Source organism: Aminicella lysinilytica, assembly GCF_004362975.1.
GTDB lineage: Bacteria > Bacillota > Clostridia > Peptostreptococcales > Anaerovoracaceae > Aminicella > Aminicella lysinilytica.
This window is the reverse complement of the sequence record NZ_SNXO01000020.1, coordinates 1-42925: the sequence shown is the minus strand read 5'-3', so window position 1 is coordinate 42925 and position 42925 is coordinate 1. Positions and strand designations below refer to the sequence as shown.

General features: G+C 46.4%; 46 protein-coding genes and 1 tRNA gene. 37 read left to right on the top strand and 10 right to left on the bottom strand.

What is annotated here, in order from left to right; translation table 11 throughout:
- Together EV211_RS06485 and rarD are read left to right on the top strand one after the other, a co-directional pair.
- On the top strand, positions 1-1699 hold a 1699-nt coding region (locus EV211_RS06485), incomplete at its 5' end, for a class I adenylate-forming enzyme family protein (RefSeq protein WP_330564601.1).
- A complete protein-coding gene (gene rarD / locus EV211_RS06480; protein WP_166635389.1) occupies positions 1692-2582 on the top strand; it encodes an EamA family transporter RarD in 891 nt (296 codons plus the stop codon). The genes EV211_RS06485 and rarD, both read left to right, overlap by 8 nt.
- Positions 2583-2623: 41 nt before the next feature.
- Here rarD and EV211_RS06475 read toward each other — a convergent pair.
- Both EV211_RS06475 and EV211_RS06470 read right to left on the bottom strand, forming a co-directional pair.
- Positions 2624-2699 (bottom strand) — tRNA-Val (locus EV211_RS06475).
- A gap of 86 nt (positions 2700-2785) precedes the next feature.
- Positions 2786-3607 (bottom strand): formate/nitrite transporter family protein, encoded by an 822-nt coding sequence (locus EV211_RS06470; RefSeq protein ID WP_133528607.1) that lies wholly within the window; start codon positions 3605-3607, stop codon positions 2786-2788.
- A gap of 240 nt (positions 3608-3847) precedes the next feature.
- Between EV211_RS06470 and EV211_RS06465 the strand changes: the two genes are divergently transcribed.
- Positions 3848-4342: a CDP-alcohol phosphatidyltransferase family protein gene (locus tag EV211_RS06465; RefSeq protein WP_133528606.1), complete on the top strand. Its 495-nt coding sequence runs from the start codon at positions 3848-3850 to the stop codon at positions 4340-4342.
- A 121-nt stretch (positions 4343-4463) separates the two neighbouring features.
- On the opposite strand, the gene EV211_RS06460 is transcribed toward EV211_RS06465, so the two are convergent.
- On the bottom strand, positions 4464-4889 hold the full coding sequence (locus EV211_RS06460) for an Hsp20/alpha crystallin family protein (RefSeq protein WP_133528605.1): 426 nt from the start codon (positions 4887-4889) through the stop codon (positions 4464-4466).
- A gap of 473 nt (positions 4890-5362) precedes the next feature.
- Here EV211_RS06460 and iorA point away from each other — a divergent pair, with 473 nt between their 5' ends.
- The 4 genes from iorA to EV211_RS06440 all read left to right on the top strand — a co-directional run bounded on the left by iorA (position 5363) and on the right by EV211_RS06440 (position 9898).
- A complete protein-coding gene (gene iorA / locus EV211_RS06455) occupies positions 5363-7141 on the top strand; it encodes an indolepyruvate ferredoxin oxidoreductase subunit alpha (RefSeq protein ID WP_133528604.1) in 1779 nt (592 codons plus the stop codon).
- 2 nt (positions 7142-7143) lie between these two features.
- Positions 7144-7725: an indolepyruvate oxidoreductase subunit beta gene (locus tag EV211_RS06450; protein WP_133528603.1), complete on the top strand. Its 582-nt coding sequence runs from the start codon at positions 7144-7146 to the stop codon at positions 7723-7725.
- A gap of 21 nt (positions 7726-7746) precedes the next feature.
- Positions 7747-8937, top strand: a complete 1191-nt coding sequence (locus EV211_RS06445) for a pyridoxal phosphate-dependent aminotransferase (protein WP_133528602.1) — start codon at positions 7747-7749, stop codon at positions 8935-8937.
- A gap of 169 nt (positions 8938-9106) precedes the next feature.
- Complete coding sequence (locus EV211_RS06440; protein ID WP_133528601.1) at positions 9107-9898, top strand: CehA/McbA family metallohydrolase; 792 nt, start codon at positions 9107-9109, stop codon at positions 9896-9898.
- 93 nt (positions 9899-9991) lie between these two features.
- Here EV211_RS06440 and EV211_RS06435 read toward each other — a convergent pair whose 3' ends face one another.
- From EV211_RS06435 to EV211_RS06425, 3 genes are read right to left on the bottom strand one after another with little or no spacing between them, the layout of a single operon-like run.
- The gene (locus EV211_RS06435; protein ID WP_133528600.1) at positions 9992-11797 is read right to left on the bottom strand and encodes a hypothetical protein; all 1806 of its coding nucleotides are present in this window, start codon (positions 11795-11797) and stop codon (positions 9992-9994) included.
- Complete coding sequence (locus tag EV211_RS06430; protein ID WP_133528599.1) at positions 11772-12674, bottom strand: ABC transporter ATP-binding protein; 903 nt, start codon at positions 12672-12674, stop codon at positions 11772-11774. The genes EV211_RS06435 and EV211_RS06430 overlap by 26 nt, the downstream gene beginning before the upstream one ends.
- A complete protein-coding gene (locus EV211_RS06425; RefSeq protein WP_207668000.1) occupies positions 12671-13120 on the bottom strand; it encodes a GntR family transcriptional regulator in 450 nt (149 codons plus the stop codon). The genes EV211_RS06430 and EV211_RS06425 overlap by 4 nt, the downstream gene beginning before the upstream one ends.
- A gap of 162 nt (positions 13121-13282) precedes the next feature.
- On the opposite strand from EV211_RS06425, the gene sppA reads away from it, so the two are divergent.
- The 16 genes from sppA to EV211_RS06345 all read left to right on the top strand — a co-directional run bounded on the left by sppA (position 13283) and on the right by EV211_RS06345 (position 23757).
- Positions 13283-14422 carry a signal peptide peptidase SppA gene (gene sppA, locus EV211_RS06420; protein ID WP_243108553.1) on the top strand — a complete coding sequence of 380 codons (1140 nt, stop codon included), beginning with the start codon at positions 13283-13285 and terminating at the stop codon, positions 14420-14422.
- 39 nt (positions 14423-14461) lie between these two features.
- Positions 14462-14650: an excinuclease ATPase subunit gene (locus EV211_RS06415; RefSeq protein WP_133528598.1), complete on the top strand. Its 189-nt coding sequence runs from the start codon at positions 14462-14464 to the stop codon at positions 14648-14650.
- Positions 14651-14755: 105 nt separating this feature from the next.
- Positions 14756-15112 (top strand): YlxM family DNA-binding protein, encoded by a 357-nt coding sequence (ylxM, locus tag EV211_RS06410; protein WP_133528597.1) that lies wholly within the window; start codon positions 14756-14758, stop codon positions 15110-15112.
- A gap of 1 nt (position 15113) precedes the next feature.
- Positions 15114-16454, top strand: a complete 1341-nt coding sequence (ffh, locus tag EV211_RS06405) for a signal recognition particle protein (protein ID WP_133528596.1) — start codon at positions 15114-15116, stop codon at positions 16452-16454.
- A 46-nt stretch (positions 16455-16500) separates the two neighbouring features.
- Positions 16501-16743, top strand: a complete 243-nt coding sequence (gene rpsP, locus EV211_RS06400) for a 30S ribosomal protein S16 (protein WP_133528595.1) — start codon at positions 16501-16503, stop codon at positions 16741-16743.
- A 17-nt stretch (positions 16744-16760) separates the two neighbouring features.
- The gene (locus EV211_RS06395; protein ID WP_133528594.1) at positions 16761-17042 is read left to right on the top strand and encodes a KH domain-containing protein; all 282 of its coding nucleotides are present in this window, start codon (positions 16761-16763) and stop codon (positions 17040-17042) included.
- A gap of 84 nt (positions 17043-17126) precedes the next feature.
- On the top strand, positions 17127-17624 hold the full coding sequence (rimM, locus tag EV211_RS06390; RefSeq protein WP_133528593.1) for a ribosome maturation factor RimM: 498 nt from the start codon (positions 17127-17129) through the stop codon (positions 17622-17624).
- Positions 17621-18361 (top strand): tRNA (guanosine(37)-N1)-methyltransferase TrmD, encoded by a 741-nt coding sequence (gene trmD, locus EV211_RS06385; protein ID WP_330564594.1) that lies wholly within the window; start codon positions 17621-17623, stop codon positions 18359-18361. The genes rimM and trmD overlap by 4 nt, the downstream gene beginning before the upstream one ends.
- Before the next feature lie 20 nt (positions 18362-18381).
- Complete coding sequence (locus tag EV211_RS06380) at positions 18382-19356, top strand: HlyD family efflux transporter periplasmic adaptor subunit (protein WP_133528592.1); 975 nt, start codon at positions 18382-18384, stop codon at positions 19354-19356.
- A 19-nt stretch (positions 19357-19375) separates the two neighbouring features.
- Positions 19376-20080, top strand: a complete 705-nt coding sequence (locus EV211_RS06375; protein WP_133528591.1) for a YggS family pyridoxal phosphate-dependent enzyme — start codon at positions 19376-19378, stop codon at positions 20078-20080.
- Between the two features lie 36 nt (positions 20081-20116).
- The gene (locus tag EV211_RS06370) at positions 20117-20641 is read left to right on the top strand and encodes a cell division protein SepF (protein WP_133528590.1); all 525 of its coding nucleotides are present in this window, start codon (positions 20117-20119) and stop codon (positions 20639-20641) included.
- A 6-nt stretch (positions 20642-20647) separates the two neighbouring features.
- On the top strand, positions 20648-20932 hold the full coding sequence (locus EV211_RS06365) for a YggT family protein (RefSeq protein WP_243108552.1): 285 nt from the start codon (positions 20648-20650) through the stop codon (positions 20930-20932).
- 23 nt (positions 20933-20955) lie between these two features.
- Complete coding sequence (locus EV211_RS06360; RefSeq protein ID WP_133528589.1) at positions 20956-21687, top strand: DivIVA domain-containing protein; 732 nt, start codon at positions 20956-20958, stop codon at positions 21685-21687.
- Positions 21688-21726: 39 nt separating this feature from the next.
- Positions 21727-22182, top strand: coding sequence for a signal peptidase II (lspA, locus tag EV211_RS06355; protein ID WP_133528588.1), 456 nt, complete (start codon positions 21727-21729; stop codon positions 22180-22182).
- On the top strand, positions 22142-23119 hold the full coding sequence (locus EV211_RS06350; protein WP_330564602.1) for an RluA family pseudouridine synthase: 978 nt from the start codon (positions 22142-22144) through the stop codon (positions 23117-23119). The genes lspA and EV211_RS06350 overlap by 41 nt, the downstream gene beginning before the upstream one ends.
- Positions 23116-23757: a flavin reductase family protein gene (locus EV211_RS06345; RefSeq protein WP_133528586.1), complete on the top strand. Its 642-nt coding sequence runs from the start codon at positions 23116-23118 to the stop codon at positions 23755-23757. Before EV211_RS06350 ends, EV211_RS06345 begins: the two co-directional genes overlap by 4 nt.
- A 112-nt stretch (positions 23758-23869) precedes the next feature.
- On the opposite strand, the gene EV211_RS10710 is transcribed toward EV211_RS06345, so the two are convergent.
- Entirely contained in the window at positions 23870-24007 is a 138-nt protein-coding gene (locus EV211_RS10710) for a hypothetical protein (protein WP_166635388.1), read from the bottom strand.
- 156 nt (positions 24008-24163) lie between these two features.
- Between EV211_RS10710 and EV211_RS06340 the strand changes: the two genes are divergently transcribed.
- The gene (locus EV211_RS06340) at positions 24164-24919 is read left to right on the top strand and encodes a GTP pyrophosphokinase (protein ID WP_133528585.1); all 756 of its coding nucleotides are present in this window, start codon (positions 24164-24166) and stop codon (positions 24917-24919) included.
- Here the strand turns inward: EV211_RS06340 and EV211_RS06335 are convergent.
- Entirely contained in the window at positions 24913-26601 is a 1689-nt protein-coding gene (locus EV211_RS06335) for an Rqc2 family fibronectin-binding protein (RefSeq protein WP_133528584.1), read from the bottom strand. The genes EV211_RS06340 and EV211_RS06335 overlap by 7 nt on opposite strands.
- A gap of 118 nt (positions 26602-26719) precedes the next feature.
- Between EV211_RS06335 and EV211_RS06330 the strand changes: the two genes are divergently transcribed.
- The 10 genes from EV211_RS06330 to tsf all read left to right on the top strand — a co-directional run bounded on the left by EV211_RS06330 (position 26720) and on the right by tsf (position 35524).
- Positions 26720-27604: a YicC/YloC family endoribonuclease gene (locus tag EV211_RS06330; RefSeq protein WP_133528583.1), complete on the top strand. Its 885-nt coding sequence runs from the start codon at positions 26720-26722 to the stop codon at positions 27602-27604.
- Positions 27605-27702: 98 nt separating this feature from the next.
- Positions 27703-28335 carry a guanylate kinase gene (gene gmk / locus EV211_RS06325; protein WP_133528582.1) on the top strand — a complete coding sequence of 211 codons (633 nt, stop codon included), beginning with the start codon at positions 27703-27705 and terminating at the stop codon, positions 28333-28335.
- The gene (rpoZ, locus tag EV211_RS06320; protein ID WP_133528581.1) at positions 28335-28577 is read left to right on the top strand and encodes a DNA-directed RNA polymerase subunit omega; all 243 of its coding nucleotides are present in this window, start codon (positions 28335-28337) and stop codon (positions 28575-28577) included. The genes gmk and rpoZ overlap by 1 nt, the downstream gene beginning before the upstream one ends.
- A 294-nt stretch (positions 28578-28871) precedes the next feature.
- A complete protein-coding gene (locus tag EV211_RS06315; RefSeq protein WP_133528580.1) occupies positions 28872-30818 on the top strand; it encodes an OPT family oligopeptide transporter in 1947 nt (648 codons plus the stop codon).
- Entirely contained in the window at positions 30805-31179 is a 375-nt protein-coding gene (locus EV211_RS06310) for a PqqD family protein (RefSeq protein ID WP_133528579.1), read from the top strand. Before EV211_RS06315 ends, EV211_RS06310 begins: the two co-directional genes overlap by 14 nt.
- A gap of 12 nt (positions 31180-31191) precedes the next feature.
- Positions 31192-31572 carry a hypothetical protein gene (locus tag EV211_RS06305; RefSeq protein WP_133528578.1) on the top strand — a complete coding sequence of 127 codons (381 nt, stop codon included), beginning with the start codon at positions 31192-31194 and terminating at the stop codon, positions 31570-31572.
- On the top strand, positions 31565-33010 hold the full coding sequence (locus EV211_RS06300; RefSeq protein ID WP_133528577.1) for an aminoacyl-histidine dipeptidase: 1446 nt from the start codon (positions 31565-31567) through the stop codon (positions 33008-33010). Before EV211_RS06305 ends, EV211_RS06300 begins: the two co-directional genes overlap by 8 nt.
- Before the next feature lie 242 nt (positions 33011-33252).
- On the top strand, positions 33253-33588 hold the full coding sequence (locus EV211_RS06295) for a LytTR family transcriptional regulator DNA-binding domain-containing protein (protein WP_133528576.1): 336 nt from the start codon (positions 33253-33255) through the stop codon (positions 33586-33588).
- Positions 33589-33794: 206 nt separating this feature from the next.
- Positions 33795-34586 carry a 30S ribosomal protein S2 gene (gene rpsB / locus EV211_RS06290; protein WP_133528575.1) on the top strand — a complete coding sequence of 264 codons (792 nt, stop codon included), beginning with the start codon at positions 33795-33797 and terminating at the stop codon, positions 34584-34586.
- 26 nt (positions 34587-34612) lie between these two features.
- On the top strand, positions 34613-35524 hold the full coding sequence (tsf, locus tag EV211_RS06285; protein ID WP_133528574.1) for a translation elongation factor Ts: 912 nt from the start codon (positions 34613-34615) through the stop codon (positions 35522-35524).
- Positions 35525-35595: 71 nt separating this feature from the next.
- On the opposite strand, the gene EV211_RS06280 is transcribed toward tsf, so the two are convergent.
- Positions 35596-36447 (bottom strand): EFR1 family ferrodoxin, encoded by an 852-nt coding sequence (locus EV211_RS06280; RefSeq protein ID WP_133528573.1) that lies wholly within the window; start codon positions 36445-36447, stop codon positions 35596-35598.
- Between the two features lie 157 nt (positions 36448-36604).
- Here EV211_RS06280 and EV211_RS06275 point away from each other — a divergent pair, with 157 nt between their 5' ends.
- The 3 genes from EV211_RS06275 to EV211_RS06265 all read left to right on the top strand — a co-directional run bounded on the left by EV211_RS06275 (position 36605) and on the right by EV211_RS06265 (position 40964).
- Positions 36605-38140 carry a catalase gene (locus tag EV211_RS06275; protein ID WP_279222021.1) on the top strand — a complete coding sequence of 512 codons (1536 nt, stop codon included), beginning with the start codon at positions 36605-36607 and terminating at the stop codon, positions 38138-38140.
- Positions 38140-38556, top strand: coding sequence for a Fur family transcriptional regulator (locus EV211_RS06270; protein WP_133528572.1), 417 nt, complete (start codon positions 38140-38142; stop codon positions 38554-38556). Before EV211_RS06275 ends, EV211_RS06270 begins: the two co-directional genes overlap by 1 nt.
- A 128-nt stretch (positions 38557-38684) precedes the next feature.
- The gene (locus tag EV211_RS06265; protein WP_133528571.1) at positions 38685-40964 is read left to right on the top strand and encodes a cation:proton antiporter; all 2280 of its coding nucleotides are present in this window, start codon (positions 38685-38687) and stop codon (positions 40962-40964) included.
- A 446-nt stretch (positions 40965-41410) separates the two neighbouring features.
- Here the strand turns inward: EV211_RS06265 and uraA are convergent, their stop codons facing one another.
- Positions 41411-42715, bottom strand: a complete 1305-nt coding sequence (gene uraA / locus EV211_RS06260) for a uracil permease (protein WP_133528570.1) — start codon at positions 42713-42715, stop codon at positions 41411-41413.
- Positions 42716-42925: the final 210 nt, after the last annotated feature.

Here is a 42925-nt window from a genome sequence, read left to right as displayed (position 1 = left end):
TGCTGATTATCAGGCCCTGCGTGGCCTGTGTGTTAATGCCCGGAAAGGAGCAGACATGCCTATTACTCAGTATCTTGAGAGAAATGCCAGAGAATGGCCTAATGAAGTGGCCCTGGTAGCGTTGAATCCTACTATCAGTGTTCCCAAACTTACAACATGGAAAGAATACGACCTTATGGAACCCGACAAGGAGGGCCCTTACCGCAAGGAAATTACCTGGAGAGTTTTCGATGAGAAGGCCAACAGAGTTGCCAACTGCCTCATTGCCAGAGGTGTAACAAAGGGTGAAAAGGTGGGCATACTGCTTATGAACTGCCTTGACTGGCTTCCTATTTATTTCGGCATATTGAAGGCTGGAGCAGTTGCTGTTCCCCTGAATTTCAGATATACATCCGACGAGATCCAGTACTGCGTGGATCAGGCCGACGTGAGCATACTCATATTCGGACCTGAGTTCATAGGCCGCATCGAGGAGATCGTTGACACATTGTCCAAGCGTAGACTTTTGTTCTATGTCGGGGCTACGCCGCCATCCTTCGCAGAGAATTTCATCGTTGAAATGGCAGATTACCCAAGCATGGCGCCGGATATCATTTTGTCCGATGACGATTACGCCGCCATCTATTTTTCCTCGGGAACGACAGGATTCCCCAAGGCTATACTTCACAAGCACAGCGGGCTCATGCATTCGGCCAAGGCAGAGCAGAAACACCACGGCCAGAAACGCGGAGACGTGTTCCTTTGCATTCCGCCCCTCTATCATACGGGGGCCAAGATGCACTGGTTCGGCAGCCTGATCTCAGGCACCAGAGCTGTGCTTTTGCGCGGCACTACGCCGGACATAATTCTCAAGGCTATTTCCGATGAACGTTGCACTATAGTCTGGCTGCTGGTCCCATGGGCCCAGGATATTCTGGATGCCCTGGACAGCGACAAGGTAGAGATGGATGATTACAGACTTTCTCAGTGGAGGCTCATGCACATCGGCGCTCAGCCGGTGCCGCCTTCAATGATCAAGCGCTGGCGTGAGTATTTCCCTGACCAGGATTACGATACCAACTACGGTCTGTCCGAGTCTCTCGGGCCTGGCTGCCTGCATCTGGGCGTTGAGAACATCGACAAAGTCGGAGCTGTCGGTATCCCGGGCTATGGCTGGGAAGCGCAGATCCTGGACGAGGATCACGAGCCTGTGGCTGAAGGCGAAGTCGGCGAGTTGGCGGTCAGAGGACCGTCTGTTATGTGTTGCTATTATCACGATCCCGACGCGACCAAGGCTACTTTGGGCCGGGATGGCTGGCTTTATACTGGTGACATGGCCAAGAAGGATGAGGACGGATTCTATTATCTGGTAGACCGCAAGAAGGATGTCATTATTTCCGGCGGCGAGAATATTTACCCGGTACAGATCGAGAATTATCTACACGCTTTCGATCCTGTGAAGGATGTGGCTGTCATCGGACTGCCGGACAAGCGTCTGGGCGAGATATCGGCCGCTATCATAGAGCTGAAGGAAGGCTATGATTGTACTGAGGGCGAAGTGAGAGAGTATTGCATGAAGCTGCCTAAGTATAAGAGACCTGTTAAGGTGATCTTCGCTGATGTACCGCGGAATCCGACGGGCAAGATCGAGAAACCGAAGCTGCGGGAGTTCTATGGAGCCAGTAATCTGGTAGCCGCAGAGAATGAAGTTGATGAATAGAAAAGAATATGAAAAAGGAATAGGAGCCGCCATAGGATGTTCGGTAGTATGGGGCATACTACCCGTTTACTGGCAGGCTCTATCGCCTATAAATTCCTGGGTGATAATAGTTTACAGGATATTTCTGGTGTGCGTAGTCGCAGTGATAATGGCCAGGATGTCATATTCCTGGAAAAGGATATTCGAACCTCTGAAGGACAGAAAAGTCAGAATCAGATATTTCACGGCAGGCCTTCTGATCACGGTCAACTGGAGCACATACATATGGGCGGTCAATGCTCATCATGTGATCCAGACCTGCGTGGGATATTACATAGAACCGCTGATGGTGTGCATTTTCGGAATGGTATTCTTCAGGGAGAGGCTTACTAAATACAAGTCCATAGCCCTGATCCTGGCTATGTCCAGCGTAGTGCTGATACTGGTGCATTTCCACGCGGTTCCTACGATTGCCCTGGTGCTGGCCATAACCTTCTCTACATATTCCGCCATCAAAAAGACTGTAGAGCAGCCGCCGCTCATATCGCTGGTATATGAGACCATATTTCTGGCGCCGCCGGCTCTGTGTGTGATCATTTGGATGGAAGTGACGGGGAAAGGCGCCCTGGGCGTCGGCGAGCCGTATCAGTACCTGCTGTTGCTTTTGTGCGGGCTTCTGACCGTGATACCCCTGGGGCTGTTTGCCGCGGCGGCGAAGAGAGTCTCCATGTTCATGCTGGGCCTTACGGAGTACATCAGTCCATCACTGTCGCTCATAGTCGGGGTATTGCTGCTGGGCGAACCCCTGGACAAAGTGCAGTTTATCGCTTTCGCAATAATATGGCTGGGTCTGGTGTTCTTCTCATACGGGGAGTATAAAGATGCATCTAAGATGCTGGAATAAGCAAAAAACCGCTACTGCGACAGTAGCGGTTTTTCTTTCCCTGGTGATCTGTGACGGGTTCGAACCGTCGACCTTCTGGTTGTGACCCAGATGCTCTCCCAGCTGAGCTAACAGATCTTCACGCAAGGAATATTATATCATAGTTTGTCATCAATGGCACAAAAATATTGAGATTATTGCAACCCTCGGATTTCAGGCTTTACCTATGCTGCCTTTTGTGATATGTTGCCTGAACCTTTCGCCTTGATCGCCGCGTAGAAAGCGCAGCCGACGAATATGCTTCCGCCGATTATATTGCCGATTGTCACAGGAAGCAGGTTGTTTACGAAGAATGTTCCCCAGGTGAGGCCGGCCGTGGTGCCATGGGATGCGAAGATGCCGGCTGGAATGTAATACATGTTGGCGATGCTGTGCTCGTAGCCCGACGTAACAAAAAGCCATATAGGGAAGAATATGCAGAAGATTTTTCCCACAGTGGAGTCTGCGGCCGTGGCCATCCAGACTGCGATGCACACCAGGAAGTTACAAAGGATACCGAGTATCACGGCTTTGCCGAAGGTGAGGCTGGCTTTGGAAAGGGCAATGCTGACGGTGACGAGGCCAAGCTTGCCGCCTCCTGCCGCCAGGATTCCGCTGGATGTTACCAGCCATGCAACAAAAATCGATCCTACAAGGTTTGCTATGTAAACGATGACCCAGTTCCTGAGCATATTGCTCCAGTTTATTTTTCTGTCTAATACGGAAGTCACCATAAGGGCGTTGCCTGTAAAGAGTTCGCCGCCTGCCAGCACGACCATGACCAGACCCGCCGCAAATACGAGGCCTGACAGGCATTTGCCTATGCCGACCGTATCAGGTGACAGGAGAAAATGATATGCTGCCATGTTGGAACCGGCTGCTGCCAGAGCTATGAATGCTCCTCCCAGTAAACCCAGTATGAATAATTTATTAAAACTTCCGGATGTCTTGATCACTCCTGCGCGGGTGGTAGCTTCCAGAGTTTCTGCTGCTGTCAGATGTTTCATTATATATCGCTCCATTTCTTGATAATTGTATTTGATTGAAAACTCTATGAATTTTATCCTTTTTAATACATTAAGTCAAGATACTTCTATTAGAGCGGTGAAGCGAACTATAGAAACAAAGCAATCAAAGCCTGTAGTGACCAATCATATAACAGTAATGTAGTACTTGTATATTAGTGATTTTTATGATACATTTGACAATGATCCATATACAGATATTGGAAAGGTTATAAGAAAAATATGGCGAATTTGATCACAGGCTGCAGGATTTTGTGCAGTATAATAATGATATTTTTTCCGGCATTTTCCGTTACGTTTTATGTGCTGTATCTGGCAGGCGGAGTGACGGATATGGTTGACGGACTGGTGGCCAGGAAAACCAACACAGTGAGCAAGATGGGCTCGCGCCTGGATAGCATCGCTGATGTGTTTTTTGTTGCGGTCAGCCTGTTCAAAATATTACCGGCAGTAGATATATCAACCTGGCTGTGGATATGGATCGCGGTGATTGCAGCAATAAAGGTCATCAATATCTTATCCGGGTTCTTAAGCCAGAAGAGATTCGTGGCTGAACACACTATCATGAACAAAGTCACAGGGTTTCTGCTCTTTCTGCTGCCGCTGACTCTCACTGTTATAGAACTGAATTACAGCGGGGCAGTAGTATGCTGCATCGCTACATTTGCTGCGATTCAGGAGGGCCACTATATCAGGACTGGGAAAGAGGTAGAATAACCGGAAATCGAGGGGATCTCAAAAAAAGAAAGGAGAGCTGTATGGGCAGCCCTCTCTTCATTTTACTTGACTTATTATGGTTTTTATTCGTTATTATTAAGGAGTTATTATATGAGCTACATCAGTCCTCAATGGCGATGTAGTTGTTTTCTTCAATTTCAGGTTTATTGCTTTCCTTTGGAATGCTGATCTTCAAGACGCCGTTATCAAACCTTGCCTTGATATCTTCCTGTTCCAATCTGTCTCCAACGTAGAAGCTTCTGGTGCATGAGCCCTGGAATCTTTCACGGCGGATAAACTTGCCATTCTCATCTTTTTCATCATTGTTGGTATCAGCTGTTGCTTCCACTGTCAATGTGCCCTTCTTAAGCTGGATCTTTACGTTCTCTTTCTTCAATCCCGGAAGATCCATGTCCAATTCGTAATGGTCATCCATGTCCTTGACATCGCTCTTCATCAAAGTGCCATCCCACTGGCCTCTGAACATCGGCGTGCTCATAAAATCATCATCGAAAAATCTGTCTCCAAAAATGCTAGGTAACATCATAGTACATACCTCCCTTATTTACTTAATCTCGGTCGCCCCTTTTGAAAAGCGATCGTTGTACTTGGTTTTTCTAACCTTTGTTTTCCCTTTTGCAATTCTTATTATAGCACTTTTGTTAGCACTGTCAAGAGATGAGTGCTAAAAAACTTCAATTTTTTTATGTTGTTTTTGTGAAGACGCCGAAACCCGTTTTCCATCAAATAACCAAGGACACCATTTTATTGGTATAAAACACCTGCGACCGAATCACCGTATACATTGAAATTCCAACGCTTTAGCACTGTACAGAGGTCACCGCGGGTCCTTGTATACGATTGTGCAAAATAACAATTAACTTTGCAAAAATATTGCTTGCACCCACAAATTCCACTGTAAATTGCTAAAATCAGGCCTATTAAAAAGTTTATCTGGTTGACAATGGTTACGGCTAAATTTACAATTAGAGTTAATGAAGATTAAGGAGGTCTCATATAATGAGAAAACTATTGACCGGCGATGAAGCTATCGCAAGAGGAGCCTATGAGGCAGGAGTAAGGCACGCAGCTGCTTATCCCGGAACGCCGAGTACGGAGATCCTTGAAAATATAGCCAAGAATAAAGAAATCTATGCAGAGTGGGCGCCTAATGAGAAGGTGGCCATGGAATCAGCTATCGGAGCTTCTATGGCGGGAGCCAGAAGTATGGCGTCTATGAAACACGTAGGCGTAAATGTAGCGGCAGATCCGCTGATGACGTTTGCTTACATGGGAGTCAACGGAGGCGCAGTCATAGTAACAGCTGACGAGCCGGGAATGTTCTCATCTCAGAATGAGCAGGATAACAGGAATTACGCCAAGATGGGCAAATTCCCTATGTTCGAGCCGGCTGACAGCCAGGACTGCCTGGACATGACCAAGGCTGCCTACGATCTATCTGAAGAATACAACGTTATATTCATGATCAGGATGGTAACCAGAGTGTGTCATTCCAAGTCACTTGTGGATTGCGGCGAGAGGAAAGAAGTACCTGTAAAGACATGGGAACCTGATCCGATGAAATACGTAGCCCTTCCGGCACACTCGAGGATATTGAGAGTGCAGATCGAGGAGAGGACTGAGAAACTGGCTGAATACAGTGAGAAATCACCGTTCAACTACAGCGAGATGCACGACACTAAGATCGGTGTCATAGCATCGGGCGCTTCATATTATTATGCTAAGGAAGTCTTCGGCGACGACGCTTCGTATCTGAAGCTGGGATTCACCAATCCGCTTCCAAAGAACATGATCAAGGACTTCTGCGGCAAAGTAGACAAGGTTTACATTGTCGAAGAGGACGATCCGTATATCGAGGAATTCTGTCAGGTCCAGGGACTCACAGTCCATGGCAAGGATACATTCCCAAGCTACGGCGAGATGACGCCGGACGTTCTGAGAAAATCTCTGACAGGCGAGACTTTGCCGGAGGTCCAGTACGACCACAGCAAGGTAGCATCACGTCCGCCTTCACTTTGTGCAGGCTGCCCTCACAGAGGACTTTTCTACAGACTGGGCAAACGCAAGGACATTATGATCAGCGGCGACATCGGCTGCTACACTTTGGCTGCAGGTGCGCCTTACCATGCAATGAACTCCACAGTCTGCATGGGAGCCAGCATTTCCGTCGGCCACGGAGCGCAGCAGGTATTTAACCGCGCCGGCGTCAAACGCAAGGTCGTAACTGTTCTGGGAGACTCGACATTCTTCCATACCGGAGTCGAATCTCTGATAAATACAGTTTATAACAACAGCAACACCATCAATATCATCCTGGACAACAGGATCACGGGAATGACGGGTCATCAGCAGAACCCGGGCACAGGATTCACCGTTAAGATGGAGCCTGCTCACGCAATAAATATCGAAGAACTGGTGAAAGCCATCGGAATCAAACATGTGAAGGTCATCGACCCGAACAAACTGGATGAAGTCGACGCTGCTCTTGACGAGTTCATGGATCTGGACGAGCCGTCGGTGATCATTACAAGATGGCCGTGCGTACTGAAGAAATTCTCCGACGCAGACCTGACCGAGTGGCCGGGATTGTTCAAGACCAAGGATGTCGTGGATGCAGACAAATGCATAGGATGCAAGAAATGCCAGCAGACCGGCTGCCCTGCACTTTTGTTCGACAAGGAAGCAAAAAAGGTCAGCATCGACCGCGCTAACTGCGTAGGCTGCGATGTATGCGTGCAGGTTTGTCCTGTAGGCGCAATAGTAAAGGAGGAGAAGTAGTCATGGCAACAAAAAATATACTTTTGACAGGCGTTGGCGGACAGGGTACTATCCTCGCTGCTAAAATGCTGACGATCGGCCTCATGGAAGCCGGATACGACGTTAAAATGAGTGAGATCCACGGCATGTCTCAGCGTGGCGGAGCCGTAGTATCACAGGTAAGATACAGTAAAGAAAAGGTTTATTCGCCGGTAATAGAAAAGGGTACAGCGGATATAATCGTTTCCTTCGAGAAGATGGAGGCCCTGCGTACTCTTGATTACATCAGACCCGGCGGCACCGTAGTTGTAAATGAAGAAGAAATCCCGTCTATGTCTAACATGACAGGTGAGGAAGAATACGCTCCTGACGTCATCGACGAAATAAAAAAGGCCGTAGGCAAAGTGATCACTATGAATGCTTCGCAGATGGCGCAGGATCTTGGCAATATCAAGGCTGCCAATGTTATCCTTCTCGGTACTCTTGTCAAGGCCATGGGTCTGGACGAGATAGACTGGGAGGACATAATCAGAAAGAATGTGAAGGAAAAATTCATCGATTTGAATCTTAAAGCATTGAAGTTAGGTATGGACTCGGCTGAATAAAGGGTCCGAAAGGAGTTATTAATGATCTCGAAGAGTATGTCACCGCGTGTAGAAAACAGTTCCGCTATCAGAGCAATGTTTGAGGAAGGCCTCAGAATGGCCAGGATCGTGGGACCTGAGAATGTGTACGATTTCAGCCTGGGCAATCCCAATGTGCCGGCGCCGCCTGAGGTAAATCAGGCGATCATAGATGTAGTGAAGACAGAAGATCCAATAAAGCTGCACGGTTATATGGTCAATTCAGGCTTTGACGAAACCAGGCAGGCCGTGGCCGATGATCTTAACGATCGCTATGGCACAAAATACGGCATAAGCAATATCGTAATGTCGACGGGTGCGGCTATGTGTATGAATATTATTTTCAGATGCATACTGGACATCGATGACGAAGTCATAGTTTCTGCGCCTTACTTTGTTGACTATACCAACTATGTAAGCAACTGGCATGGAAAGCTGGAGGTCCTGCCGGCAAACCCGGAGGGCGGTTTCATGCCTCGCATGGACGAGCTTGAGAAACGCATCAATAAAAAGACCAAGGCAGTGATCATTAACAACCCGAACAATCCGACGGGCGTGATTTATCCGGAGTCGGTCATCAAAGAAATAGCGGCTATTCTGGAGAAGAAACAAAAGGAACTGGGCACGGTGATATACCTTATTGCCGACGAGCCTTACAGAGAACTTGTATATGATGGGACCCAGGTGCCTCACATTCCAGACTATTACGATAATGCTCTCGTTTGCTATTCATACAGCAAATCCCTGTCTCTGGCAGGGGAGCGCATCGGATATGTGGTGGTGCCTGACAGGTCTGATCAGGCTGAGCAGTTCAAGATAGCTCTGGGCATAGCTAATCGTATCAGCGGGGCGATTAATGCTCCGTCACTGATCCAGCTGGCCCTGGCCAGATGTCTGCGCACAAAGGTGGACATAGATTTTTATAAGCGTAACGGTCAGGATCTTTATGAGGCGCTGACTGATGCGGGCTTTGATTGTCTGAAACCACAGGGGGCTTTCTATCTCTGGATGAAGTCGCCTGATGCTGACGAGAAGGCCTTCGTGGAGGCTTTGAAGGAGGAGCACATTCTGGTGACGCCGGGAAGTGCTTTCGCAGGGCCCGGTTATGTGCGGTTTTCATACTGTGTGGCTCATGAAACTATCGAGAGAGCTACGCCTGGATTCAAGAGGATCGGCCAGAAATACTTCCACTAGCCACGCCGCCACTTCCGCTCGCTGGTTCTCGTGCGCGAACAGCCATATAGTCTCACTCGCGAAGAGCAGAATGTGTCGCGAACTTGTATGCTATAAAGTTGGCGTGTGTTATGTTGCATTTTGGAGGAAATGGGTATATTATTTACCATAGAAAGAGGGAATATACCGTATGAAATTTGATATGCATTGCCACACTAAGGAAGGATCGATCGATTCCAGGGTGTCTGTCAGAGAATATGCTGAGATACTCAAGGCTAAGGGCTTTGGCGGCATGCTTGTTACCGATCATGATTCCTATAAGGGGTGGCGCTACTGGAAAGAGCATAGAGCTGCTATGCCCCGTAATTTCGTTGTACTTATGGGCATAGAGTATGATACCAAGGACGCAGGTCACTTCATCGTGATCATGCCTGATGGCATACACCTGCGGTTGCTTGAGTTGCGCGGTATGTCCGTGGAAATGCTGACAAAGATCGTCCACGAATACGGTGGCGTGCTGGGTCCGGCTCATCCATTCGGAATGAGAAGTTCCAGCGCTATGTTCTGTCATAAAATGAAGAAGAACACGCACTTGATGGAAAACTTCGATTTTCTTGAGGGTCTGAATACCTGCGAGCGGGTACGTTCTAACGAACTGGCCAGGGACCTGGCTGAAGATTATGATCTCCAGTGTATCGGCGGTTCTGATTCTCATAAGGCTGTATACGTAGGTACGGCTTTTACAGATTTCGACAGAGATATCAAGTGTAATAACGACATGATAAATGCCATTAAGGAAGGCGGTATAGCTGCTTTCGGCGGCAAGGAGCGTACATATAAGAAGAGCCACGGCAAGCGAAATCTCTTCGCGACGACCTGGGTGTTCAAGGCCTTCAACAGAAGTGTAGGGGTGCTCTACGCGCCGTCAAGAAAGGCTAAGATCAAGGGACTTCTGCCGGATGATAACTGCGATCCATCGTAGGATCACACAAGGTATAAATGAATAATAAGAAATTTAAAAAGGCTAGCTGTTTGTTCAGTTAGCCCTTTTAGTATGCAGATAACAGTCATGACATTACTGTTGATCCAAATATCCGGTCGCTTTCAGATATCTGATCGTGTTTTTCGTAAATTTGTTCAGGTAGAAGCATGACACCTTGGATTCGTCTGAATCTTTATTGTTACTATATAAGTTAACGCTTGTATAATCGTAATTATTAATGAAGATAGTCCTGGCATCATTGAAATCCATAGTAAGCAGATCCTTATTCATGGCCTTCAGCAGTCCGTAACAATCCTTACGGGATATGAGAGTTTCTTCACTGGCCTCTACCTCGCTATTGCTGGTATAAGTATTTTCCAGGCTGACTTCAGCTAGGGCTTTAATGGCCGTCTTGGATGTGTCGAAAAGATTCTCATTGGAAAATTCAGTCGATCTGTAAAGCTTCTTAAAGGCTTTGGTGGTCTTAACGTTACCATTTTTACCCGTATAATCAGGCAATGTATATGAGCGGCGCATGGTCTTTCCGCTCTTCAGCTCATACTTGATGCTTAATACATCGGAAGCTTCACTCTCGCCGTTGGAAGCGCTGCCGAAGTCCTGATTTTTGTATTCAGACAGAATGGCATTCTGCAGGCTTACGACATCCGACACGCTTTCTCCTGAGCTGAGATGGATGCGTGACTGCACCGCATAGTTTGACTCTATGGTCACTGATGCAATCTTTGACGCCTGGGGCACTCTCTGCTGATAGCCCGTTATGTCGAAGATAGTGAACACAAAGAACACCGCCACGACTATGACATAGATGCCGAACTTTTTCAGGTTGACTTTGCTGAATATTTTAGTCGTACCATCTGCGATCATCCGGCATATCATGTAAATGAAAACAGATGATGCTATGCATACTACTATGAAAGGTATGCGCTGGATCAGGCCGTTGTCTGTTTCTGAGATGCTGGATGTAATAAGCAGGCTCAGCAGTGACATACATATGAATGTAAGCAATATGCATACTATGTCCGACACTATAGGAAATACGCAGGCACTGCGTTCCCGTTCAAGTTTGATCCTGGTATACAGCCACGATGTGAGCAGAGTAACGGCTACGATGACGGCGACATATATCAGGTATGAGTAAATGTCCAGGTATCCTGCCTGTCCGCATTTCCCTGCAGCCATAGATACAGGTGATACGTAAGAAAAGGCAAGTAGATTTTCTCCGTCCGGATATCCAAATAAGAAGTTGCTTTCATATATCTGAACTAATTCCAGGAGTACAAATGGCAGTCCGTTTATGAACATGGCCAGAAGTACATGGATGAGTCTGTTGCCTGCCAGTATGCCGGCCAGGTTTGACATGGCGTAAACAAAGGCTGCCATGACAGAAGACTCCAGGATCCAGATACATACGGCTTTCAGTGTGATAATGTCATAGTTGGATGAATCCGTGTGCATTTTTACTGCTTCAGGCGAAATATGAGCGCCTGATACGACCATGAACAGCAGACTCGTAAGTATCACAGGCACTATCAGCATTATGAGCCCGCTGAAGAAAGAAGCTCTGAAGAGTTTTCTCCTGGTGATGGGCATGCTGTGGATCATCGTAGATGAAGCCACGCCGTGGATATAGCTGAATACAGAGGCGGAAATAACGATAGATACAGCGCAGAACACGAATATATTCGCTACATTACAGCCTGACATAGTTGTTTCTGTGTAATCGCTGACGTTTTCAAACTTCGAGTAATTCAGTATTATCGGAAGTATGTTTATGAGGAACAAAGCCAGGAACTCAAGCAGCGGAAGCACCCAGAACCTTCTGAAATTTTCTTTGTACCAGGCCTTGGACGGGCTAGAATATAAGTTTGCTGATTTCATCGTCCTCACCTCCCAATTCGTAAATAAATATTTCCTCTAATGAAAGAGGCAGTATATCGAAGATAACAGGGTCAGTTGCCCTGATAGCTTTTTCTATATGGTCTATGCGTCCTTTGACGATCATGAGATCGACAGTGCCGCGAGATTCCCTGCGCAGAACGTCGAGGCCTGCAAAAGCATCCTGCTCAGGCTTGTTTTTGCCATAGGAGATCTGTATTTTGTGCAGGTCGTTCTTGACGGAGTCAAGTTCACGCTCCATGAGCATACGCCCGTGAGAAAGAATGCCTATGTAGTCGCATATGCCTTCCATTTCCTTCAGGTTGTGTGATGAGACCAGAACCGACATCCGGCGGTCTGCCACATCGTCGACGATGGCTTTCCATACAAGCTTGCGCACGATGGGATCGAGGCCGTCGATAGGCTCGTCTAACAAAAGGTATGCCGGCATTGTCGCCATTACCAGACAAAAGGCTGCCTGCTTTTTCATTCCTTTGGAAAAAGTGCGTATCTTAGCTTTCTCGTCCAGTTTGAATAATTCGGTCAGCTGGTGGAATCTGTCATCGTTCCAGTTTTCATAGAAGCCTGAATAGACGCTGCGCATATCTCTTAGACTGTATCCGTTTGGAAAATACAGATCGTCGGGGATAAGACCGATGCTCTGCTTCAACATATCGTTTTCCCAGATGGATTCTCCATCATAAGTTATAGAACCTCCATCACCTCTGAGCATACCGCTCATATTCTTGATCAAGGTGGTTTTTCCTGCGCCGTTGACACCGATAAGCCCATATATGGAGCCTGTCTGAATAGTCATGTTCAGGTCTGTCAACACAGGAGTTCTGTCAAAGGTCTTTGACAATTTCTGAATTCTGATCATTTCTTCTGCTCCTTTCCTTTTAGATCTTTACGAGCCGCAGTTCCGAAACTGCTATCGGCCTCGTTCATGGTATCCACCACCAGCTGCCGCACATCAGGCTCCCCTAAGCCCATATTCAGCAGACTCTTGTATGCTGCGGAAATCACTCCCTGTAATTCCGCAATCTTGGATGGATCCGTAGTTATGTCATCCTTAGGCGAGACGAAGGTCCCTTTGCCTGAAATAGTGTAGATATAGCCTTCCCGTTCAAGTTCTTTGAAGGCCTTCTGCACAGTGTTAGGATTGACTGTCAGATCTTTGGAAAGTTCCCGTACTGATGGCAGTTTGCTGTCTTCAGCCAGGATGTCTGTCATGATCAGCTCTTTGATATTTTCGATTACCTGTTCATATATGGACAGGTGACTCTTACTGTCGAGCTGAAACATATTCCCATCTCCCTTCTGCATAAAGTGTTCCCTTTTGCATATTAAGTGTACTACATCACTTAGTACTCTGTCAACGGAAATAATGATTTCTTACGAAAATGTAAGAAATGGTGACACGGATATTTGTGTGACAGGCCTTTTCGTGGTATAATCCTATCAATATTGATCGGGAGGATAATTGAAATGGATGAGAGAGTAAACACGTACGATCCGGCGGAATACGCCAGAGGATATAACACCGGTGCAGGCGGTCCTGCAGGCCCGGGTGGTCCGCAGAACCCGGGATCTAAGAAAAAGTTCACATGGAAGCGCGGCATGTTTATCTTTGTTATAATACTTGCCATAATCATCGTGGCAGCCATAGCCATGAACTATGTAAGCCATAATGGCAGCGGCACAGACGCCCTGGGTGACGGCGACACAGTGGACTTCAACAAACCTTACATAGGCATGCTTCACGTGGAGGGGACCATCTCCGAAAGCGACAGCAGCAGCCTTTTGTCCAGCAGCACATACCATCACCAGTGGACACTTAACTGCATAGACGACATGATCGACGACAAGGATAATAAGGCCTTGATACTCTTCGTCAACTCGCCGGGCGGCAGCGTATACGCCAGCGATGAACTATATCTCAAGGTGAAGGAATACCAGAAGAAAACCGGCCGTCCGGTCTATTCATACATGGCCAGCGAGGCGGCTTCCGGCGGATATTACATTTCATCGCCATGTGACAAAATAGTGGCTAACCGCAATTGCTGGACGGGCTCTATCGGCGTGACCATAGGCACCCTTTACGACGTGACGGGGCTCCTGAAGAAAATGGGCGTCAAGACCGTGACTATCACTTCCGGCCGGAACAAAGCCATGGGCAGCTCCGCCGTAAAGATGACCAAGGAACAAAGGAAAATTTTCCAGGGTCTCGTGGACGAGTCGTACGATCAGTTCGTGAGCATAGTGGCTTCCGGCAGGAACATGTCTGTGTCCAAGGTGCGCAAGCTGGCTGACGGCCGCGTTTATACGGCTAAGCAGGCTAAGAGTAACGGACTTATAGATGAAATTTCTACCTTCGACAATTGTCTGGCAGAAATGAAAGTGCGCTACGGATTGACAGGCGCGGATCTGCAGGATATAACCTACAGCGAGGATTCTTCTTTCCTGAGTTCACTCTTAGGCAAGGCTATAGGCAATAAGCTCAGCGGTACTACCCTGGGAGATCTCCTGGGCGCAACTTCATCTGATTCGGAATATGACCAGATCAAGACTCTGCTGGGAGCAAACAATAAATTTACCGTTACATATATGTCGAATATCAGCAAATAGTGACGGATAACAAACTACTATAATAATGGAGGCGGAAAAATGACCTGGGGTGCAATGTACTTATGCTACGAATGTCCTGAATGCGGTAAAAAATTCAGATCTGACGTAGGTCTCATAGGAGATCTTGGCGAGAAATTCGGAAAATGTCCCGATTGCGGAGCAGAAGGGAAGCTTGTAAAGGAAGGTCCTATTTCCAAGGATATAACTGAATTCGAAGAAATTGACTGATTACCTTGACAGAGGGCGGTCTATGTGGTAAAGTATTCAAGGTGTCAAGGAAAACTACTTGACAGCCGACTGAAATTTAAGGGCTGGCAATATAGGAGGCGCTGGATGGACAGTATAGCTAAGGAAAGCCTGCTGTTTGATTTTTACGGACAGCTGCTTACGGAAAAGAAAAGAAGAGTCATGGAACTCTATCACGAGGAAGACCTGTCACTGGCTGAGATAGCGGAGGAATCCGGTATATCCAGAGCAGCGGTCTACGACTCACTCAAGAGTGCAGAACGCAAACTGGCCGAGTATGAACAGAAACTCGGTCTGGTAGATAGATTCAGTAAATCGAATAAGGCTTTTGCGGAAATAGGCAGGAGCATAGATGATATAGAGAAAACACACAGCGGAGATGCAGAGCTTAAGAACAGGCTCGACGACATCAGAAGCATTATCGGCGAATTGGAGGCCGAATAATATGGCATTTGAAAGTCTGTCTGACAAATTACAGGGAACCTTCAAGGTCCTGAAGAATAAGGGAGTGTTGACTGAGAAAGACGTTGACGAGGCTATGCGCCAGGTCAAGCTTGCTCTTCTCGAGGCCGATGTAAACTTCAAGGTTGTGAAAGAGTTCGTTGCCGACGTCAAGGAGAAATGTCTGGGCGAAGAGGTCATGAAGAGTCTGACTCCGGCTCAGCAGGTCATCAAGATCGTTAATGGCGAACTGACAGACCTTATGGGCGGCGAAGGAGCCAAGCTGGAATACGATCCGGCAGGTTTCACAGTCATCATGATGGCAGGTCTTCAGGGAACAGGTAAAACAACTACCTGCGGCAAGTTAGCTAACTTTCTGAAAGAAAGCGGCAAGAAGCCTATGCTTTGTGCCTGCGACGTTTACAGACCGGCTGCTATCGACCAGCTCGAGGTAGTTGGAAAGGCTGTAAATACGCCGGTATACACAGACAGAAAATCCAAGGATCCGGTTAAGATAGCCAAGGCAGCTAAGAAGGAAGCCGAGCTTAAGGGATTCAACGTACTGATAGTCGATACGGCAGGCCGTCTTCAGATAGATGAAGAACTCATGGCTGAGCTGGAGAATATAAAGGATAAGGTCAAGCCTTATCAGATATTGCTGGTAGTCGATGCTCTGACAGGTCAGGATGCGGTAAATGCAGCCAAGGGCTTCAATGAGAGACTTGCCATTGATGGAATAATCATGACGAAGATGGATGGCGACGCCAGAGGCGGAGCTGCTCTGTCAGCCAGAAAAGTAACAGGAAAGCCGATACTCTTCATGGGTACCGGAGAGAAATACGACGCATTGGAAGCTTTCCATCCGGACAGGATGGCCAGCAGGATACTGGGCATGGGAGATATGCTTTCTCTCATAGAATCAGCCGAGAAGAACTATGACGAGGCGAAGGCCGAGAAACAGCTTGAACGGCTTAAGAAGAACCAGTTCACTCTGGAAGACTTCCTGGAACAGATGGGTCAGGTACAGGAAATGGGCGGACTCGGCAAGGTCCTGGATATGATGCCGGGTATGAACAAGGCTCAGATGAAGGATGTGGATGTAGAAAAAGGCGAGAAGGAATTCGACCAGATGAAATCCATAATCTATTCTATGACCAAGGCCGAAAGGCAGGATCCGAACATACTGAACGCCAGCAGGCGTAAGAGAATAGCCGCCGGTTGCGGTCAGCCTGTAAGCAAGGTCAACAACCTCATCAGAAAGTATGAAGACGCCAAGAAAATGATGAAACAGTTCTCAAATCCGAAGGCAATGAAGCGAAACAGGATGTTACGCGGAATGTTTTGATAAATATATAATATAAATACAAACAGAAAGATGGAGGAAACAGAAAATGGTAAAGATCAGATTAAAGAGAATGGGAGCTCACAAGAAACCTTTCTATAGAGTTGTTGTTGCTGATTCACGCAATTCAAGAAACGGAAAATTTATTGAGGAGATCGGATACTTCGATCCAATGACAGAACCGCCTGTAATCAAGATCGATGACGAAAAGGCTAAGAAATGGCTCTCAGAAGGAGCTCAGCCTACTGAGATCGTCAAGGGCCTTTTGAAAAAGTCTGGAATCGTTGAATAGGAAAGCGGTGAAACTACATGACTAAATTAGTTGAGACCATTGCAAAATCCCTTGTAGACAATCCGGATCAGGTATTAGTAACTGAAACAGACGACGAGCAAGGCAGCGTTTTGCAGCTTCAGGTCGCTGGCAGCGACATGGGCAAGGTCATCGGGAAACAGGGCAGGATAGCTAAAGCTCTGAGAACGGTGGTCAAAGCTGCTGCGACGAAGGAAAAGAAAAAGGTAATAGTAGAAATCGTTTCTGAAGAAGAGCAGAAGGAAAAAGCTGCTGCAGAAGCAGAAACTGAAGAAAACTAAGAAACGGATCAGGCACATGAAAGGCGGTTGCTTCAGGAGCGGCAGGCTTAATATGTGCCTTGTTCAATTTTTGCGAGGAGAATAATGGCAAAGAGGATAACCATTGGAAAAATAGTCAACGCCGTGGGCATCCGCGGTGAGGTAAAGGTCTATAACTATTCAGGATTCAGGGATCGTTATGAAAATCTGGACCGCATTATAACCGATAAGGGCGAGTTTGCCATAGCTGGCGTCAGACATCAGCAGCATATGATAGTCCTTAAACTGGCAGGAGTAGATGACAGAAACGCAGCTGAAGCGCTTAAGGGTACCAAGGTCTATATGACTGAGGAGGATCTGTTAGAGCTGCCTGACGACGAATTCTATATCCGCGACCTTATAGGTGCGGAGGTATTTGACGTGGACACTGGTGAGAAGCTGGGCACTCTGGCCGATGTAATGACAGACAGACCACAGGATATTTACGTAGTCGACCTGGACAAGGGCGGCCGTTGTATGATACCTGCAGTAGATGAGTTTATTAAAAGCATAGACATGAAAGCGGGCCGCATAGATGTAGCCCTGATAGAGGGGATGATATGATGCATTTCGACGTATTGACTTTGTTCCCGGAAATGTTTGCGGCCGTAGACACCAGCATTGTTGGACGCGCCAGGGAAAAAGGCCTGGTGGAGTTTAATTTTGTTAACATACGTGACTTCAGCAACGACAAACACAATAAGGCAGACGATTACCCCTTTGGAGGCGGGCCGGGCATGTTAATGATGGCGGACCCTATTTTCGGTGCCATGGGCTCCGTAGACGCCGGACACAAAAAGGTCATCTACATGTCGCCGCGGGGCAGGGTCATAGACAAAGATAAACTTGTGGATCTTTCCAGGGAAGAGGAACTGGTGATTCTCTGCGGCCATTACGAGGGCGTGGACCAGCGGGCGCTGGATTACTGGGATGCAGAGGAGATTTCCATAGGCGACTACGTGCTTACGGGAGGAGAACTGCCTGCAATGGTGCTCATAGATGCACTGGCAAGGCTTGTTCCTGGAGTATTGGCCAGTGAGGAAGCTGCCACAGAAGAGTCCATATATTCGGGGCTTCTGGAGTATCCTCAGTATACCAAACCGAGAAATTATCAAGGTATGGAAGTGCCGGAGGTGCTAACCAACGGAAACCATAAACTCATTCATCTTTGGAATTTCGAGGAGGCTTTGAAGCTGACCAGGGACTTAAGGCCGGACCTCTTTGAAGAATTTGTGAAGAATCATAGAGAATTGAATAAAGATGAACAGAAAGTAATGGAAAAAGTCATCAATATGTTGTAGAATAATTACGAGAGGGTTATATGAGAAAGATTAAAAAAAGTCCGATTTTAATATTCCTGGTCGTATTAGTTGCCTTATATGTTGTGATATACATTATTCCAACGGTTACAGGCGCTTTGAAATCTTCTTATACAACTGAGTACGGCGAGCTGCAGACCTATGATAAGGTCGATGGCTACCTGGTGAAAAACGAGCAGGTGTATTTCGCCGGAAATGGCGGCAGCGCTAACAGGTACATGTCGGAGGGCAAGCTTATCCGCAAGGGGGCTACCGTTATGGCAGTATCGGGAAACTCAGACGCCAAGGAAAAATCGAAATTCGACGATATCAGGACGGCTATAGGAGATAATGGCGTAAGCACCACAACCTACACTGCTCTTGCTGAAGGAATAGTATCCTATACGGCAGACGGTTATGAGGGCAAACTGACGCCGACTACTATGGAAAAGAAAAACTACGATTATTATAAATCCCTTAAGAACGAGAACTTGGTTGATCTGACCAGAACCAGCATCTCCAAGGGGGACCCGGTCTTCAAGATCGTTGACAGGTCCGGGTGGTACATAGTCTGCTATGTGCCTAGCAGCCATAAGAGCAGGTATGTCGTTGGCGACAAGATCATGTTGAAGCCTGACGACGGCGTATCCATATACGGAAAGGTGTATCGCGTTACCAGAGAAAGCGGTAAGGCAAAGGTAATATTTAAGACAGACTATTATTATAAAAAGTTCGCTACGGAAAGGGTCGCCAGCGTCAAGGCTATAACATCAGACGCTATGGGACTTTTGATATACAATACAAGCATAACCAGGAAGAACGGCCACGAGGGCGTTTACGTCAAGCAGAAGACCGGTGAATATAAGTTTACAAGGATCCAGGTGATCTCGACGGATGGCAAGAAATCCGCAATAAAACAGTCGTACTTTTACGACGCAAAAGGAAACAGCATAAGCTCTGTCAAGAGTTATGACGAAATCTTAAGACGAGCTAAATAAAGGAAAAGACGGTGATAGTATGTCAATCAAATCAAACATTGATTATGTAAATGAACTTAAGGGAGCGGCAGCGGAGAAGTCCGGCAGGAAGGCTGAGGATGTGCTTCTGGTAGCAGTGACCAAACTCCATACGCCGGCAGAGATCAATGAAGCTATCGATGCAGGCGTAACGGATATAGGAGAGAATAAGGTTCAGGAGATCATGAAAAAATACGATGAGGTCAAACCTGTAAGATGGCATCTCATTGGACATTTGCAGACTAACAAGGTGAAATATATCATAGACAAGGTGTGCATGATACATTCAGTGGACAGTCTTCACCTGGCTAAGGAAATAGACAAGAGAGCAGCTCAGAGCGGTCTGACTATGGACATTCTGATCCAGGTCAATTCTGCTATGGATGAAAAGAAATTCGGTATCACTACCGATGAGACTGATCTTTTGATCAAGGATATCTCAGAACAGTGTCCTAATGTAAGGATCAGAGGGCTTATGTGCATCGCCCCTTACGAGGACGATGTGGATATGGCCAGACCATACTTCGCAGCAGTTAAGAAGATATACGATAAATACGCGGCTCAGAAGACAGAAAGAGTAGACTTCAAATATCTGTCCATGGGCATGACAAACGATTTCCAAGTAGCTGTAGAGGAGGGTTCCAATCTTATAAGAGTAGGAACGGCAATCTTCGGTTACAGAGATTATAGACAAGAAGAAAAGTAGAAAAGTAGTTAAAACAGTTTGAGTAGGAGGAACATTATGAGCATTGGAGATTCAATGAAGAAGCTGATCGGTATCGAGGAGCTTGAGGACGATGACGAAATTACTGAAGAAGAAGTCAGTGCGGCAAGAGATAAAATAGCCAAGCAGGCTCCTAAACGCAGCCCAATGAGCGAGACTATAACTGATAAACATTCAGCAAGCAGCACATCGGTAAAATCAGGCGACAGGCGTTTTTCTGTAACGGGAACAAGCTCATTTAAACTTGTTCTGATCGAGCCTAAGACTTTCGAGGAATGCCCTAAACTGGTCGACAGTCTGAAAGGCAGAAGACCGGTAATTATAAACTTAGAAAAGCTGGAAACAGAGGTAGCAAAGAAAATTTTCGATTTCCTGAGCGGAGCAACATATGCTCTCAACGGAAATGTTCAGAAGGTAGCAAATAATATATTTATTTTCGCACCGGAGAATGTTGATATCGCAGGTGGACAGCCGGAAGAAAAACCGGGATTCGAGTTCACCAGAGATGAAACAGACGATGCTCCATCCAGTCCATGGAGGTAGAAATATTTGGCTTACATATTAGCAAGAGCCGTTAACTGGTTTGCACAGATACTTATTGTGATTTTAATGGCACGGGCGATTTTGAGCTGGTTTGCTCAGAATCCGTATTCCCCTGCAAGGAAATGGTACGATCTTAGCGTTAGGATCACAGAACCTATTGTTTCGCCGTGCAGAAGACTGCTCAGCAGATTCAATACGGGTATGTTTGACTTTTCTGTACTCCTTGCATTCTTTCTCATAGAAATAGTTGCAAGGGTCATTACATTGATCATATATGGCATTGCATATTGATCTGAATGTAGAAAGGAAATGCAATGATTACACCACAGGAAATAGAGACGAAAGCGTTTGCATCGTCTGTAAGAGGATATAAGAAGGAAGAAGTGGATGTCTTTCTCGATGAGATAATGATGGATTATCAGGAACTCATCAATGAGAACGGCAAGCTGCGACGTAAGGTGGAAGAACTCAATGGGCAGATAGCAGATAATAAGAAGTCAGAGGCTTCTGTCATGAAGACTCTGGAAGAAGCTAAGAGCCTTATGAGCGATATTTCTGCCAGTGCCGAGAAACGTGCAGAGGTGATCATCAAGGATGCCCAGCTGGAAGCGAAGAAAATCACCAGAGAAGCAAGGGAATCCGTATCTGTACTCACTGAAGAAAGCGAGCAGATGAAGAAAAATATCGGTACCTTCAAGGATAATTACAGGAAGATGCTTACTGGCGAGTTAGATAGACTTGACGGTACTTCAGACAGTTTCTTTGAAGATCTGAGAGATGATTTCTTCCCTGCCTCAATGACAGATGGGTCAGATCTTAAAGTGGCACATAAGGAAAAACAAGAAGATGAGAGAAAGACCAGCGAGCTATCCTTCAGCGATCTTGGAATAGAAGAAGATGTGAATACGCAACCGCCGGATGGCGCTACTCTTACAGAGAAAGTATTCGATGAGCTTAATGGAAGCGATTTCGACGATAAGGCAAAGACTATGGTCATAAATGATGCACAGGGCCTTTTGTCTAAGAAAACGAGAATAATCAAATAAGAAAGGTCGACGGGGCACTAGTTGCCCCGTAGTTTATGTATGATATATTTAATTATAGCCATCATAGCTATAGTAACAGATCAACTAATCAAATACTGGGTCAGGGCAGCCTTGGAACCGGGAGAAACCATACGCATATTAGGCGATTTCTTTACGATCACACCCCTGAGCAACAGCGGCGCCGCCTTGGGCGTACTGTCAGGGCAGAGAATAGTGCTCATTATTGTACCCATAGTGGTAATAGCCGTATGCCTGTGGTATCTGCTCAGACACAAAGACGAACACTGGACCTGCAAACTGTCATTGACATTGATCATGGCAGGGGGCTTTGGAAACCTTATTGACAGAGCCTTATTCGGACAGGTTACAGATATGTTTTCTCTGAGCATATTTCCGCCGATATTCAATCTGGCAGATGTATGTGTGACATTTGGTTGCGCCCTGTTGATCCTATATATACTTTTTCTGGATAGACCAGAGAAGAAAGGAAGATAAACTTATCGATAAGTATAGATATGAAATAGAAGCTGATGAAACGGGAAAGAGGATAGACTCAGTACTTGCAAGACTTATGGATGGCATGTCCAGGTCTCACATACAGAGCCTTCTTGACATGGGCGGAATACGTATTAACGGCAATCAGTGCACTGCCAAGAACACTAAAACCGCTCTCGGAGATGTAGTGGAAGTCTCCGTCCCCGATCCTGTACAGCTGAAAATAGAAGCCGAGGATATACCTCTCGACATAGTTTATGAAGATGACGATATGCTCGTTATCAACAAGCCACGCGGCATGGTAGTGCATCCTGCCGTAGGCAATACAGACGGTACCCTTGTAAACGCCATTATGTATCACTGTGGGGACAGGCTTTCGTCAATAAACGGCGTAGTACGCCCAGGCATAGTTCACAGGATAGATAAGGATACCAGCGGCCTTCTTATGGCAGCCAAGACGGACAAGGCACACATTTCTCTGTCCAACCAGCTGTATAAGCACACTATAACAAGAATATATACAGCCTTGGTACAGGATAATATCAAGGAAGACTCAGGTACTATAGATCTGCCTCTTGGCAGAGATCCTAAGAACAGGTTGAAGAAAGCCGTGAATGGCATCGGCGCCAAGAACGCCGTGACCCATTTCAAAGTCATTGAACGATACGGTGAGTACACTCTGGTCCAATGCAGGCTGGAGACAGGAAGGACCCATCAGATAAGGGTCCATATGGCATACATCAAGCATCCACTGGTCGGTGACCCTTTGTACGGGTCCAAAAAACAACCCTTTGATATAAAGGGGCAGATGCTCCATGCGGGAACCATAGGCTTCATTCATCCGACTACGGGTAAGTATATGGAATTTCACAGGGATCCGCCTGAAGAGTTTCAGGAGATCCTCGATACATTGAGAAAGGAAGCAGGCCTTATATGAAGAAAAGAACCATGAAACCAGGAACAATGCTGAATCCGGTGCCTGCCGTCGTAGTATCCTGCAGGTCTGGCGGCAAGAACAACCTGATCACTATAGCCTGGACGGGAATAGTGAATTCCGAGCCGCCTATGACATATATCTCCGTAAGAAAATCGAGATTTTCTCACGATATGATAGAAAAATCCGGCGAATATGTTATAAATATGGTTTCAGAATCTCAAACTAAAGATATGGATTACTGTGGCGTAAGATCAGGAAGAGACGTGGACAAGTTCAAGGATTGCGATTTCACTGCTGTAGCAGCTGATATTGTAGCTGCGCCCCTTATTGACGAGGCGCCGGTGAACCTTGAATGCATAGTGAAAGAAGTCAGGCATTATCCTTCCCACGATATGTTCGTAGCTGAGATCGTCAAGGTCCACGCGGCTGACGAACTCTTCGACGAGACAGGCAGACTGTGTCTGGAGGATGCCGGCCTGGTCACATTTTGTCACGGTGAATACTACGGCATCAAAAAGAAGCCTTTAGGAAAGTTCGGATACTCTATCATGAAGCCTAAGACGAGAAGAAGAGTCAATCGCGAGGCCATGGACAGAAACAGGAAAAAGCGGAACTCCCGAAGGAAGCCCCGCCGTTGACTATTCTGCCACATCAGCAAACAGTGATAAACGTATGAGATTGTAGTGATTGAATCAATTATTTGTCGTGTAGTTGCGTTGTTTGGGTGTCGGTAATAAATGTAATTGTCCATTAACGGATATTGTCAGACTGCGCCTTATTATCAACGTCTATAGCTTTGATGAAGGTCAGGCAGTCTTCACATACATACCCACCTTTAAAGACGGTGTTATGACAAATGTTTCCGCAAAGTGAGCAGTTCTTTTCCATGTTCTTCCTCCTTTTAATGATGATCATGTGTAACAGAATTGTCCTGTAATTAATAGAGTAAGACCGTTGTATGGGGAAAGCAAGAAGTATTTTTCCTGATGTCGATATTTCGACTTTTAATGTACGATTTCGGGGATTTATTGTAAGGAGGGGGAAATGAGTAACTTAAATGACACCAAAAAAGAGGAGCCTATAGGGAATATTTTGAAGAACAAGATGCCGGAGCATCCTGAGGATGTCCTAACATCTTTCAAGGATTTCGACATACTGATGATGAGGTATGACTCAGCCATACGAGAAGTGAGGACGAAACTTGAGATCCTCAACGATGAGTTATCACTTATCGGCGACAATAGCCCTATATCATCAATTAGTTCGAGACGTAAGAAACCTCTGAGCATTTATGAGAAACTCATCAAGCAGGAAAACGAGATCACCCTTGGCTCAGTAGAGGAAAATCTCAACGATGTTGCAGGGATCAGAGTCATCTGTTCATTCGTGGACGACATATACAAAGTCGCCAGAATGCTGGTCCAGCAGGATGACATAACACTTATAGAGGTTAAGGATTATATCAAGAATCCTAAGCCTAACGGCTACCGCAGTTATCACATGATAGTCGAGGTGCCGGTATTCTTCTCCAATGAGAAGAGGCCTATGAGAGTCGAGGTCCAGATAAGAACAGTAGCCATGGACTTCTGGGCTAGTCTGGAACATCAGATGAGATATAAGAAAGATATTCCTCAGTACAAGACTGAGGAAATCGCTAAAGCTCTGAAGGATTGCGCCGACACCATAGCCGACACAGATATGAAGATGCTAGCCATCCGCGAGAAAATCGGACACGACGGCGGCCGCAGCAGGGATCAGTTTTCGAAAACCATGAGCAGCAGCATCGATAATCATCAATGATCTGACGGTGCTTCAGGTTCTGCCGGGTTGACCCAGACAGTTTTATTATTGGTAAAAATGACCATGCCGGGCTTAGCACCGGCTGGTTTTTTTACATATTTGACAGGTACATAATCGACAGGCACATTTTCAGAATCTCTGGCCTTACTGTGGAAGGCAGCCAAAGCAGCCCCTTCGAATATAGCCGTTTCTGTGATTCTCCGTCCTTCAGTCTGGACGATTACGTGAGAACCTGGTATGTCCTTAGTATGGAACCAGTAGTCGGTCTTGGTGGCCGTGTGCAGAGTCAGCTGGTCGTTCTCCTTATTATTCTTACCAACCAGCACATGGAACCCGTCGCTGGTATCATACTGGCGAGGCTGGGCCTTGAATTTCTTATTCTTATTGCGGGCCGACTGTTTGCGCCTGCGTACATAGCCTGTTTCCTCCAGCTCCGTTCGCAGTTCTTCGATTTCCCTGATACTGTCCGTATTGTTCAGGTAAGTCAGGACAGATTCCAGATAGTCTATACTGCCCTGATTCTCCTGAAGCTGGATTTTCTTCTCCTTAATGGCTGTCTTAGACTTGCCGTAGCGCTTGAAGTAGCTCTGGGCATTCTTATTAGCCGTGAAGCGCGGATCCAACGGTATGGTAATGTCGCTGCCGTCGTAGTAATTAGTTACGGTGATCTCCTTCATGCCGGACTTCATCAGGTGTATATTGGCCGTCAGAAGTTCTCCGTAAAGCCGCAGGTCTTCGGAATTTTCCGCTGACAAAAGGTCCTCTTCCAGGCGTTGCTTTTTCAGCAGGTCCTTGTCTAGGGCTGCCGTCACCGACCTGACCAGGTCGTGGGATTTCTGCCGGGCTCTGTTGGATGAGGTCTTGTGCTCAAAGTAGTATGTGAGGCATTGGCTGAGGCTGTGGAAGGTCAGGCAGTCGCAGCTGTCTTCGTATTCGGCCAGGGCCATAATGTGGAACTCCCGGGGTGTTTTCTTCTCGTCCTCGTAAACTCTTGGAACAAAGCTACCGCAGGCGATTTCGCTCATGATGGCATCGAGGAAACCGCGGCGGTCTTTTTTATTGACTAATTCCGCGGCTACAGCCGGGGATATGCCGCCGATTTTTGAAAGTATGGCCTTGCCTGTGTCGCCTGCATTGTTAAGAATATCGGCAGACGCATCCTTGAATGGAGCTTTGTCCTGAGCCGGCGGATATTCGTAGACCTTGCCCGGCAGGATCTGCCTGACGCGGTTCACATCTATAGAAATCCGTTTGATGCTGTCTATGATTTTACCCGTGGACATATCCACCAGGACGATGTTGCTGTGCTTGCCCATGATCTCGAATATAAGCTTCTTGGATGTTGTGAACCCCAGCTCGTTGAGAGTCTCCAGAGAGATTTCTATAATGCGCTCGGATTCCCTTTGTTCAACGCTGACGATACGTCCGCCCTGGAGATGCTTCCGGAGGAGCATGCAAAAAGCCAGAGGCGAAGGCGGATTCACAGGGTTCGTTTCCATAAGACGCAGGCAGGCAGCCGAGCTGTCCACCGTGGCGTATAACCTTTTATTTCCCTCGCGGGTGTGTATGTTCAGAACCAGTTCGTCAGCCTCAGGCTGATAGACCTTGTCCACTTTGCCAAGTATTATATTGTCCTGCAGTTCCTTAGTCATGGCTGCAGTGATTATGCCGTCAAATGCCATTTCTGTTTCTCCTTAAAAGTGATACCTTATATTCTACTCTGTGACGGTAATGTTTGTCAACGAGGGCCTGATATGGTAGAATATCAGCAGAGAAACAGTGGGAGGTAAGAAGGCAATTATGATTAAAAGTATGACAGGCTTCGGCCGTGGGGAATTCAATGATGGAAAAAGAAATATAACAGTGGAGATCAAGTCCGTGAATCATCGCTACAGCGATATTTCCGTGAAGATGCCACGCCGTTATTCCTTCGTTGAGAACAAAGTTAAGAAAGCAGTTAAAAACAATGTCAAGCGCGGTAAGGTGGACGTGTCTATCATGGTCGAGAACATTACCGAAAGCGACGTGAATATATCATTGAACAAAATGGTAGCTGAGCAGTATATTTCCAACCTGAATGATCTGAAGTCGGAGTTTTTGCTGGATGGCGACATTGATCTTAAGCTTATCGCCGGCATGCCGGAGGTGCTGAGGCAGGTGCCTGATGTAGAGGATGAGGAGGAAATGACCCGCTGCATACTGACGCCGACTAAGGAAGCTGCTGAGAATCTGGAGGCTATGAGAGCGGTCGAGGGCGAAAAACTTTCCAAGGATCTGCTCATGCGCGCTGATCTGATCAAGGATCTGGTGGCTCAGATTGAGGCCAAGTCGGAGGATGTTCCTAAAGAATACGCCAGAAAACTGAAGGAACGCATTTCTGAGCTTCTTGAAGGCAGTGTGGAAATCCCGGAAGACAGAATAATGATAGAGGCGGCAGTATTTGCAGACAAGTGCAATATTACAGAGGAACTCACCAGACTTAAGAGTCATATGGACCAAATGAAGGAGATAATCAACGAGAGCACAGGTGCTGACGGCAAGAAGCTTGACTTCCTTGTGCAGGAAATGAATCGCGAGGCAAACACCATAGGCTCCAAGGCAAACGACCTTACGGTCACCAATCTGATGCTGCAGGTAAAGGCGGAAATCGAGAAAATCAGGGAGCAGGTCCAGAATATCGAATAAATCCGAATAAAATCTCATAAATAGGGGAAATGTCCTTGAAGAAATTTCCATAAACTGATATAATATTCTTTCGAAATAGAAATCAAAGGGAGATTTATATGGATCTATACGACCAGCATTCCGGAAAATTATTTATAATCTCAGGACCATCGGGCGCAGGCAAAGGCACTATATGCAAGGGCCTGCTGGAGGATTGCGATCCTGACAGAATGAGCCTGTCTATATCCATGACTACCAGGCAACCCCGCAAGGGTGAAATAGACGGAGAAAGTTACTATTTTGCCACTAAGGAGAAATTTCAGGCTACTATTGAAGAAGATGGATTCCTGGAACATGCGGAGGTCTACGGTAATTGTTACGGGACACCTAAGGCGAAAGTTCTGGAGAAACTTCAGCAGGGCATAGATGTAGTATTGGAAATAGATATACAAGGTGCGCTGAATGTGAAGAACGCCTATCCAAACGGCATATTTATTTTCATACTGCCACCTTCTATGGCAGAACTGCGTAAGAGAATAACCGGGCGGGGCACTGACAGCAGAGAGGCCATCAATATGCGGCTGTCTCAGACTCTGAAGGAAATATCTTATATAGATAAATATGATTATGTAGTAGTGAACGGAGAACTTTCGGAAGCAGTGGACAGGGTCAAGGCCATTGTCACAGCTGAGCATTCCAGAGTGTCGAAGAACATTTATAAACTTATAGACAAGTATAAGGAGGAGATATAATGTTATATCCATCGATCAATAAAATCAGAAAAAAGGCTGATAGCCGTTATACGCTGGTAGTACTGGCTGCCAAGAGGGCACGCGATCTAATCGACGGCAAACCGGCTTTGACGGATACGGCTGTGGATCAGCCTGTTTCAATTGCGGCTCACGAGATCGCCGAGGATCTTATCACTTACAGCCGTGATGAGAGCGCTATGGACGACGCTCATGATGCGTCTGCAGAGAAAACCGAAGAATAGGACAGACTGTCACTACGGAATTTAAGGGTGAACACTTGGGGAGATCATATAAGTATGGTCTCCTCTTTGTATGACTGTTTTTATCAAAATACTTTACTGCTTTATTCCGATGAAAATGTGCGACGCAACAAATTACATGTAATTTGTTTGTGCTGCACTTAAAAAAATACAATTATCTGATTAGTATTTATGAATTTTGTTTAATTTAGTTTGAATGACTTATAGATAGGTGCTATAATAGGCATCGTGGGCTTAGACCCACTATGTGCTTTATTATGAAAGGAGATAAAAAGTATGGAGAACAATGCCCCTAATAAGGGAGAGTTCAAGCCGTTTATATCGGCTGACAAAATAATGCCAGAATTTACAGTAACATCTATAATTCTAGGCATTGTTCTCGCAATCGTATTTGGTGCAGCTAATGCTTACCTGGGATTGCGAGTAGGTATGACTGTTTCGGCATCTATTCCGGCAGCAGTAATATCGATGGGTATTATCAGACTAATTATGAAGAAGGATTCGATCCTGGAGAACAATATGGTTCAGACAATCGGATCAGCCGGCGAGTCGCTGGCAGCAGGAGCTATCTTCACATTACCTGCAGTATTTATGTGGGTTGCAGAAGGTAAGGCAGTAGCGCCTAACTACATGACAATGGCTCTTGTATGTATAGCAGGCGGACTTCTGGGAGTTGTATTCATGGTACCTCTTAGAAAAGCGCTTATCGTTAAGGAACACGGCGTTCTTCCTTATCCTGAAGGAACTGCATGCGCAGAAGTCCTCATGGCTGGAGAAGAAGGCGGAACAGCAGCAAGCACAGTATTTATCGGACTGGGCATCGCAGCAGTTTACAAGTTCATCGCAGACGGAATCAAATTATTCCCAAGTGAGATCGACTGGTCATTCAAGAAGTATGACGGATCTGGAATCGGTATGGATGTACTTCCTGCACTGGCAGGCGTTGGTTACATCTGCGGAGCCAGGATCTCATCATACATGCTGGCCGGTGGTACACTGGCATGGTTTATCATTATGCCTATGATCAAGGCTTTCGGAGGAGACATGGTAATGTTCCCATCGAATGTTCCTATCAGTCAGATGGACACATGGGGAATCTGGTCATCATATGTAAGATACATCGGAGCAGGAGCAGTTGCTGCCGGCGGAATCATTTCCCTGGTTAAATCACTGCCTCTGATCATCAAGACATTCTCAGAGAGTATGTCAAGTCTTAAGAATAAAGAAGGTTCAGATCTTGCTATTACAAGAACTAACACAGACCTGTCAGGCAAATACCTGATCGGACTGCTGATCATCGTAATGGCTATATTGCTTCTGGTTCCTGCAATTCCACTTGGAATCGGCAGTTGCCTGATCATCATAATCTTCGGATTCTTCTTCGCTACAGTATCATCCAGAATGGTTGGTCTTGTAGGAAGCTCCAACAACCCTGTATCAGGAATGGCAATAGCTACACTGCTTATCGCTACTATCCTGCTCAAGGCAACAGGAGACACAGGTTCATCCGGAATGGTAACAGCTATCATGATAGGTACTATAATCTGTATCGTAGCTGCTATGGCCGGTGATATGTCACAGGACCTGAAGACAGGATACATCGTAGGAGCTACTCCTTGGAGACAGCAGGTCGGCGAATTGATCGGTACTGTTGCTTCAGGACTTGCTATCGCAGGAGTTCTGTATCTGCTCAATGCAGCATGGGGCTTCGGTTCTAAGGAACTGCCAGCACCACAGGCTACACTGATGAAGGTCGTAGTTGAAGGCGTTATGGGCGGAAACCTTCCTTGGAATCTGGTATTCGTAGGAGTATTCGTAGCGGTTATCATCGAGATACTGCAGATCCCTGTACTGCCGGTAGCAATCGGCCTGTACCTGCCTATCCATCTGTCAACACCACTGATGTGCGGCGGACTTCTCAAGCTGTGGTTCGAGAAGAGAAAATTCAACAACGAGAAGACGAGAAACAACGTCATCACAAGTGGCGTACTGTTCTCATCAGGAATGATCGCCGGCGAAGGAATCGTTGGTATACTGTTAGCTGTATTCGCAGTAATAACCGTACACGGAACAAGCCTTGGAACGATCATAGATGTTTCATCCAAGCTTTCACTTGGTAACTGGGGCGGACTGATCTTCTTCATCGCACTCTTACTGATAGTTCTCAAGTTCTCACTGTGGGATAAGAAACTATATGTAGATGATAAAAATGAAGCGGCTTAATCAGAATACAGAACAAAGTAATAAAGACAAATTCAAAGATAATTATCTGGACAAGATCCCTGTGCGCAACGGGGATTTTGCCTGGACTGAGAATAATGGTCTGGTTACGGTTCAACAGGAGAATACCGGTGTATATAATACACTGGCACAGAAATTTTTTAAATCACCTAGAGTGAGCAACGTTGATCTTGATAAGTTTGGCAGTTTTGTCTGGCTGCAGATCGACGGAGAACGTAGCATCTATGAAATAGGCGTCTTAGTAAAGGCTAAATTTGGAAAAGATGCGGAACCTTTGTACGAAAGACTTGCCAAGTATTTCTATACTTTGGAAAACGTCCATTTCGTCTCGTATAAAAAGTAAAGGGTAAATTTTATGAACCATACACTTATTATAATTATCGGAGTTCTGCTTTTCGCCATAGCGACGGCAACTCTGTATGTTATAGGAACACAAAAGAAAATCCATGAAGACGAGCGGTTAATGGATATGCTTTTCAACAATGGAACTATGCGCGTGCGCAAGTACCTGAAGCAGAATGATACTATCACTGCAGACGGTGTTGGCTATGTTATCAAGAATATCAAAGCCAAGGAATTTTACTCTAAGAAAACGGCGGTAATTGCCAATGGAGCAGGATTCCAGGAAAAGCTCATAGATTACATGCTGAGAAACAATTATGTTACAGAAGATACAAATGATAAAGGGGAGACGGTATATCGTCTTCCGCCTAAGGAGGGCAAAGAAAATGAGTGAATTAAATAATCTTCAACCTAAAGAGGTTTTCGACTTTTTTAAACAGATTTGCGCGATTCCTCATGGCTCTAGAAACACAAAGCAGATAAGCGATTATCTGGTTAAATTTGCGGAAGACAGGAACCTTGAGCACTATCAGGATGATGTGAACAATGTGATCGTCATCAAGGAAGCGACTAAGGGATACGAGAAATCCGCGCCAATTATAATTCAGGGCCATATGGACATGGTATGTGATAAGACTCCTGAAAGCGATATAGATATGGCAAAGGAAGGATTAAGGCTTGGCGTAGACGGAGACTGGCTATATGCTGAGGGAACTACTCTTGGCGGAGACGATGGCATTGCAGTAGCAATGGCTCTCGCAGCTATGGATTCCTCAGAACTACAGCATCCTAGATTGGAATGTATCTTCACGGTAGATGAAGAGATAGGCATGCTGGGAGCAGAAGCCTTGGACATGTCACACATCACAGCAGAGAAAATGCTTAACATCGATTCCGAAGACGAGGGAATCTTTACTGTAAGCTGTGCCGGAGGCGTTACTGCCAAGGCCTTCGTACCTGTAAAGAGAGCCGAAGTGTCCGGCAAGCTGTATAAAGTCACAGTAGGCGGATTACTTGGCGGACATTCCGGTCAGGAAATTGATAAAGAACGTGGTAATTCTAACATTATCATGGGAAGAGTATTATACAACATTGCTAAGAAAACCGACATCAAGATCCTTTCACTTGGCGGTGGCGTAGCAGACAATGCTATCTGTAAGAAAACAGAAGCAGAGGTCATAGCTGCCGATGGTAAGAAACTTGAAGATGCAGTTAAGGAATTGGATCGAGTAATAAAGCACGAGTTCAAAACTGCAGATCCGGGAGTTGCCATCACCAGCAGTTGTGAAGGCGACAAGACAGTAAAGGCCCTGGACGCTGACAGCGTTTACAAGGTGATTACATATCTGATGAATTCACCTTATGGTATCCAGCATATGAGCATGGATATCGAGGGGTTGGTTGAAACCAGTCTGAACCTGGGAGCACTTGCTTTAACAGATACAGAAATGACTGCAATGTATGCGGTCAGAAGTGCTGTAGAAACGAGAAGAGATGCTCTCTGCGACAAACTGGAAAGCCTGAGCGCAGCCGTAGGCGGCAAGGTAGAATATTCAGGAGCATATCCTGGATGGGAGTACCTGGCTGATTCGGAAATGCGTGATACAAGTGTCAGAGTGTACAAAGCTCAGTATGGCGAGGAACCAAAGATCGAGGCTATACACGCTGGTCTTGAGTGTGGACTGTTTGCAGGCAAAATGGATGGCAAGATAGACGCCGTATCCATCGGACCTGACATGACAGGCGTACATACTTCAGAAGAAAGACTTTCTATTCCTTCAGTTGAAAGAACATGGAAGTTAGTATGTGAGATCCTCAAGGAAAGTAAATAGTAAGCAATTGATCAAACTGTCCCCGGCCGCGGTATACCGCAGTCGGGGACGTTTTTTTGCTGGCATAGGCAGAAACCCCGGGACGGAAGTTTGGCTTGGTCGGATTTTGTCGCAGAACGCCGAAGCCCTGATACCTTTGTCGCATTTTGCTAATACACATTGTCAGAATATTGTAATATAATGACTTTCGGAGACTTTAATACTTGTAAAATAATCAATCGTTATCAGGAGGAACAATTGTTATGAAATGTGTGAAGTATATTCCTATAATCACCAGGGATAAGAGTACCAGGGTGAGAGTGAGCGATGTTCAGGCTATTGAGCGGGATCATAGGAAACTGAAGGTAATCACTGCTGAAGAAGAGTACGAGATCTATGGGAAAATCGAAGAAGTCACAGACTATCTTGACAGCAGGTTTTATACGTGTATGGCCGGATGCATAATCAATCTGGATCAGGTAGAATCAATGGAGGAAAGGAAAATAGAATTTTTTGGCGGGAATAATATGGTCATGGGAAGAGAGAATTTCGCCAAGACCAGACAGGTATATAACGAACATATAAGGAATGGCAGTTAAATAGGGTAGAAAAATGGAAATCTACGGCTGAAAATAGCAGAAAACGCTTGCATTTGCAAGGAAAATCTAATATAATATTTGTTGGCTCGTCTTTCGAACCGAAGTAATAATTAGCACACTCGGTCATAAGCACAGTGGTGCCGCAGAATTATGCGGTTTTATGCAGAATAAGATCGAGTGGATGGTAAAACCAGGAGGAAAATATAATGGCAGTAATTTCAATGAAACAATTACTAGAAGCCGGTGTTCATTTCGGACACCAGACCAGAAGATGGAACCCTAAGATGGCTCCATACATCTTCACAGAGAGAAATGGTATCTACATTATCGACTTACAGAAGACAGTTAAGAAAGTTGACGAAGCATACGATTTCATGAGAAAAGTTGGAGAATCAGGAAAACCTATCCTGTTCGTAGGAACTAAGAAACAGGCTCAGAACGCTATCGTTGATGAGGCTAAGAGATGCGGACAGTATTACGTAAGCGAGAGATGGCTTGGCGGAATGCTGACAAACTATAAGACAATCAGCGGAAGAATCAAGAGACTCAACGACATCGAGAAGATGGAAGAGGATGGAACATTCGAGAAACTTTCTAAGAAGGAAGTGTCCAAGCTGACAGCTGAGCATGATAAATTAGACAAATACTTAGGCGGAATCAGAGATATGAAGGGAATGCCTGGAGCTCTGTTCATCGTAGATCCTAAGAAGGAAAGAATCGCAGTTAAAGAAGCGAGGATCCTGAATATTCCTATCATTGGTATCGTAGATACTAACTGTGACCCAGATGATGTTGATTACATCATTCCAGCAAACGACGATGCTATCAGAGCTGTGAAACTTATCGCAGGAAAGATGGCTGACGCTGTTATTGAAGGAAACCAGGGCGAGAGCTTTGATGAGGGACCTGCAGAAGGCGCAGAGGCTGAGACGGCTGAAGTAGCACCGGTTGCAGAAGAAACAGTTGAAGCTGCGGCTACAGAAGCAGCAGCTGAGTAAACTACAGTATCAAGGAGGAAACAGATATGGCAGTAACTGCAAAACTTGTTAAAGAATTAAGAGATAAGACCGGCGCAGGCATGATGGATTGCAAGAACGCTTTGGTCGAAACTGATGGAGATATAGATAAGGCTATCGACGTACTTCGTGAGAAGGGACTTTCCAAGGCAGCTAAGAAGGCTGACAGAATCGCAGCAGAGGGACTCGTAAGAGTAGCTCTTTCTGAAGATCATAAGGAAGCAGCTGTTGTTGAGGTAAACTCAGAGACAGACTTCGTTGCTAAGAACCCTGAGTTCATCGAGTTCGTAGAGAATCTTGCTAAACTCGCTCTTACAACCAAGAACACTTCTATGGAAGATTTCATGGCTATGTCATTTGATGGCGGCACAGTTCAGGAAGCTCTCACAGGTAAGATCAGCAAGATCGGTGAGAACATGAACATCAGAAGATTCCAGAAGTTCGCTACACCGGGAACAGTTTACACAGACTACATCCACGGCGGCGGAACTATCGGAGTTATCGTAGGAATCAAGACAGATGCTGATGCAGCTGAGATAGAGACATTAGGCAAGGACGTTGCTATGCAGGTAGCTTCTATGAGCCCAAGATTCGTAAATGATAATGAAGTAGACCATAAATGGCTGGAAGACGAGAAAGAAATCGCCAGACAGACATTGATCAATGAAGGCAAACCTGAGAACCTGGTAGAGAAGATCCTGCCTGGTAAGATGAAGTCAGTACTGAAAGAAGTATGCCTGGTAGACCAGAAGTTCGTTAAGAACAGCGATCAGACAGTTGAAGAGTATGTAGCTGAATCAGCTAAGGCTCTAGGCAAGGACATGGCAGTAACAGAAATGGTACGTTATGAGGTAGGCGAAGGAATCGAGAAGAAGGAAGAAGATTTCGCAGCTGAAGTTGCCGCTCAGATGGGCAAATAATTCCAGACGAGTAGATAAATGATTATTAAAAACCCCTTGGATGCGCGTCATGCGTGCCGAGGGGTTTTACTTTATAAAAATAGTCTGATTTCACTATGGTCAGTATAATTATGCTCCAGCATAGCAACATGTGACAGAAAGCGTTCATCGCTGAAATACATGGCCTGTGCTGGACATTTTTCTATGCAGGACTGACACTTGATGCATATGCTGGTGATTTTCGGCTGGGTGTATGCGTTGGCAGAACCTGCGATTTCGGAACTGCTGGCAATGTCGATAGACCCCATAGGGCAGACTTCTGCGCAAAGGCCGCAGCCGGTGCATTTGTCTGGGTCTGTTTCAGGCCTGGTCTTAAGAAACACTGCGGGCTTGCCGTCCATGCCCATAGGCGTGTAATACTTGGTTGCAGGGGAATCACCTGGCACAGAAACAGCTTCAACAGGTGCAAAATCCAGCTGGGCTGTCTTTTTTGTTATAGCATGGGCAAAGGCCTCAAGGTCGCGCAGATCTTCTGCATGGGGACGACCCGGGGCGAGAACTTCGGTGAAGGCGTGCTGACAAGGCACGGCAGCGCCGGCAACAGTATGAAAGCCATCGGCCTCCAGAAGATCCCGGAGTTCAGCAAGAGCGTTATCAAAATTGCGGTTGCCAAAGGTCACCACGGGAACAGCCAGAGCCCCATTACCCTTCAGCATAGACTGAAAATAAGGAAGCATTTTGTTGGGTACGCGGCCTGCGTAGACAGGCGAGCCAACTACAACCAGGGTATCAGCAGCAAATTCCCTGACGGATTCTCTGGCCCCGGGGAGTGTAATGTCTATGTATCCTGCATCAGCAGCCAGGCTGTCAGCTATTGCCGTTACTACCTTTTCAGTATTTCCCGTCGGACTGAAGAAGAGCCCGTAAACTTTTCTGATTTCCATGAATGCCTCCATTTCTTAATAAGACTATATCATATTAAAGGCATATAGTCTATTGTCAAAATAGTTTGATAAATATACCGAAGAAAGGTATAATAATAGGACTCATTACTGATAAGCAAAGAAGGATAACTCAATCAGTATCTGATGAAAGGAGATAATGATGAAGGAAGACAACAAGAATCTTAAGAATCTGACCAATGAAGTCGGAGCACCAGTTGCGGACAATGAAAATTCTATTACCGCCGGACCGAGAGGGCCTGTGGTAATGCAGGATGTGTGGCTCATGGAGAAGCTGGCTCATTTCGACAGGGAAGTCATACCTGAGCGCAGAATGCATGCCAAGGGCTGGGGCGCTTACGGGAAATTCACCGTTACCCACGATATAACCCAGTATACCAAGGCTAAGATATTCTCGGAAATCGGCAAGGAAACTGAAGTGTTCACCAGGTTTTCAACAGTTGCCGGTGAGAGAGGAGCAGCGGATGCTGAGAGAGATATCCGCGGAGTTGCCATTAAGTTCTATACAGAAGAAGGCAACTGGGATCTGGTAGGCAACAATACGCCGACATTTTTCATCCGCGATGTGCATAATTTCCCTGACCTGAACAGGGCCGTCAAGAGAGATCCCCATACAGGCATGCGCAGCGCCCAGAACAACTGGGATTTCTGGACTTTGTTGCCGGAATGCCATCACCAGATAACCGTCGTAATGTCTGACCGCGGAATACCTGCAGGCTTCAGGCACATGCACCTCTTCGGCGAGCATACATTCTCATTCTATAACGATAAAAACGAGAGAGTATGGTGCAAGTTCCACTTCAAGACTCAGCAGGGCATCAAGAATTACAGCAACGAAGAGGCTGAGAAAATCAACGGAATGGATAGAGAAAGTTCAGGCCACGATCTGTATAACGCCATTGAAAGAGGAGATTTCCCTAAGTGGACCATGTATGTGCAGATCATGACAGAAGAACAGGCGAAGAATTACTATGAGAATCCTTTCGACATAACCAAGATCTGGCGTCACAAGGACTTCCCGCTTATAGAAGTAGGCGAGCTGGAGTTGAACCGCTGGCCGGAGAATTATTTCGCAGAGGTAGAGCAGGCTGCGTTCACGCCGGCCCATGTAGTGCCAGGCATAGGATTCTCCCCGGATAAATTCCTCCAGGGCAGACTTTTTGTTTATGGCGACGCTCAGCGTTACCGCCTGGGAGTGAATCACAATCTGATACCTGTAAACCAGGCTAAAGGCGTCAAAGGCGGCGTAGCTGATTTCCACCGTGATGGAGCTATGCGCACAGACGGCAATTATGGCGGAGCGCCGGCATATTCCCCGAACAGTGCGGGAGTATGGACGGCTCAACCTGAGGTCATGGAACCTCCATTGGATATCAATGGTGCCATGTGGAATTATGATCCGAAGGACGACCCTAACAATGACGATTTCAGGGCCGGAGGCGATCTGTGGCGCGTTTTGACGGAGGATAAGAAGGAGATACTCATACAGAATACAGCCGGCGACATAGAGCCTGTTACAGAAAATATCAAGTATCGCCATGCAGTTCACTGCTACCTTGCCGACAAAGAATACGGCGAGAGAATAACCAAAGCAATGGGACTTGATATGTCCAAGGTCGAGAAACTCTCCAAATTGAGCAACGATGAGCTCAACAGGGAGACGACGCCTAAATAATGACAGGGGGCATGATTTCCTTGAAGATACGCAACAGTCAACAGCGGAATCTAATAGCTGGGATAATGAAGGATAATTACGATCATCCGACAGCAGACGAGATCTATGAGCTTTCCAGAATTAAGGAACCGGCTATAAGCAGGGGCACCGTTTACAGGAATCTGAACCAGCTGGTTGAAATGGGAGAGATCAGCAAGCTGACCATGCCTGTCGGACCTGACCATTTCGATTGCAGAGAGCAGAATCACTATCATTTTCTCTGTAGAAAATGCCATAAGGTCTTCGATACGCCGCTGGAGTATGACGATTCACTGAATGTGGCACCGGGATCTATGGAAGGATTTCGGATAGAAGGCCACAGGCTGCTCCTTGTAGGTCTGTGCCCGCAGTGCGCCGGGATAGAGAAAAACAATTGATCAGAAAATCGGCTCCGCCAGCAGACGGGGCCGGTTTTTTCTGTGTTTGCCCTTGTTACAGACCTCAGGATAATATATAATGATATCAGAAAATGTATTTATACTGATACAAGAATTAAGGAGGGCTCATGCATATACCATCGCTTTTATCGGACCTGGCTATAATGCTGCTGTCAGCAGGTGTAGTCAGCGTTATCTTCAAAAAGCTGAAGCTGCCGGTGATCATCGGTTACATTGCGGTAGGTTTTCTCATAAGCCCTTATTTCCCTATGTTCTTCAACGTGGAAGATACCAGCTCTATCAATACCTGGAGCGAGATCGGCGTCATAATTATCCTGTTCCATATAGGCCTGGAATTCGACTTCCATCAACTGGCAAAAATCGGAAGCACAGCCATAATAACCGCCTTGGTGAAAATGTCCGGAGTCATGCTCGTAGGCTACCTTTTCGGCAGTCTTATAGGCCTCTCCACCATGAACAGTATCTTCCTCGGCGCTATGATTTCCATCAGTTCAACTGTCGTCATCAAGCGGAGCTTCGACGAGTTGGGCCTGCGTAAGGAAAAGTACACATCGCTGGTCATGGGCACGCTGATAATGGAGGATGTGCTGGGAGTATTTATGATCGTAGTGCTCTCTACATTCTCCGTGGGACAAAAAGTAAGCGGTGCGGATTTTGCCGGCAATCTGGCGCTCATGGGCTGCTACCTGATAATCTGGCTGATACTGGGCATATTCCTGCTGCCGACTGTTTTAAACAGAATAATGAGCATCATGAACGATGAGATGGTGACCGTGCTGTCTCTGGGCATCTGCTTCGGTATGGCGCTCATTGCAAGGCGTATCGGTTTTTCCGTGGAGCTGGGCGCCTTCCTGGCAGGATCCCTCTTCGCCGGCACCAGACACGCCGCCAGAGTTGAGCGGACCACCCGGGGCGTCAAGGATATGTTTGGAGCTATCTTCTTCCTTTCTGTTGGAATGATGGTAGATCCTCACGTTATCGCGACTAACTGGGTATCGATAATAATAATAGCAGTGGTAGCCGTTGGTGCCAAGCTGGTCTTCGCCATGGCGGGCATGATCCTGTCGGGACAAAGTCTGAACACAGCTGTGAAGAGCGGTTTCAGTCTGGCTCCTATTGGCGAGTTCTCGTTTATCATCGCGTCACTGGGGATTTCTCTAGGTGTCATGGATTCATATCTGTATCCTATAATAGTCGCGGCGTCGATAATCACCATACTCTGCACGCCATCGCTGATCAGTCATTCCAACAGCGTATGTGAATATCTGGAGGAACATCTGCCGGATAAGCTTAAGGACAAACTGCGTCAGTACACATCCAACGACCACATAGAAGAAGAAAAGGACCAGGACTGGGTCATCCATAGCAAGGGGTTTTTCTCAAGGCTGGTAGTATATGGAGTGATAATGCTGGTTACTGCAGTTCTGGGAGTGCGCTTCCTGGCCCCTGTGCTTAACAGCTGGCTGCCTTCTATGGGCGCAGATGCCCTTACCTGTGTGATGATCTATCTGGTAATAGCTATTTTCCTGAAGCCGTTCATGAATCTTCATAACACTTCATTCACTCATCTGTGGCTCACCAGCAAAGCCAACAGACCGCCTCTGGTGGTTCTGGTCCTGGTCAAGGTCATAGTGGTAATTGCCATAGCAATGATACCTATTATCAAATTCTACGGCGTCCACTGGCTCATTGCTATAGTGCCTATACTCGCGGCTATAATTATTGTCGGAAAGACCGACATAGTGTCGACATCATATATTCAGATGGAAACCCGGTTCCTGCGCAACCTTAATGAAAAAACCATTCACAGGGAAGAGGCTGAGCACGGCAAACAGGAGTGGCTGGACGAGGATATTAACATCATATCGTTCTTCGTGCCTCTCGACGCGCCGTACATAGGCAAATCTCTGAGTGAACTTCACTGGGGCAAAAATCACAATGTTTACGTGGTCAAAATGCATCTGAATCGCACTGGCAAGTATCTTTTGTTGCCGGGCGGCAGGACTCACGTCCACGCCGGGGACAAAATATATGCTGTTGGCGACAAAAAATCTCTGCAGAATTATTACAGGCTCATTGGCGTTGAGCCGAAGCGGGCTATACGCACGCTGGAAGAATTTATGGAGACGGACTATGGGGATACGGATCATGCTCTTGCCTGCGGCGTTATCAGGCTGACAGGGGATGAGCCTTACAGTGGCCAGGCGATCCTGAGCAGCAGGATGCTGGATAAGTGGCACTGTGTGGTCCTGGGATTACAAAAGGATGGTTATCCGATAATGATGCCGGATCCGCATCTGATTTTAAGGAAGGGCGATGTGATCTGGGTCATGGGTTCGAATAATAATGTGGGGCGTCTGGAGGCCCTGAGCATTACGCCTGAATAGGGGGCGCATCCCAACGGACCCCTCGCTAGGTCCTCGTCGCATACAACCATATAGTCTCACTCGCCAAGGGCAGAATATGCGGCGAACTCGACGAAATATCTAAAGTCTCCTTTGGAGCCTTTAAAAAGAGAATCACTCAGGTAAATCATACAAGTACGATTTACTCTTCGTGATTCTCTTTTTTATTTCGTCTCAGACAGCGCCACACATTTAGCTGCCCTTGTTGCTCGTCTGCGACTATGGTTGTTGCTGCTCCTGCGGAATCACTCGGGCCCCGTTAGATGCGCCAGGTTGTATTGTGTCTAACCGATTACTTGATAATACACCACTATATGAATGAGCATTAACACTTTAGAGCCTCGTAGAGGCTCCGTTAGCTTCAACAAGTTTGCATAGTGCTCTATTCTTGGTTTTATAAGGCGCAAGTGTCTGTTCGCGCACGAGGACTAGCGTTGCGAGTCACTACTATCAGCTTCATTCTCCTCATAATCGTTAGTAAGCTTGAGTTTGTCAAGGATGAAGAATGTCAGGCCCAGGACCATACCCACGATAGTGGCAAGGCACATACCTGTAAGTTCAACTTCGCCGATCTTGATAAATGCTCCGGAAAGACCTGTGATGAAAATCACAGAAGTCAGAGCAAGATTACGCGGTCTCGAGTAATCTATCTTAGCATCTACCATGAGCCTGATTCCCGATGCCGCAATCATTCCGTAAAGCAGGAAACTGACGCCGCCCATAACAGGGGCCGGTATGGTCTGGATCAGACCGGAAGCCTTGCCTATGAATGAAAGACAGATAGAGAAAACAGCCGCACCGCCGATGACCCACACCGAGTAAACCTTTGTTATAGCCATAACGCCGATATTCTCGCCGTATGTAGTCGTTGGCACAGAACCGCAAAGTCCGGATAGTGCAGTTGATATACCGTCTGAAATAAGAGTTCTGTGGAGGCCTGGATCTTCAAGAAGATTGGTTCCGACTATTTCCGATGTAACTACCTGATGGCCTATGTGCTCTGAAATAACTACCAGAGACGCAGGTATTATTATCAGGATAGCCTGAAGGCTGAACTTAGGCGTCAGGAAATTAGGAAGGGCCAGCCATGTCTGAGTCTGCACTGCTGAGAAATCAACTATGCCGACAGCCAGGGCCAGGCAGTAACCTGTGATGATGGATATGAGAATAGCTATGGCAGCGGCGAAACCTCTGAAGAGGATCTGACCGAGCACAGCCATGAGCAGTGTCACTACGAAGACTATGACAAATTTAGGATTTATCTGAGTGTAAGTATCGGTAAGAACGATACCACCGTTCTGAGCGGCGTTTTTCGCCAGTTCCAGGCCGATGAGGGCTACTACGGGACCCATAGCTGCCGGCGGCAGGATAACATCTATCCAATGTACTCCGACGAACTTGATGATGATAGCCACAACTATGAATATGAGTCCGGTGATAACGAAACCGCCTAAGGCGTACTGATAACCCAGGTGCGGATTATTGATGACCAGAAGGGCCGGCGATATAAAGGCAAAACTGGAGCCAAGGTAGGCCGGGGATTTTCCCTTTGTTATAAAAATAAAGATAAGTGTGCCGACGCCATTCATTAAAAGGGCGATAGCAGGACTTATCCCGAGTAAGTATGGTACCAGCACCGATGCGCTGAACATTGCGAAAGTGTGCTGGATGCTGAGAGGGATACCTCGTTTTAGAGGCACTTTCTCCTGTACTTGGATTATCTGATTGCTCATGTTTCCTCCGTTCTCAAACAATACTAACGAATAAATTTACACTTAGAATTATTATACTACTATTGTGGAATTCTGCAATCAGTTTTTTTGCCAAAAGGAAAGGGACCGTTGCCAAGATAGTGTAAAATAGTTGTTGGTAATATAGATAATAGAATAGAGATCAGTTTCTGTGTTAAAATAGAATTCTAAACAAACAAACAACAGAAAGGA

Excerpts from the sequence above, each read along its gene's own strand:
- EV211_RS06465 (WP_133528606.1), top strand. The coding sequence starts at position 3,848 with ATGGCGAATTTGATCACAGGCTGCAGGATTTTGTGCAGTATAATAATG.
- ffh (WP_133528596.1), top strand. The coding sequence starts at position 15,114 with ATGGCATTTGAAAGTCTGTCTGACAAATTACAGGGAACCTTCAAGGTC.
- EV211_RS06395 (WP_133528594.1), top strand. The coding sequence starts at position 16,761 with ATGACTAAATTAGTTGAGACCATTGCAAAATCCCTTGTAGACAATCCG.
- EV211_RS06270 (WP_133528572.1), top strand. The coding sequence starts at position 38,140 with ATGACAGGGGGCATGATTTCCTTGAAGATACGCAACAGTCAACAGCGG.
- EV211_RS06330 (WP_133528583.1), top strand. The coding sequence starts at position 26,720 with ATGATTAAAAGTATGACAGGCTTCGGCCGTGGGGAATTCAATGATGGA.
- EV211_RS06440 (WP_133528601.1), top strand. The coding sequence starts at position 9,107 with ATGAAATTTGATATGCATTGCCACACTAAGGAAGGATCGATCGATTCC.
- tsf (WP_133528574.1), top strand. The coding sequence starts at position 34,613 with ATGGCAGTAACTGCAAAACTTGTTAAAGAATTAAGAGATAAGACCGGC.
- EV211_RS06310 (WP_133528579.1), top strand. The coding sequence starts at position 30,805 with ATGAAGCGGCTTAATCAGAATACAGAACAAAGTAATAAAGACAAATTC.
- EV211_RS06265 (WP_133528571.1), top strand. The coding sequence starts at position 38,685 with ATGCATATACCATCGCTTTTATCGGACCTGGCTATAATGCTGCTGTCA.
- ylxM (WP_133528597.1), top strand. The coding sequence starts at position 14,756 with ATGGACAGTATAGCTAAGGAAAGCCTGCTGTTTGATTTTTACGGACAG.
- rpsB (WP_133528575.1), top strand. The coding sequence starts at position 33,795 with ATGGCAGTAATTTCAATGAAACAATTACTAGAAGCCGGTGTTCATTTC.
- EV211_RS06300 (WP_133528577.1), top strand. The coding sequence starts at position 31,565 with ATGAGTGAATTAAATAATCTTCAACCTAAAGAGGTTTTCGACTTTTTT.
- EV211_RS06470 (WP_133528607.1), bottom strand. The coding sequence starts at position 3,607 with ATGAAACATCTGACAGCAGCAGAAACTCTGGAAGCTACCACCCGCGCA.
- EV211_RS06460 (WP_133528605.1), bottom strand. The coding sequence starts at position 4,889 with ATGATGTTACCTAGCATTTTTGGAGACAGATTTTTCGATGATGATTTT.
- EV211_RS06275 (WP_279222021.1), top strand. The coding sequence starts at position 36,605 with ATGATGAAGGAAGACAACAAGAATCTTAAGAATCTGACCAATGAAGTC.
- EV211_RS06305 (WP_133528578.1), top strand. The coding sequence starts at position 31,192 with ATGAACCATACACTTATTATAATTATCGGAGTTCTGCTTTTCGCCATA.
- gmk (WP_133528582.1), top strand. The coding sequence starts at position 27,703 with ATGGATCTATACGACCAGCATTCCGGAAAATTATTTATAATCTCAGGA.
- rimM (WP_133528593.1), top strand. The coding sequence starts at position 17,127 with ATGGCAAAGAGGATAACCATTGGAAAAATAGTCAACGCCGTGGGCATC.
- EV211_RS06315 (WP_133528580.1), top strand. The coding sequence starts at position 28,872 with ATGGAGAACAATGCCCCTAATAAGGGAGAGTTCAAGCCGTTTATATCG.
- uraA (WP_133528570.1), bottom strand. The coding sequence starts at position 42,715 with ATGAGCAATCAGATAATCCAAGTACAGGAGAAAGTGCCTCTAAAACGA.
- EV211_RS06430 (WP_133528599.1), bottom strand. The coding sequence starts at position 12,674 with ATGATCAGAATTCAGAAATTGTCAAAGACCTTTGACAGAACTCCTGTG.
- EV211_RS06370 (WP_133528590.1), top strand. The coding sequence starts at position 20,117 with ATGAGCATTGGAGATTCAATGAAGAAGCTGATCGGTATCGAGGAGCTT.
- EV211_RS06445 (WP_133528602.1), top strand. The coding sequence starts at position 7,747 with ATGATCTCGAAGAGTATGTCACCGCGTGTAGAAAACAGTTCCGCTATC.
- EV211_RS06415 (WP_133528598.1), top strand. The coding sequence starts at position 14,462 with ATGACCTGGGGTGCAATGTACTTATGCTACGAATGTCCTGAATGCGGT.
- lspA (WP_133528588.1), top strand. The coding sequence starts at position 21,727 with ATGATATATTTAATTATAGCCATCATAGCTATAGTAACAGATCAACTA.
- EV211_RS06425 (WP_207668000.1), bottom strand. The coding sequence starts at position 13,120 with ATGCAGAAGGGAGATGGGAATATGTTTCAGCTCGACAGTAAGAGTCAC.
- iorA (WP_133528604.1), top strand. The coding sequence starts at position 5,363 with ATGAGAAAACTATTGACCGGCGATGAAGCTATCGCAAGAGGAGCCTAT.
- sppA (WP_243108553.1), top strand. The coding sequence starts at position 13,283 with ATGGATGAGAGAGTAAACACGTACGATCCGGCGGAATACGCCAGAGGA.
- trmD (WP_330564594.1), top strand. The coding sequence starts at position 17,621 with ATGATGCATTTCGACGTATTGACTTTGTTCCCGGAAATGTTTGCGGCC.
- rpsP (WP_133528595.1), top strand. The coding sequence starts at position 16,501 with ATGGTAAAGATCAGATTAAAGAGAATGGGAGCTCACAAGAAACCTTTC.
- EV211_RS06335 (WP_133528584.1), bottom strand. The coding sequence starts at position 26,601 with ATGGCATTTGACGGCATAATCACTGCAGCCATGACTAAGGAACTGCAG.
- rpoZ (WP_133528581.1), top strand. The coding sequence starts at position 28,335 with ATGTTATATCCATCGATCAATAAAATCAGAAAAAAGGCTGATAGCCGT.
- EV211_RS06380 (WP_133528592.1), top strand. The coding sequence starts at position 18,382 with ATGAGAAAGATTAAAAAAAGTCCGATTTTAATATTCCTGGTCGTATTA.
- rarD (WP_166635389.1), top strand. The coding sequence starts at position 1,692 with ATGAATAGAAAAGAATATGAAAAAGGAATAGGAGCCGCCATAGGATGT.
- EV211_RS10710 (WP_166635388.1), bottom strand. The coding sequence starts at position 24,007 with ATGGAAAAGAACTGCTCACTTTGCGGAAACATTTGTCATAACACCGTC.
- EV211_RS06450 (WP_133528603.1), top strand. The coding sequence starts at position 7,144 with ATGGCAACAAAAAATATACTTTTGACAGGCGTTGGCGGACAGGGTACT.
- EV211_RS06375 (WP_133528591.1), top strand. The coding sequence starts at position 19,376 with ATGTCAATCAAATCAAACATTGATTATGTAAATGAACTTAAGGGAGCG.
- EV211_RS06280 (WP_133528573.1), bottom strand. The coding sequence starts at position 36,447 with ATGGAAATCAGAAAAGTTTACGGGCTCTTCTTCAGTCCGACGGGAAAT.
- EV211_RS06345 (WP_133528586.1), top strand. The coding sequence starts at position 23,116 with ATGAAGAAAAGAACCATGAAACCAGGAACAATGCTGAATCCGGTGCCT.
- EV211_RS06435 (WP_133528600.1), bottom strand. The coding sequence starts at position 11,797 with ATGAAATCAGCAAACTTATATTCTAGCCCGTCCAAGGCCTGGTACAAA.
- EV211_RS06340 (WP_133528585.1), top strand. The coding sequence starts at position 24,164 with ATGAGTAACTTAAATGACACCAAAAAAGAGGAGCCTATAGGGAATATT.
- EV211_RS06295 (WP_133528576.1), top strand. The coding sequence starts at position 33,253 with ATGAAATGTGTGAAGTATATTCCTATAATCACCAGGGATAAGAGTACC.
- EV211_RS06360 (WP_133528589.1), top strand. The coding sequence starts at position 20,956 with ATGATTACACCACAGGAAATAGAGACGAAAGCGTTTGCATCGTCTGTA.